Raw genomic sequence first — 57,671 nt, forward strand, 5'->3', positions numbered from 1 at the left:
GCCGCAGAAGCCGTATCTGTTCGCCGGGACGGTGGCGACCAACCTTCGCTACGGCAACCCGGACGCGACGGACGAGGAGCTGTGGCACGCGCTGGAGGTGGCGCAGGCCAAGGAGTTCGTCGAGCGGCTGGAGGGCGGGCTGAACGCGCCCATCGCGCAGGGCGGCACGAATGTGTCAGGCGGTCAGCGGCAGCGGCTGGCGATCGCCCGCACCCTCGTGCAGCGCCCGGAGATCTATCTCTTCGACGACTCCTTCTCCGCGCTCGACTACGCGACGGACGCGGCGCTGCGTACGGCGCTGGCCCGGGAGACCGCCGAGGCGACCGTCGTCATCGTCGCCCAGCGTGTGGCGACCATCCGGGACGCCGACCGGATCGTCGTGCTCGACGAGGGACGGGTCGTCGGCACGGGCCGGCACCACGAGCTCATGGCGGACAACGAGACGTACCGGGAGATCGTGCTCTCCCAGCTGACGGAAGCGGAGGCTGCCTGATGGCCGGGCCGATGGGGCGGATGATGGCCGGCGGCGGCCCGGACCAGCGCTCGCTGGACTTCAAGGTGTCGGGCAGGCGGCTCGTCGCACAGTTCAAGCCGGAGCGGCTCACGATCTACGCGCTGCTGTTCTGCGTGGTCGTGAGCGTGGGCCTGTCGGTCGCCGGGCCGAAGATCCTCGGTGAGGCCACCGACCTGGTCTTCGCCGGCATCGTCGGGCGGCAGTTCGACTCGGGGATGAGCAAGGAACAGATCCTCGCGGGCATGCGCGAGCGGGGCGACAGCGAGATCGCCGACATGCTGCGCAGCACCGACTTCACGCCCGGCCAGGGCATCGACTTCGATGCCGTGGGGAACGTACTGCTGCTGGCGCTCGCCGTGTTCCTCGTCGCCGGTCTGCTGATGGCGGTGGCGACGCGGCTGGTGAACCGGGCCGTGAACCGCACCATGTTCCGGATGCGCGAGGACGTGCAGGTGAAGCTGTCCCGGCTGCCGCTGTCGTACTTCGACAAGAGGCAGCGCGGCGAGGTGCTGTCCCGGGCGACGAACGACATCGACAACATCGGGCAGACGCTCCAGCAGTCGATGGGGCAGCTCATCAACTCGGTGCTCACCATCATCGGCGTGCTGGTGATGATGTTCTGGGTGTCGTGGCTGCTGGCGCTGGTCGCGCTGGTGACCGTGCCGCTGTCGTTCTTCGTCGCCACGCGCGTGGGCAAGCGGTCGCAGCCGCACTTCGTGCAGCAGTGGCGCTCGACCGGCAAGCTCAACGCGCATGTCGAGGAGATGTACACCGGGCACACGCTGGTGAAGGTGTTCGGGCGCCAGGAGGAGTCGGCCGAGCAGTTCGCCGAGCAGAACGAGGCGCTGTACGAGGCCGGGTTCAAGGCGCAGTTCAACAGCGGGATCATGCAGCCGCTGATGCTGTTCGTGTCGAACATCAACTATGTGCTGGTCGCGGTGGTCGGCGGTCTGCGCGTCGCGTCCGGCTCGCTGTCCATCGGTGATGTGCAGGCCTTCATCCAGTACTCGCGGCAGTTCTCGATGCCGCTGACGCAGGTCGCGTCGATGGCGAACCTCGTGCAGTCGGGTGTCGCCTCGGCGGAGCGGGTCTTCGAGCTGCTGGACGCGGAGGAGCAGGACGCCGATCCGGTGCCGGGTGTGCGGCCGGAGGAGCTGCGGGGGCGGGTGGCACTGGAGGGGGTGTCCTTCCGGTACGACCCCGACAAGCCGCTGATCGAGGACCTGTCGCTGACGGTGGAACCCGGGCACACGGTCGCGATCGTCGGGCCGACGGGCGCCGGCAAGACGACGCTGGTGAACCTGCTGATGCGGTTCTACGACGTGTCGGCCGGCCGCATCACGCTCGACGGCGTCGACATCTCCCGTATGTCCCGGGACGAACTGCGGGCCGGGATCGGGATGGTGCTGCAGGACACCTGGCTGTTCGGCGGCACGATCGCGGAGAACATCGCGTACGGGGCGTCCAGGGACGTGACCCGGGGGGAGATCGAGGAGGCGGCGCGGGCGGCGCACGCGGACCGCTTCATCCGCACGCTCCCCGACGGGTACGACACGGTGATCGACGACGAGGGGTCGGGGGTCAGCGCGGGCGAGAAGCAGCTGATCACGATCGCGCGGGCGTTCCTGTCCGACCCGGTGATCCTGGTGCTGGACGAGGCGACCTCGTCGGTCGACACCCGCACCGAGGTGCTGATCCAGAAGGCCATGGCGAAGCTGGCGCACGGACGCACGTCCTTCGTCATCGCACACCGGCTGTCGACCATCCGGGACGCGGACACCATCCTCGTCATGGAGAACGGGTCGATCGTCGAACAGGGCGCGCACAGCGAGCTGCTGGCGGCCGACGGGGCGTATGCGCGGTTGTACAAGGCGCAGTTCGCTCAGGCGGTGGCCGAGGTGGATTGAGGCGCGTTGGGGGTGCCACGTGGGGTCGTGGGGCGGCTGCGGGCCGGTGGGGGTTTGTCGCGCAGTTCCCCGCGCCCCTCAGGTACGTGCAGCTGACGCCCCTTTAGGGGCGCGGGGAACTGCGCGATCAGCCCCTACCGGCCCGCAGACGGCATCAATCCAGATAGCCCCTCAGCTGATCCGCAAAGGCGTGGTCCCTCAGCTTGTTCAACGTCTTCGACTCGATCTGCCGGATCCGCTCCCGCGTCACGCCGAAGATGCGGCCTATCTCCTCCAGCGTGCGCGGGCGGCCGTCCGCCAAGCCGTACCGCAGCTGGACCACCTTGCGTTCACGTTCGCCGAGTGTGGAGAGGACCGCCTCGAGGTGCTCCTTGAGCAGCAGGAACGCCGCCGACTCGACCGGCGATGTCGCGTCGCCGTCCTCGATGAGGTCGCCGAGGGCGACGTCGTCCTCCTCGCCGACGGGGGCATGCAGCGACACCGGCTCCTGGGCCAGGCGCAGGACCTCGCTGACGCGTTCGGGCGGGAGGTCGAGGTGGGCGGCGACCTCCTCGGGGGTCGGCTCGTAGCCGCGTTCCTGCAGCATGCGGCGCTGGACGCGGACGACCCGGTTGATCAGCTCGACGACGTGGACCGGCACCCGGATGGTGCGGGCCTGGTCGGCGAGGGCGCGGGACATGGCCTGGCGGATCCACCAGGTGGCGTACGTCGAGAACTTGTAGCCGCGGGCGTAGTCGAACTTCTCGACGGCCCTGATGAGACCGAGGTTTCCCTCCTGGACGAGGTCGAGCATGGTGAGCCCGCGGCCGACGTAGCGTTTCGCGACGGAGACCACCAGGCGCAGGTTCGCCTCGATCAGGCGGCGCTTGGCCATCCGGCCCATGACGACCAGGCGGTCCAGGTCGAGGGCGAGGCGGCTGTCCAGGTCGCGGGTGTTGCTGAGCTTCTCCTCGGCGAACAGGCCCGCCTCGACGCGGCGGGCGAGTTCGACCTCCTCGGCCGCGGTGAGCAGGGGGATGCGGCCGATCTCCCGCAGGTACTGGCGGAAGAGGTCCGAGGAGGGACCGCTGGTGTCGGCGCGTCCGCGCGTCGGCAGCGGTGCTTCCACCGGCTCGGCGGCGTCGGCGCCGTCCGCGCCGTCCAGCGCCTCGGCGGGCGGTTCCGCCGGCTCGGCCGGCGCGTCCGGTTCCGCCTCGGGGTGGTGCGCGACACGGCTCTGCGGCGGCACCGCGACGAGAACGTCGGCGTCCGAAGCCGTGTCGTCCGTACTGCTGTCGGTCTGGCTGAGGGTCTGGGTCTGCACGGGGGCGACCTCCAGGATGTTCGCTGCCGAGGCATACGGCAGCGCTGCTTCGAGGGCGGAGTCGGCGGCCTCGCCGCTGTCCGTCCCGTACGCGATGAGCGGAACCGCGGGGGTGTGGGACCCGTTGGGAACGGATCGGCCGCGCTCCGAGGACTCAGGCACCGGAACCCAGTGTGGAGTACGACACATCGCCGCCACGAGGGGCGTGCGGTGACTTTTTGAGTCCGGTCCGTGACCGCGTGGTTACGGCCGCCCGCGAAACCCGGGTGACCGCGCCCGGCCGGTCTGGCACGATTCCGCAGTGTCCGGATCCTTGTACGAAACCCATGTGACGGTCCGCTGCGACAGCGCGGCCGAGTCCGAGCGCCTGCGCCGCTGGTCGGCCGCGGCGGGGCTGAAGCTCACCTGTATCGAACTGGCCCGCGGCCGGATGCCGTCGCAGCCGATGCTCACGCTGACCGGCTCCCCCTCCTGGGCCGCTGCGACGGCCGGCGCCGAGGAGGTCGCGGCGCGGCTGCGGGCGGACGGGTTCACCCCGGTGCGGATCAAGACCGAGTCGGCGCCCTGGGCGCCGGAGGTGCCGGCCGGGCCGTGCGGCGGCGGGCAGTACTTCGAGCACCATGTGAAGCTGCGGCTGCCCGCGGACACGGACCTCGGTGCCCTGGCCGCCCGGGTGGTGCCGCACGGCGCGCATCTGTCGTGGAACGCGCGGCGGGTCGTCGGCGCCGGCCGGCACGAGCGGTTCGTGACCCAGCGGTGCCGCGGGGTGGACGCCGAGGGTGCCGGACACGCCCTCGATGCACTGCTGGCCGAGCTGACGGGGCTCGAAGTGGCGGACGTGGAGCGGGAGTTCGTGCTGTACGACAGCGATCTGTCCGTGGACGACGGGTGGATCGGAGACGACATGACGCAGGGGGTACGGCGATGAGCGGGTCCTGGCGGGACTGGAACCTGTGGCGCGAGATGCCCCGGGAGGAGCTGGACGACGCCACCCGGCGGGCTCGTGAGCTGCCCCTCACCCTGCGCACCGTGCCCGGCGCGGACGTCACCCAGCGCCTGGTCTTCGACCCGGCCATGAAGCAGCACCAGAACGCCTATCGCGCCACCGACCCGGCCTTCGCCGACCCCACCCGCACGGATGCCTGGCGGGTGGCCCGGCGCCGGGCGCTGGACCTGGTCGTCACCGCGATCGCGGGGTCGGAGTGGGTCGACGCGCTGGTGCTGCGCGGCAGCGTGCTGATGGCCGCCTGGTTCGGCGAGGCCGCCCGCGAGCCCGGCGACCTTGACTTCGTCGTCGTACCGCACACCTGGAAGATCGACGACGAGCGCACCGCCCGGATGCTCGACGGGATCGCGCGGGCCGCGCAGGAGGCGTCCGGGGACGACGTCCGTGTCTCGGCGAACGGCGCTGTCGTGGAGGACATCTGGACCTATGAGCGGGTGCCGGGCCGCCGCATGGTGCTGCCGTGGAGCGCGCCCGGCCTGCCCGACGGTCACGTCCAGCTCGACTTCGTCTTCAACGAGAGGCTGCCCGAGCCGCCCGAGCTCGTGGAGCTGCCCGGCGGCGCGATCGTGCAGGCGGCCACGCCCGCGCTGTCGCTGGCCTGGAAGATGATGTGGCTCATCAACGACGCCTATGCGCAGGGCAAGGACCTGTACGACGCGGTCCTGCTCGCCGAGCGGCACCCCCTGCCGTATGAGCTGCTGCACGAGGTCTTCCGGCTCTCCGGCGAGTGGCCCTACCCCTCCCAGCGGTACGTCACCCTCGACAACGTGGTGGAACTGCTGCAGTACGTCGAGTGGAACCACTTCGTCGTCGAGTACCCGCAGTACGGCGACGACGAGCAGGCCTTCGTGGACCGGCTGATCCGGGCGGTGACGCCGACCTTCGCGGGACGGTCAGAGGGCGGCGGCGCCCTGGACGCGTAGCGCCTGGTCGTACCGCTGGAGCACCCACAGTTCGTTCTGTACGGCGGCCAGCTGGGCGGGGTCGCCGCCCGCGCCCAGGCGGGTCAGCTGGCTCTGGATGTCGCGGATGCGGCGCTCCACGGCGCGGCGGCGGACGGTGACGAGTTGTTCGCCGGCGTAGTTCTCGTCGACGGTCTTGCGCAGGATCGCCTCGACGGCCAGCTCCGTGACCATCGCGCGGACCTGGTCGTCGGGGGCCGCCTCACGGACGCGGACCAGGTACTCCTGCGGGTCCTGGATGCCGTACTCGGCACCGCCCGCCTCCATGATCGCCTGGCGTACGGCGGCGTAGGGCGCGGCGGTGAACTCGTCGACGCCGTACGCGTCGAACGCCGGAGAGACCAACTCGGGCCGCTGGAGGGCGAGTTTCAGCAGCTCGCGTTCGGTGGCGAACACCGGGTTGCGCAGGGTCAGGGCCGGGCCCGACGGCCGCGACACGGGGGCCGCGTCGTACTGCTGCTGCGGGCCCCGGGCCGTCGGCGCCGGGCCCCTGCCGCCCCGGTCCCGCGCCCAGCGCGCCAGCTGTGCCACCCGCTTGACCACGAACTGCGTGTCCAGGATGCCGAGCATGCCCGCGAGCTGGACGGCCACCTCGTGCTGGGCGCCGCTGTTCTTGATGCGGGCGACGATCGGCGCCGCCTCGTCCAGCGCCGCCGCGCGGCCCGCCGGGGTGTCGAGGTCGTAGCGGACGACGATCTGGCGCAGGGCGAACTCGAAGAGCGGGGTGCGCGGTTCGACGAGGTCGGCGACCGCCTCGTCACCCTTGGCGAGGCGCAGCTCGCAGGGGTCCATGCCGTCCGGGGCGATCGCGATATAGGTCTCCGCCGCGAACTTCTGGTCGTCCTCGAAGGCGCGCAGGGCCGCCTTCTGGCCGGCCGCGTCGCCGTCGAAGGTGAAGATGACGCGGGCCGAGCCGTTGTCCATGAGCAGCCGGCGGAGGATCTTGATGTGGTCGCCGCCGAAGGCCGTACCGCAGGTGGCGATGGCCGTGGTGACGCCGGCGAGGTGGCAGGCCATGACGTCGGTGTAGCCCTCGACGACGACCGCGCGGCTGCTCTTGGCGATCTCCTTCTTCGCGAGGTCGATGCCGTAGAGGACGTGGGACTTCTTGTAGATCGCCGTGTCGGGGGTGTTGAGGTACTTGGGCCCGTTGTCGGCCTCGTACAGCTTGCGCGCGCCGAAGCCGACGACATCCCCGCCGATGTCCCGGATCGGCCACATGAGCCGGCCCCGGAAGCGGTCGATCGGGCCGCGGCGGCCCTCCTGCGACAGCCCGGAGAGGATGAGCTCCTTGTCGGTGAAGCCCTTGCCGCGCAGATAGCGGGTGAGGTGGTCCCAGCCCTGGGGGCTGTAGCCGACGCCGAAGTGGACCGCGGCGGCCTGGTCGAAGCCGCGCTCGGCGAGGAAGACACGGCCGGTGTCGGCCTCCGGGCTGGTGGCGAGCTGCTCGGCGTACCATTCGGCGGCGATCTTGTGGGCCTCGACCAGGCGGATGCGTTCGCCGCGCTGGTGGGAGGGGTTGTAGCCGCCCTCCTCGTAGCGCAGGGTGATGCCGGCCTGGGCGGCGAGGCGCTCGACCGCCTCCGAGAAGGAGAGGTGGTCGACCTTCATCACGAACGTGATGGTGTCGCCGCCCTCCTGGCAGCCGAAGCAGTGGAAGAGTCCCTTGCTCGGGCTGACCTGGAAGGACGGCGACTTCTCGTCGTGGAACGGGCAGAGCCCCTTGAGGTTGCCCCCGCCCGCGTTGCGCAGCTGGAGGTACTCGGACACCACGGCGTCGATCGGGACTGCGTCCCGGACCGCCTTCACGTCCTCGTCGTTGATCCGTCCTGCCACGCGTGAATTCTACGGTGACGGTCGGACAGTCCTGTCGGCTACGGGACGAGGCTGTCCAGCGGCACATGCGGGTCCGCCAGCGCCTCCGTGTTCACCTGCGCCTGGGAGCGAATCAGCCGCTGGATCGGCTCTGTGACGTCCCACACATTCACGTTCATCCCGGCGAGCACCCGGTTCTCCTTCAGCCAGAACGCGATGAACTCCCGCTTCCCGGCGTCCCCGCGGATCACCACTTCGTCGTACGTCCCCGGCGGCGCCCACCCGCTGTACTCCATCCCCAGGTCGTACTGGTCGGAGAAGAAATAGGGCACCCGGTCGTAGGTGACGTCCTGCCCCAGCATCGCCCGGGCCGCCGCCGGGCCGCCGTTCAGCGCGTTGGCCCAGTGCTCGACGCGCACCCGGGTGTCGAAGAGGGCGTGCGGGAAGGACGCCGCGTCGCCGGCGGCGTAGATGTCCGGGTCGGAGGTGCGCAGGTGTTCGTCGACCACGACACCGCCGCCGTACGCACGGTCGGCGATCTCCAGCCCGGCCGCCTCCGCGAGAGCGACCCGCGGCGCCGCTCCGATCGCCGCGAGGACGTCGTGCGCCGGGTGCTCCTCGCCGTCGTCGGTCCGGGCCGCCAGCACCATGCCGTCCTGGCCGACGATCTCCGTCAGCCGTCGGCCGAAGTGGAAGCGCACCCCGTGCTCGCGGTGCAGCTCGGCGAAGAGTCCCCCGAGCTCGGGGCCGAGGACGTGGTGCAGCGGGGTCGGGTTGTGCTCGACGACGGTGACCTCCGCGCCGTACTCGCGGGCCGCCGCGGCGATCTCCAGGCCGATCCAGCCGGCGCCGGCGATCACGATGTGCCCGTTGTCGCGGCCGAGGGAGGTCAGGACGCCCTTGAGGCGCTCGGCGTGCGCGAGGCGGCGCAGGTGGTGGACGCCGGCCAGGTCCGTGCCGGGGATGTCCAGGCGGCGGGGTTCGGCGCCGGTGGCCAGCAGGAGCTTGTCGTAGTGGACGACGGTGCCGTCCTCGCCGAACCGCACGGTCTTCGCCCCTCGGTCGATCGCGTCGACGGTCTGGCCGAGGTGCAGCTCGATGTCGTTGCGCGCGTACCAGGCGGGTTCGTGCACGAAGACGCTGTCGCGCTCCTCCTTGCCGAGGAGATAGCCCTTGGACAGGGGCGGGCGCTCGTACGGGTGGTCGCGCTCGTCGCAGATCAGTATCACCCGCCCGGTGAAGCCCTCCGCGCGGAGCGTCTCGGCCGCCTTCGCGCCGGCGAGTCCTCCTCCGACGATGACGAATGTCTGATCCGCGTCGACCACTTGTTGCCTCCTCGTAAGGGTGCCGCCACATGCGAGCGTCCCGCACGCAGCGTGATGCGGGAAGAGGGGGTGACCCGATCAGGCCACGGAGTGTCACACTCGGGTTCGTTTCACGTCACTCATGCCCCGGCCTTCTCACGAGTGACCCGTCAGGCGCGCGTGCAGTGACCGGGCGGACGCGTCCGTGAGGGACGCGATCTGGTCGACGATCACGCGCTTGCGGGCGCGGTCGTCGGGGGCCGCGTCGAACAGGGCCCGGAACTGGGGGTCCAGCCCGTCGGGTGCGCGGGCGGTGAGCGCGTCGGCCAGTTCGGCGACCACGATGCGCTGGTCGGCGCGGAGCCGCTCCTGCTCGGCGCGCTGCATGACGTACCGGTCGGCGACGGCCTTGAGGACCGCGCACTCCAGGCGGGTCTCGCGCGGTACGACGAGTTCGGCGCCGTAGCGGGTGAGCCGGCCGTCGCCGAACGACGCGCGGGTGGCGTTCTCCGCGGCCAGGCAGAACCGGCCGATGAGCTGGCTGGTGGCGTCCTTGAGGCGGGCCTGGGCGACGGCCGAGCCGTCGTAGCCGTGCGGCCACCACGGTTCTTCCTGGAGCCGGTCGAGGGCGGCGGCGAGTTCGGCGGGGTCGGTGCCCTGGGGGACGTACCGCCCGATGGCCACCGCGAAGACCGCCTGGCGTTCGGGCTCGGCGTGCAGGAGGTTGGGGTCGATGTGACCGGCGTGCAGGCCGTCCTCGACGTCGTGCACCGAGTACGCCACGTCGTCGGACCAGTCCATGACCTGGGCCTCGAAGGTGGTGCGGGCGCCGGGGGCGTCCTTGCGCACCCAGTCGAAGACGGGGCGGTCGTCCTCGTAGACACCGAACTTCGGGGAGGCGGGGTCGGTGGGGTGGGCGCCGCGGGGCCAGGGGTACTTGGTGGCGGCGTCGAGGGCGGCGCGGGTGAGGTTGAGGCCGACCGAGCCCTCCGGGGTGAACCGCTTGGGTTCGATACGGGTGAGGAGCCTCAGGGACTGGGCGTTGCCCTCGAAGCCGCCGCAGTCCTCGGCGAATTCGTTCAGCGCGACTTCGCCGTTGTGGCCGAACGGGGGGTGGCCGAGGTCGTGCGAGAGGCAGGCGGCTTCCACGAGGTCCGGGTCGCAGCCGAGGGCCGCGCCGAGCTCCCGGCCGACCTGGGCACACTCCAGGGAGTGGGTGAGGCGGGTGCGGGGGCTGGGGTCCCACGCCTGGCTGTGCGTACCCGGTGTCACCACCTGGGTCTTGCCGGCGAGCCTTCGCAGGGCTGCGGAGTGCAATACGCGGGCGCGGTCGCGTTGGAAGGCTGTGCGGCCTGGGCGTTTGTCGGGTTCGGGGGCCCAGCGTTCCACTGACGTGGGGTCGTAGCCGAGGGGTGGGATGTGGTTCTCGTGTTGTTCCTGAGCGGTGCCTTCCATGTCTCGACAGTAAGGGCAGACACTGACAAACGGAGGGGTGTGTTGCGCCCAGTCGTCTGCCGGGTCATGGTGCCTTGCGGGCGCGGGTTGGTGGGGGCTGGTCGCGCAGTTCCCCGCGCCCCTTCAGGGCGTCTCCCTCCCCGGCGTGTCAAGCGGACGCCAGTTCAGGTGTGGTCGTGACCGGGGTCGTCAGCATCTGGTCGTAGCGGTGGAGGAGCAGGCTCGCCATCGCGGGGTGGGTGCCCAGCGGGGCCGAGGCGATCCACGGGGCGGCCTGCGCGCACTCCGTCGCGAAGCGGCCGGGGGCGGTGAAGTACGAGGCCACGGCCACCCTCGTGCGGCCTCGGGCCGCCAGTTCGCGCAGCGCGTCCGGAACCGTGGGGGCCGCCGTCGTCGCGTACGCCGGTACGACCGGGACGCCCAGGCGGTCGGCGAGGAGCTGGGCCGTGCGGGCGGTGTCGACCTTGGACTCGGGGTCGCGGGAGCCGGCCGCCGCCAGGACCACCGCGCTGCTGCGGCGGGTGGAGTCGTCCATACGGGTGCGCCAGCCCGCCTCGACCAGGCGGGCGTGCAGGGCGTCGACCAGCAGGGGGTGCGGGCCGAGCGCGCCGGCCACGCGTGCGCGTACCTCCGACTCGGCGGCCATCTCGGGGATGTCCCGCTTGATGTGGTAGCCGCGGCTGAGGAGGAGCGGGACGAGGATCGCCTCGCGGGCGCCCAGGGAGGCGAGGGTGTCGGGGAGCAGGGGCTCGTTCAGCTCGATGTGGCCGAGGTGGACCGGCAGGGTGGGGCGCAGCTCGCGGACCTTGCCGAGGAGCGCGCGTACGGTGCTCAGGGCGCGCGGGTCGCGGCTGCCGTGGGCCACGACGACGAGGGCGGGCGGTTGGGGGCGGCGCCTGCCGTCGAGCGAGACGAGGCTGAGCTGGCTGGCGAGCTGGCTGCTGATCCGGTTCATGAGGTGCGCCGTACTGTCGAGGTGGGCCCCCGGGCCGGGGAGGGTCGTGGACTCGTCGCGAGGAGGGTTCGACGCCGTCATGGATCGATGGTGAGGGCGGGACGTTGCCTCCCCGTTGCGCGTGGATAACAGGTGTTTACACCGGGTTCACCGCAGGGTTCCTGAGCCGTGTGAGGTGGCTTGACCTGCGGGTTCATCGGACGGAGTGAACCTGGTCACGTCGTGGTCAGCGAACCGTGGGCGCTTACGGAACGTCCCTGACTGTCGAGAACAGGCGATGAGCCGACCGGGGAGGGACCGTCCGATGCGCCGACCGAAGCTGCGCCGACCACGTCTGCCGCGCACCCGCACGGGGCAGCGGCGGCTGGTGCAGGCCGTGATGCTCGGGTGTGTGCTCGCGCTGCTGCCGGCCACCTGGATGTACGTCGTGACCGGTGACCGGCTGCGGACCGCGGCCGACGTGCCGCGCACCGACGTCGCCGTCGTCTTCGGCGCCGGACTGTGGGACGGCGAGCCGTCCCCGTACCTCGCCCACCGGCTGGACGCGGCGGCGAAGCTCTACCGCGAGGGCCGGATCGAGGTGGTCCTCGTCACCGGTGACAACAGCCGGGAGGACTACGACGAGCCGGACGCCATGCGCGCGTATCTGACCCGGCACGGCGTACCCGACTCGCGCATCGTCAGCGACTACGCCGGCTTCGACACCTGGGACTCCTGCGTCCGCGCCAAGAAGATCTTCGGCGTCGACGAGGCGGTCCTCATCAGCCAGGGCTTCCACATCCGGCGCGCGGTCGCACTGTGCCAGGAGGCGGGCGTCACGTCGTACGGCGTAGGCGTCGACGCCAAACACGACGCCACCTGGTACTACGGCGGCACCCGGGAACTCTTCGCCGCCGGCAAAGCAGCCCTGGACGCCGCCTTCGAACCGGACCCCCGGTTCCTGGGACGGAAGGAAACGGGAGTCCGGGAAGCGCTGGCCAGCGCCCGGTGAAACGCGGGGGCCGAACAGGACGTCATTCGCCGTAGGCATCGACGCCCGATACAACGCCACCTGGTACTACGGCGGCACCCGGGAACTCTTCGCCGCCGGCAAAGCAGCCCTGGACGCCGCCTTCGAACCGGACCCCCGGTTCCTGGGGCGGAAGGAAACGGGAGTCCGGGAAGCGCTGGCCAAGCGACCGTGACCATGCCGGATGCGGCGCGGCAACGCCGCTGAGGGGCGCGGGGCTGTATTGAACATGCGGCTCCGCCGCGGCGCGACCAGCCACAACGGCGCCGCAGCCGGTCGACGACAGATCACGCGCTCTCGTAGTCGCGGCACTCCCGGCGGAGTGGTCAGCGCCCGGTGAAACGCGGGGCTCGTTTCTCCAGGAACGCGCTCATGCCCTCCTTCTGGTCCTCGGTCGCGAACAGGGCGTGGAAGACGCGGCGTTCGAAGCGGATGCCGTCGCGGAGGCCGGTTTCGAGGGCCCGGTCCACGCACTCGCGGGCCGCTGTGACCGCCGCGCGGCCGTACGAGGCGATCGTCGCGGCCGCCTGAAGGGCCTCCGGCAGGACCTGGTCGTCCGGGACCACCCGGGAGACGAGACCGCAGCTTCCCGCCTCCCGTGCGTCCATCGTGCGGCCGGTGAGGATCAGGTCCATCGCCTTGGCCCGGCCGATCAGGCGGGTCAGGCGCTGGGTGCCGCCGATGCCGGGGATCACGCCCAGCTTGATCTCCGGCTGGCCGAAGACCGCCGACTCGCCCGCGATGACCAGGTCGCACATCATCGCCAGCTCGCAACCGCCGCCGAGCGCATGGCCGTTCACGGCCGCGATCTTCGGCGTGCGGAGGTCCGCGAACTCCTCCCATCCCGCGAAGTAGTCCTCGGCCGCCATCTCGACCGCCGACTTCCCGGCCATCTCCTTGATGTCGGCGCCCGCCGCGAAGACCCGTTCGGAGCCGGTGACGACGAAGCAGCCGGCCTCGGGGTCCTCGTCCAACGGACGGAGTGCGTCGAGGAGTTCGGCGAGCAGCTCGCCGCTCAGCGCGTTCAGGACGTGCGGCCGGTGCAGGCGGACGGTGACGACACGGCCGTCGCGCTCGATCTTGAGGTTGTTCATGGGTCCCCTCCAGGGTTGCTCAAGGGTTGCTCCAGGGTTACGAGTCCCAGATCGCGCCGTACGCCGGAATCCCGCGCCGCTCCAGGCCGTGCACCACCTGCCAGGTGAGCTTCTTGTTGGAGATGCAGATGACCGCCTCGGCCCCGAAGTCGCGGTACGCCTCGTAGGCGAGCCGGACCATGTCGGGCTTGCCGTGCCGGGAGGTGTCCCAGATCAGGGCGTGCGGCTGGACGGCGAGGATCTCGTCGATCAGGGCGTCGCCGTAGGTCGAGCGGGGGTCGCGGGTCGCCCAGACCAGGCGGGCGGGGACCTCGGCGGCGAGCAGGTGGGGCAGGCAGGGGCCGATGCCGCTGCCGGTGGCGACGTAGACCACCTTCTTGAAGAGCGTCTCGATGTTGGCGACGCCGGCCGTGGTGATGCCCTTCACCCACACCCGGTCCGGCAGGTCGTCGATGAACGAGCCCGTCCAGTCCCCGGCGCGCGAGATGGTGAGCCGGAAGCCGGACTCGCCGGGGGCCGGGACGTTGGCGAAGGAGTGCCACTCCTTCAGCGGGCTGCGGCTGATCGCCGTCGAGGAGCCCGCGAAGGGCGTCTCGCCGTGGTCGAAGCGGGCCAGGACGACGTGCGGGGAGGGCCGTTCGAGGCGGACGTCGACCTTGCGCAGCCGCAGCCAGGGCAGGGCCACACTGAAGGTGACGATCGCGAGCACGATCAGAGGAACGGGGCCGGACGACGACAGCAGGGTGTGCGTCCAGAACAGGACCAGGGCCGTCCAGCCGCCGAAGCGGTGGATCTTCTCGAAGTGGTCGTGGTGGCGGGAGCGGAAGGGGGGCAGGGCGGTGACGACGACGACCGCGAGGAGGGTGATCAGGGTCCAGCCCACGACCAGGAGAGCCGGGTCGGTCGTCGTGAGCGTCAGCGCCAGGAACCAGCCCGTGCCCGCCAGCGCCCCGCCCACGTGCAGTCCGCCGAAGTGGTACACCTTGCCCAGGGTCCAGCGGATCTTCAGCGGCCAGGTCGTCGGGGCCGATGTCGCCAGCCGGAAGAAGAGGTTGATGACGTACTGCTGGCGGACCAGGACGGCGAGGGCGAGGTTGGCCAGGGACGCGTGGGCGAGCGTCTGGGCGGACGGTCGCCAACTGACGTACAAGAAGAACAGGTTGACGGCGATCACCGATCCCGCCAGCCGGTTGTAGTGCATCAGCCGCGGGTGCTTCAGGAGTCGTCTCACCGGGGCGGTGAGCGGCGGGAGTTCGGCTGTGTCCCGCAGGGGTGCCGTCGTCATCGCGCCACCGCCGTCCGCTCCTGCACCGGCCGCTCTTCCGTCCTCCGCTCTTCCGCCATCCGCAGCAGCGCCTGCTTGTCGATCTTGCCGCGGTCGGTCTCGGGCAGTGACGTCAGGGGCATGACACTCTCGGGCACGCAGTAGTAGGGCAGCGTCTCCGCCACCGCCCGCCGGGCCGTCTCCGGGTCGACGTCGGCCGGGCAGACGAAGGAGACGAGGGTGCGGGCGTCGCGTCGCAGGGTCACCGCGCGCAGGCAGCCCGCCACCGACTCCAGCACCGAGGACACGGAGTCGAGCTCGACCCGGAAGCCGCGCACCTTGACCTGGTCGTCGGTGCGGCCGAGGTGCTCCAGTTCGCCGCCGGGGGTCCAGCGGCCGAGGTCGCGGGTGCGGAACATGCGGTGGCCGGCGCCGAGGAAGGGGTCCGGGGCGTAGCGCTCGGCGTTGAGGGCGTCGTTGCCCAGATAGCCGGCCGAGACGCAGTCGCCGCCCGCCCACATCTCCCCCACCTCGCCGATGGGCAGGGGGCGGCGGTCGGCGTCGAGGACGTAGACCGTGTTGTTGGGGGTCGGGCGGCCGATGGTGAGCAGCGGGTGGGACGGGTGGTGGCGGTGCATCGTGTTGACGATGGTCGTCTCGGTCGGACCGCAGCAGTTGTGGAAGGCGGCGTGCCGGGCCCAGCGGTCGGCGAGCGGGCGGGGGCAGGGCTCTCCGGCGACCGCGACCGTGCGGACGCGCGGGCAGGCCGCCGGGTCGATGCCGGACAGCACGGTCGGGGTCGCGATCAGCACGTGGGCCGTGCGGGCGGCCGCCGCGATGTCCTTGCCGCGGATGACGAGGGTGCCGCCGTGGGCGAGGCAGCCGAGGATCTCCCAGGCGGCCATGTCGAAGGCGACGTTGAGGAGGTGCGCCACCCGGTCGCCGGGGCGGATGCCGAGGTCGCCGGGTGCGGTGAGGAGGATGTTGGCAACGTTGCGGTGGGTGACCTTCACGCCGTTGGGGCGGCCGGTGGTGCCGGAGGTGAACAGGACGTAGCAGCCGTCGTCGGGCCCTGTCGGGACGCGCGGTCCCGGGGCGTACGGCTGGGGCGCGTCCAGCGTGATCATCAGGTGGCCGTCGGGCAGCGGTACGCGGTGGGCGTGCTCGGCGGCCGTGAGGACGACGCGGGTACGGGCGGTACGGATGACATGGGCGAGCTGGTTCCCGGGCGCGAGGCCGATGTCCTGGGGGACGTAGGCGGCACCCGCCTTCAGGATGCCGAGCAGGCCGACGAGCATCGGGATCGAGCGGCGTACGAAGAGTCCGACGTGGTCACCGGGGCGTACGCCCTCGCGGGCGAGGCGGGCGGCGAGGGCGTCGGCGTGGCGGTCGAGTTCGCTGTAGGTGATGCGGGCGCCCTGATGTTCGGCGGCGACGGCGTACGGGGTGGCCGCCGCCTGCCGTTCGACGGCGCGGTGGATCAGCGGGTCGGGGACGGAGACGAGAGGGCCGCGGCCGTACTGCCAGAAGAGGTGCTGGTCGCGGGGGGTGAGGTGGCCCAGGGGGCCGGGAGGGCGCGGTTGCATGGTCGGGGGACCTCCTGGCGGGCTGTTTCGATGGACGGTTCGCCGCGAGGGGCGAGGTTTACCGATATGTCGAACGCCGTGCGGAGATGCGATGCGCTGAGCGCCCGTGCGCATGTGACTACGGTGGGACAACGCCCCCAAGGGGCGCGGGGAACTGTGCGACCAGCCACAACGTTGCCGCGGACGAACGACAGCCCATCGCGGCACTCGCAGCGGAACTCTCAGCGACTCACTTGGGACTGTAGCCGCGCCCCTTCAACTCTCAACCAGTTGTAATCAGCCAACTACGGTACGAGATGAGACACGTGGGGCGACTTCGGCAACGGCGGCAACCTCAGTACCGGGCGGCGGCGACTCAGAGCGGAGGGCTCGCGCCCTCACCGCGGCCGGGCGGCGACGGGGAGGTCACCGTCCCGGCCGCGTAACAGGGAGCCGTCCCGGACGTAACACGCCCGACTCACGCTGGACGGTATGCCGAACTCCGCGACGCCCACGCACTGCCCGTACTGCGCCCTGCAGTGCGGAATGAACCTCACGCCCCTGCAGGACGGGGGTGTCGCGGTGGTCGAGCGCACGGACTTCCCGGTGAACCGGGGAGCCCTGTGCGGCAAGGGCCGGACGGCTCCGGCGGTGCTGGCGTCGAGCGTCCGCCTGACGTCCCCGTTGGTACGCTCCGGAGGCGAGCTCGTGCCCGCCACCTGGGACGAGGCGCTGGACCGCATCGCCGAGGGCCTGGCACGCACGCGTACGGAACATGGCCCGGACGCGTGCGGGGTCTTCGGCGGGGGCGGCCTGACGAACGAGAAGGCGTACAGCCTCGGCAAGTTCGCCCGGATCGTGCTCGGCACCTCGCAGATCGACTACAACGGCCGCTTCTGCATGTCGTCGGCCGCGGCGGCCGGCATGAAGGCGTTCGGGCTGGACCGGGGGCTCCCCTTCCCCCTGGAGGACATCCCGAAGACGGGCTGTGTGATTCTCGTCGGCTCGAACCTCGCGGAGACGATGCCGCCGTCGCTGCGCTTCTTCACCGAGCTGAAGGAGAACGGCGGCACCCTCATCGTCATCGACCCGCGCCGCACCAAGACCGCCGAGCAGGCCGACCTGCACCTGATGCCCCGGCCGGGCACCGACCTCGCGCTGGCCCTCGGCCTGCTGCACCTGGTCGTCGCCGAGGGCCGGGTGGACGAGGAGTACGTCCAGGAGCGCACGGCCGGCTGGGAGGACGCCCGGGCCGCCGCGATGGCGCACTGGCCGGAGTACGTGGAGCGGATCACGGGGGTGTCCGTTCCCCAACTTCGGGAGGCCGTACGGCTGTTCTGCGAGCCGGAGCACGCGATGGTGCTGACCGCGCGCGGGCCCGAGCAGCAGTCCAAAGGCACGGACACGGTCGGCGCGTGGATCAACCTGTGTCTCGCGACGGGCCGCGCGGGACGCCCGCTGAGTGGCTACGGCTGTCTGACCGGGCAGGGCAACGGGCAGGGCGGGCGCGAACACGGCCAGAAGGCCGACCAGTTGCCCGGCTACCGCAAGCTGGACGACCCGGCGGCGCGGCGGCACGTGGCCGAGGTGTGGGGCGTGGACCCGGACAGCCTGCCCGGGCCGGGGCGCAGTGCGTACGAACTCCTGGACGCCCTCGGCACGGACATCAAGTCGCTGCTGCTGATGGGCTCCAACCCGGTCGTGTCGGCGCCGCGCGCCGCGCACATCGAGGAGCGCATCAAGTCCCTGGACTTCCTGGCGGTGTGCGACGTCGTGCTGTCGGAGACGGCGGCCCTCGCGGACGTCGTCCTGCCGGTCACCCAGTGGGCGGAGGAGACGGGCACGACGACCAACCTGGAGGGCCGGGTCCTGCTGCGCCGGCAGGCGATCACCCCGCCCGAGGGCGTCCGCAGCGACCTGGAGGTCATGCACGAGCTCGCGGCGCGGCTGGGCGGCGGGCAGGGCCTGGAGAAGGGTTTCCCGACCGACCCCGAGGAGGTCTTCGAGGAGCTGCGCCGGGCGAGCGCGGGCGGGGCTGCGGACTACTCGGGTATCACCTACCGCCGGCTGGCGGAGGAGAACGGGGTGTTCTGGCCGTGCCCGGCGCCGCAGGGTGCCCCGGACGCGTCCGACGACTCCGAGGACGCCTCCCTGGACACGACCACCGGGGACGACGACCCGGCCCAGGACGAGGAGGCCGCCGGTGGCATCCACCCCGGCACGCCCCGCCTCTTCCTCGACCGTTTCGCCACGCCGGACGGCCGGGCCCGGTTCGTCCCCGTCTCGCACCGCGCGGTCGCCGAGGAACCCGACGACGAGTACCCGGTGCTGCTGACCACCGGCCGCGTCGTCGCCCAGTATCAGTCCGGCGCCCAGACCCGCCGCGTCGACGAGTTGAACGCCGCCGCGCCGGGCCCGTTCGTGGAGCTGCACCCCCGGCTGGCGGCACGGCTCGGCGCGGCCGAGGGCGACCCGGTGGCCGTGGTCTCCCGCCGGGGCCGCGCGGTGGCCCCCGCCCGCATCACGACCGGCATCCGCCCCGACACCGTCTTCATGCCGTTCCACTGGCCGGGCGAGGGCCGCGCCAACACCCTGACCAACCCGGCACTGGACCCGACGTCACGGATGCCGGAGTTCAAGGCGTGTGCGGTACGCCTGGAGACGGTCAAGCCGTAGCGCCCCAAAGGGGCGCGGGGCTGCATTGAATATGCGGCTCCGCCGCGCGGGCGCGACCGGCCACAACGGCGCCGCAGCCGACCGACGACACATCGGGGCACTACCTGGTCGCGGCCCTCTCAGCGGAGCGCGTCCCGCCAGTCCCCGCTCTCGATCAGCTTGCCGCGCGCCCGCAGTCGTCCGACGACGGCGGGCGCGGCGACGTACACCCAGGCCCGTACGGTCGTGCCGTCGGCATCCCGGACGACCTCGCGCTCGACGCGTTCGTAGAGGTTGCGCGGGTCGCCCGGGGCGTACTCCTCCAACCGGTCGAGGGCGACGAGCAGTTGCGGGTACGCCTCCGGCAGCGCGGTGACGAGCTCTCCGCTGACCACCCCGCCCCGCTCCTCCACGGCGTACGGATAGCCCGGGCCGTCGTACAGCACGGCTCCCGTGAGCCGCCCCGGTTCCTCCGAGTGCGTGCGGCCGCGCAGGAAGGCGTCGTGGTTGGGCTCGCCGGGGCGCAGGGTGCCGTAGACGAAGAACGGGAGTCGGGGAGAGAGGGTCACAGAAACGATTCTCTCCCCTCACACACCTCTACGTACTCACTCTGGCCATGGCATGTGCACGCCCCCTTGAATCTGGGTCATCTTCAGTTACCGCCCAGTTCGAGGAGACCGATGAGTCGGATACGGCTGCATGTGCGAGGTTCCCGTCTCACCACCGCCGGGGTGGCCGCCGCCACGACGGCCCTGTTGGCCACCGCGCTCTCCCCCGCCGCCGGCGCGGACGACCGGCCGACCAGGGCGAGCGTGCTCGAGAACGCGGCGTCGGTCCTGCTGGAGCGTGCGGCGGCGCTCGGGCTGACCGACGCGCAGGACACCTCCGTACGGGACGTCGTCATCGACGCCGACGGCTCGCAGCACGTCCGCTACGACCGGACGTACCGCCAACTCCCGGTCCTCGGCGGCGACTTCGTCGTCCACCTGGCCGAGGACGGCACGTACCGCAGCGCCTCCCGCGCCACCGAGGCCGCGATCTCCCTGTCGGGCATCACCCCGAAGGTCTCCGCACCGAAGGCCGCCGACCTCGCGGCGAACGCGCTGCGCGCCGTGCACCTCGGCGAGACGCTGAAACGGCTGACGGCCAGGCCCGAGCTGGTCGTCGACGCCCTGCACGGCACCCCGAGGCTGGCCTGGCGGACCAACGCCGTCGCCCGGGACTCCCTCGGCAACCCGGTCGCCCGCACGGTGCTGACGGACGCCCGCACCGGGGCGCAGATCGACGCCTGGGACAGCATCGAGACGGCGTCGGGCGACGGGAAGTCGCTGTACGGCGGCACGGTGCCGCTGGAGACCACGGCGTCCGGGTCGGCGTACCAGTTGAAGGACCCGACGCGCGGCGGCACGTACACCGGTGACGCCGCGAACAAGACGGACCTGTGCGTCCTGACCGTCTGCCTCAGCCGCGCCCCGGCGACGGTCTTCACGGACGCCGACAACCACTGGGGCACGGGCACGACGGCCGACCGCTCGACGGTCGCGGTGGACGCCCAGTACGGCACGGACGCGACGTGGGACTACTACGAGGACGTCCACGGCCGCAAGGGCATCGCGGGCGACGGCAAAGGTTCCTTCAACCGCGTGCACTACGGGAACAAGTACAACAACGCCTTCTGGGACGACAGTTGCTTCTGCATGACGTACGGCGACGGTGACGGCACCCAGCTCGGGCCGCTGGTGTCGCTGGACGTGGCCGGCCACGAGATGACGCACGGCGTGACGTCGAAGACCGCCGCGCTGACGTACTCCGGCGAGTCCGGCGGCCTGAACGAGGCGACGTCGGACATCTTCGGCACACTGGTGGAGTTCCACGCGGGCAACTCCTCCGACCCGGGCGACTATCTGATCGGCGAGAAGATCGTCCGGTCGGGCTTCGGGCGGGAGGCCCTGCGCTACATGGACAAGCCGTCGAAGGACGGCGACTCGGCCGACTGCTGGAGCGCGACGACCGGGACGCTCGACGTCCACTACTCGTCCGGCGTGGCCAACCACTTCGCCTACCTCCTCGCCGAGGGCAGCGGCGCGAAGACCGTGAACGGCGTCAGCTACAACTCCCCCACCTGCAACGGCTCTTCGGTGAGCGGGATCGGCCGGGACAAACTCGGCAGGATCTGGTACCGGGCGCTGACGGTCTACATGACGTCCTCGACGAACTACGCGGGCGCCCGTACGGCGACGCTGAACGCGGCGAAGGACCTGTACGGGGCCGGCAGCGCGGAGTACGGCGCGGTGGCGGCGGCGTGGAGTGCGGTCGGCGTCGGCTGAGGGCGGAACGGGTGTGGCGGAGCGTCCGGTCCGGTAGGAAGGGTCCAGACGTTCCGCATTCAGACGTGAGGACGAACCGTGCCCTTCGACGATGTACTGAACCGCCTCGACCAGTGGCTGGAGGCCAACGCGCCGGACGAACTGCGCGTCCTCAACCCGCCTGCGACGGCGGCGCAGATCAGTGAGGTCGCCGAGAACCGGTTCGATCTCCATCCGGAGCTGCGGGTCTGGCTCTCCCGGCACAACGGGGTGTCGACCTGGGCGCGGCCCGGCGGGCCGGGAGGGCTGCTGCCCGGGGGGCACTATCCGCTGGACGCGGAGGGGATGAGGCTCGGGCAGCGGGACATGGAGCAGGAGGTGGCCTGGAGCCTGGAGGACGAGAACGAGGAGTTCGTCGTGGGCGCGACGGCGCATGTCCGGTGGGTGCCGCTGGCCAGGACGGTCACGGGGACGCAGCTCGTCGTGGACCACCGGGAGGGGCCGACGGAAGGGGCGGTCCTGGAGATCGACCAGGATCTGGAGCTGTGGGGCGTGGTGCGCTGGAAGAGCGTGGCGGAGATGTTCGAGGAGACCGTCCTGTCCCTGGAGACCGGACGCCCCGTACCGACGGCGACCGGCGGGGAGACCCGGGCCGAGTACGTCCACGAGGACGACGGGACCTGGCAACTGGTTTGGCGCTGACACGGAAAAGGGGGGACCGGTCGAGCCGGTCCCCCCTGTTACGCCCGTGCGGTCACAGGTGGTGGCGTATCAGTTGCGGATGACGCAAACGTCCTCCGTGTTGCAGCCCTCGTACCCCGGTACCTCGATGTAGAACTCCTCCCCGTCCAGCACGCGTGCCTTGGTGTAGAAGCCCGACAGGCCGGGTCCGCGGCCCGCGTCCCCGTTCTGCTTGCCCGGCATCGAGGCCCGTCCGCAGATCTCCTTCCACGTGGGCGGGTCGTACCGCTCGTCGTCGAAGAGCCGCCAGGTGCCGTCGTCCTGCTTCTCGGCGTACAGCTGGACGCAGATGCCTCCGTTGACGACCGGCGTGGGGACGCCTCCGCTCTCCCGGGTGGCCGCGAAGGGGAACTCGTCACACTGCACACCCTGGGTGTCCGGGGTGGCGTCCGGGTGGGCCGTCCACTTGCCGGTGCCCGTCTTGTTGCAGATGGTGTCGCGGTTGTGCTTCTGCTGGTCCTTGTCCATCAGGCGGTGCATCGGCTTGCCGTGCTTCTTGCTGCCCGGATGGTCCTCCAGTTTCTCGCGCAGCACCCAGTAGTAGGCGGCCGCGGCCGGATACCGCTTGGTGTTGGTCTCGAACGTCGGTATGTGCTTGCCGAGCACACAGCCGGTCGAGTTGGGCACGGCGACGGAGTTGTCACACGTGACCTGGTCCCAGAAGGTCCACTCCGGCTTGATGGCCTGCACCGCGCCGGCGGCCTCCGGCGAGCTGGCCTTGAAGCTGAGGAACGTTCCCCGGTCGAAGTCCCGGGACGTGCCGGACGTCGGCGTGGTCCAGGTGAACTTCTTGGTGGCCGACGCCCAGTGCTTGTCCGTGATGGGAGCCCAGGTGGCCGGACCGTTCCAGTAGCCGACGTACTCCTCGTCGCAGTCCGGGGTGCAGATCGCGTCCCAGTACTCCAGGGACACCGCGCCCAGCGCCGCGTCGATGGACAGCGGAGACATGAACATCCGCTCGCGCCACTCCTTCTTGTTCTCCAGCAGGAACTCCTCGCGCACCAGGAAGGTGGCCGTGCCCACCGTCTTGTTGTCGACCGTCCACCTGATCAGGACGGCCAGCTTGTGGCAGCCCTCACGGCGCGTGATGGTGTAGCCGGAGACCGTCGCGTCGTCGCACCAGGGCACCAAGGGGGCGTCGGCGTCCGCGGCCCTGGTGCGCGGCTGCTTGAAGGCGTCGGCGCCGTACTTCTTGATGTCGTAGTCACGCGAGATGCACTGGCGCACGCCCTCGCGGTCCGTGTCGTAGCAGTGCTCCTTCTGCCTCGACAGACCGATCACGCCGTCGGGGTTCGGCTGCTTCTGCCGGTCCGTGTCCTTGAACTCCGGGTCCGGGGCGTCGGGGTCGGCCTCCGGGATGATGATGTCCGGTACGAAGTCCCAGTCGCCGGGCTCGAAGGCCACCGCGTCGTAGGCGATGTCCTCGTCCCCGGTGCCGTCCTTGGTGAGGGTGCTGAGCCTGACCTCGGGCACGATGCCCTTGGTACGGAAGATCCCGAGCTTCACCCAGCGGTTGCCGTCGCCGGGCTGGGACAGGGTCTTGCTGCGCCAGCCGTTGCGGGTCTTGACCTCGTACTTGGCGAGCTTGGTCTGCGCGCCGTGGTCGGGCAGGTGGACCCAGACCCGGGCGTCCTTGTCGAGTTCCCGGTTCAGCTTCCAGGTGCCGGTGATCTTCAGCCGCTGGCCCTTGGCGTCGTTCTGCCGGGTGTGGCCGAAGTAGAAGTGGCCGCCGAAGCCCGCGCCCAGCTGGTGCAGGTCGACCTTGGCCGGGTAGACGGTCTCGACCGCGTTGTTGGCGAAGTTGAAGCTGAAACTCCCTGAGTTGGTCCAGGAGTTGGAGCAGTTCGGCCGGACCACCGGGGTGCCCGCCGGGACGTCGTCGACGATGAGGGCACTGTCCGGCAGGCCGCTCCGGGTGCAGGCCGGCGGGTAGGCGGTGCCGTCGGCCTCCTCGGGCGTGCTCTCGCCGAAGCGGATGAACTCGAAGCCGCAGGTGTCGACGCAGTCGCTCTTCCAGGTCACCGGCTTGTTCCACCAGCACTTGAAGTCCGAGCGGCCACAGGGCCCGCTGGTCGTGGTGTCGTTCGACGCCCCGTCGGAGATCCGGCCGGGGTCGCAGCCGATGGAGGAGTCGCAGAACGCGCCCTCGGGCGCCTTGACGCGGGACCGGTTGTACTTCGCGCTGCCCTTGACGCCCACGCCCTCGTTGGTGCCGTTCCAGGTGGACTGGCGGAAGGCGGGGACCATCACGCCCGGGGACTCCAGGAAGGACGGCGGGTGTGCGGCGAAGCCGAGGACCTTCTCCTGGTAGGGCCAGTTCTGCGGCCGAGCCGCGGCGCTCGCGTCGTCGTCGCCCGCCGCGTTCTCCATGAACGGCAGCCGTCCGGCGTCCCATTCCGGGTTCGCCGGGTTGTTGAACCAGCCCAGGCCCCAGGGCTCGGACCCGTTCTTGGGGTGGAAGCCGGAGTTGTAGGCCCACAGGGCGAAGTACCAGTTCTCGGGCCGGCCGTTGGCGCCGTGGTTGGCGATCAGGCCCGCGCCGCGGGTCTCGTTCCACTTGGCGATGAGGGTCTGCAGGCCCGCCGCGATGTTCGCGGTGTAGTCGAGGGCCGCGGCCCGCTGCTTCTGGTACGGCCAGGCCTCGCCGCCGTGTCCGTCCTCCCGGCCCGCCATCCGCATGTGGTCCGTGATCTGCGTGATGCCGTAACCGCAGTCCGCCTTGGCGAAGTTGACGTCCCAGTCGTTGGCGGAGTCGCCGTCGTAGAGGTCGATGCCGTAGTAGTTGCCGATCAGCGGGTTGCCGGTGACGCCGGGCACGGCCGAGCGGGCGGCCTGCCACATGTTGGACTCCTGTGTGGTCACGCCGAGCATGACCTGCGCGATGGCACGGCCGCCGCCGCTCAGCGCCGGGTTCAGGAAGAGCGTCTGCGGCTGGTAGGCGGGCATGCCGAGGTTCTTCCAGTTCGCCGGCCGCGAGATGTGGGTGTTCAGCATGCCCTTGACCGCCATGTCCACGGCCCACTCCACCTGGCGGGGCTTGGGCTGCATCGCCTGGTTGCGCGGGTCGTTGCGCGGCACGGAGCAGGTGCGCTCCGCCTCCACGGGGTCGCTGGGGTCGCCACCGGCGCGAGCCGCCTTGGCGGTGTTCCCGGAGGCCTTCCTCCCGGAGCCGGAGGAGATCCCCGGCGACAGGTCCCGGCCCTGGGCCGCGTACGGCGAGACGCGACGCGTCGGGTCGACGGTGAAGGAGACCTTGTTCCCGGAGTCCCGGACCGTCATGGAGAGCTTCACGGGACGGGCCGTGCCGGCATCGCCCGGCAGCAGCAGCGTGCCCTTGCCGTCGGCCCAGGTGGTGTGGGTCAGGACGGCCTCGCCCCGGGTGGAGACGGTCACGTCCTTGGCGGTGCCCGCGAGCCTGCGCACCTCGGCGGGGAGCCGCTCGGCCGCCGGCGTCGTCCTGCCGGTCACGTACACGGTCCCGGCGCTGCGGGTCAGACCCGTCTCGGTCGCGGGCCCCTGGGCCAGCACCGCCGCGCGGGTCGTCCGCGCGCTCGGGCGGGTCACCGCGGTGGCGGTGACGTGCTTGACCTTGGCGGTCGCGCCCCGCTTGTCCAGGAAGGCGAGCCCGCCCGCGCCGTCCGGGGTGAGCCGGTAGGGCACGCCGTCGGTGCGGACGACGGCCCTGCGGGCGCCCGCGGAGTCGATGCGGACGACCTCGGCCCCGGCGGCAGCGGCGATGGAGCCGTCCTTGACGGGGACGGCCGAGGTGACCTGCCCCTTGAGCTCAACGGGCTTGCCCAACTTGCCCGTCGACGTGTTCAGCTCGACCAGCCGGGTGCCGGGCAGGTCCTCGCCGCCGGACTGGGTCAGGACGGCCGTCTCCCCCGCGCCACAGCCCGGGTTGTAGTACGACAGCGACGCCTTGAGCTTCAGCTTCGTCACCCGGCCCGACGTCAGGTCGACGATCGCCGTGAAGGCGCCCCGGGCCATCAGGTGCGGCTTGTTGGTGAACGTGCGCGGCGCGTAGACGACGACGGCCCGCTTGCCCGAGCCGGTCACACACACGTTGCCTATCCAGGCGTCCGCGTCCAGACCCGGCTCGGACAGCGTTGCCGTGCTGCGCCAGGTGTAACCGTCCTTCTTGTGCGCCGTGAGGAGGTGGAGGCCCTCCGCGTCACCCGACGTGGTCCACGCCAGGTCGCCCGACTTCTGCCACTCCTTGCCCAGGACCGCGGCGCGCCTGGCCGACGGCACGGTGTCGGACGGGCCTTTCGGCCGCACCTTGGCCGTGCCGCTCGCGGGTTCCGGCTCAGCGGCCCAGGCCACGGCCGGCACCAGTCCCGCGAGCACCGCTCCGGACGCCAGCACGGCGAGCGGCGCTCGCACTCGTCTGCGGAATCTCAACAGCTCTCCTCTTTCAGGGTTGTGGCGCGAGCGCGTACGTTGCCGATCCGATGGGCCGGGAGAAGGGAGAGAGCCCGTACGGCGATCTGCGGACGGGCTGAACACGACGGGCGGAAGACGAGGTGACTGCGAAGGGCGCGCCCTTCAGGACACGCACCGGTGAACTTCCGTCGACGGAACCGCGGTCACGGAATCAGAAAAGGGCGCCGCACATTCCTCATGCCGACGCTGCGCCGATGGGACGCACTGGACCCCCCGTTCCCCCACTGGTGATCGCGCGCTTCACCGGCGGTCCACGGAGTGGTCGGCTCCGCGCCGCCGGGCGCGGGGTCACTGTAGGCGGAGTGCGAACGGGTCGCACAAGAGTACGAGACGAACATGGCAAGAAAACGCCACGCAGATCCCTGCGGTGAATCCGCGCCCCACAGGTCACGGAAGAGCGCTTCACCTGTGAGGCAGCTGTGGGGCACCTGTCAGGCCGCGCCGTGGGCACCTTCGAGCCCCATGAGCGCTTATCGGCCAAGTCCGCCGGGACCCGGTCCGGTCTGGTTGCCTGTTGTGGTGAACAGTCGCCGCCCTTCCCTCTCTTCGCCGTCCGCCCCGGAGTCCTGGCCGTGCGCCATCCAGACCCCCCGGCTGACGCTGCGTCCTGCCGAACCCGCCGACGTGTCCGCCTTCACCCGGCTGTGGACCGACGCAGACGTGCGTCGTTTCCTCGGCGGGCCCGTCGCCGAAGACCAGCTCGCCGTCTATCAGCAGCATTTCGCGGGCCACCCCCATCTCTTCACCGTGGTCACGCGACAGGGAACAGTGACGCTCGGGTCCGTGACCATCGATCCGAAGTCCCGCTTCGACGGCCGACGGGAGGTGTCCTACTCCTTCCTGCCGGAGCACTGGGGTAAGGGATACGCCCGTGAGGCTGTGACGGCCGCGGTCAGTTGGTCCTTCGAGCACGTCGCCTCCGACGACCCTTCCGTCGTCGCGGTCACCCAGGAGGCCAACAGCCGCTCACGCCGGTTGCTGGAGGCCATCGGCATGCGTGTGATCAGCACGTTCCTGGAATGGGATGCTTGGCAGGTGATGTACGCCGTGCAGAGTGAGGAGCTTCGGGGTTGAAGAAGGCGGCGCTGTGGACCGGACTCGCCCTGTGCATCGCCTTCATCACCTGGGTGGCATGGGGGCTGCTCCGGTTCGACCACGACATCGACCGTCCCCGCGAGGGCGGCTTCTCCGGCTGGCAGTGCGACGCCGATCGCGGCCGTGACTGCGGATCCTGACGGCCTGTCGGCGCCGCTAAGGTGACCCGCATGACCGGCGACAGCTTCTGGACCCTCCCGCCCGACCGTATGGTGCGTGGTTCCCTGGGCCACTGCAACATCACCGTCCTCCTCCCGCCGTTCGGCGTGGACGCTCGCGCGCTGCCCGCCAACGACCCCGGCCGGGCGGCCGAGTTCGCGGCGTCGTTCGGAACCGTGGAGGAGGTCGTGGAAGAGATCGGGCCCCGGTCGGCCCTCGACGTGCCCTACCCGGACACCCGGACCGACCTGGACATCGTCCAGGCCGCCGCATGGGGCCATGCCCTCGGTTTCAGCGACCCGGCACTGGCCGACAACGGCAACGACACCCCGCTCCTGACCGAGGCCCGCAGGCTGCGCGAGCGCTACCCGGACGCCCGTATCGTCGGCCGCGTCCACTTCCACGGTGGGGCGGACCACACCGAGGACATCGTCTGGCTGCCCGACGGGGCCATGTTCCACGCCACCGGCTGGCCCGGCGACGAACCGTTCGAGGTCACCGGCGACCCGGACGCCATCGCCTCCGCCCTCGGCATCCCCGCCGAGACGCTGGAGGACCTCGGCCTGCACGAGGAGGACCCGGCCGACGTCGAATGGGCCGGCTTCGTCGCCCTGGCCCTGGGCGAGGCCGACCCCTGGGGCTGGGAGCAACTGCGCACCACGGCTTTCCGCGTACGGCACACCCGGTTCGCCACGTCCACGATGGAAGAGCTGTACTTCGCCGGCGGCTGACTGAACGGCCCTGCGGGGGGCGTATCCACCGCGCATTCGCTGATCGGCCGGCTCCTGAGCCGAGTGTCGGCGGTCTTCTCCGTGCGCCGACCGGGCGGGGAACCAGAGCGCTCTCCAACTCACCGGCGTGCCCGCCCGGTCGGACCGTGGAGCGGTTCCGTCAGTGACCCGCGGCCCTCAACTCCCCTACCAGGCGGGCCGTCGCCGGCACCGGGACGCCGTGTCGTTCCGCCGCGCGCAGCAACGCTCCGCCGATGGCGTCCAGTTCGAGGGGGCGGCCCGCCTCCGCGTCGCGTTGCATCGAGGACTTCGTGCCGGGCGGGAAGGCGTCGTAGCGGGCGAGGGCCTGGCGCGGGTCGGCGGGGCCGCCGCAGGCGCCGCTGACGGCCGCCGCCTCCTCGACGAGGGACGTCAACTCCTCGCGGTGCTGCGTGCGTACGTCGCCGATGGGGAGGGCGTAGTGGGTGGTGAGCAGGGCGAAGGGGGCCAGCAAGGACATCTTCGCCCAGAGGGTCGCCGCCTCGTCGGCGTGGACCCGGGTCGTCGGACCGGCCGCGTCGAGGACCTGTGCCAGGGCGTCCAGGCGTTCGTCGGGGACCGGGTCGCCGGCGAGGTCTATCTCGGCGAAGGGGGTGCCGTGCTCGATCCGCCCCGGGGCGACGCGGGTCGACTCGGCGCGGATGGCGGCGGCGGCCACGCGGTCCGGGCGGTACCGGGCGCGGAGGGCGGCGGGGTGCTCCACGCCGTTCAGGAAGGGTACGACCAGGGCGTCGCCCAGCAGGGTGGGCGGGACGCGGGTCAGGGCCGCGTCCAGAGCGGTGGCCTTGACCGCGATCAGGCACGCGTCGACCGGCTCGCGCAGTTCCGTGTCCGCCTCGACCTCGGCCGTGAAGTCACCGAACAGCCCGCTGCGTACCTCGATCCCGGTCGTCCGCAGCGTCTTCGCCGTATCGTCGCCCGCCAGGCAGATCACCCGGTGGCCGGACTTGGACAGCAGTGCGGCCAGCAGGCCGCCTATGCCGCCCGGGCCCAGTACCGCCACGGTGAGTTCGTCGTTCGTCGCCATGCGCATCCTCTCGTCGGTCGGCCCCACTTCCGAGCGGTGGCCGCCTCGGACTCGATCATCACAGACCGGCCCGTTCCCTGGGAGAGGCGCTTCCGGGCTCCGGCGCCCCCGATCGCGAGGTCTTCGACCGAGTTGCCTGCCCAGGGCATCACGCTTGGCTGGGGGACGGTCGACGCGCGAGGCGGCCCTCTCCGACGCCCCACGCAACCCGGCCCCTGCACAGCGCGCACTCACCCGTTCACACCCCTCCCCCGCGCCCATCGAGTTCTCTTCCACACGAACCCCAGGCACGGCGGTGACCTGCTGAAACACCACCACTTCGACGACCCGCGCCCTCCCTCCCGACACCCATTCGCCCCATTCCTGACGCTCTCTCAGGAAGCGCACCCGCCCCACTGCCACTTACCTCGGAAAGGCAGGGGCACGACCGAGGCGGCGGCACATGGGGGTGTCGCGGGCCGTGGCCCGTCGAGTGCGGAGGAGCATCGATGCGACGTACCGCCCGTCTGCTGACCGGGACCGCGCTGGCCGTCGCTGCCGTCGCTGCCGTCGGTGCGCCCGCGTACGGCGACGACGGCGGTGGTGACCTGGAGGTGTCCCCGTCCTCGGTCGTGCCGGGCGGCGACGTCACGGTGCACACGGCCGCCTGCAAGGACGGCGGTACGGCAGCGGGCGACGCCAGCGCGGTCGGCGCGGGCGAGTTCACGCTGGGGCCGGGCGGCGACGAGCAGGACGCGAACGGGCGGTTCCGGGTGCCGCCGAGCGCGCAGCCGGGGACGTACGAGATCGTCGCGACCTGCGCCGAGGGCGGCCGGCAGGTGAGCGGGGACCTGGTGGTCACTCTGACCGCCCCGCGCGAACAGGTGCATCCGAGAGGAAGTGTGAAGACGGGGGTCGGCGGCGCTCTTGGCACCGATCCCGTACAGACCGCGGCCGGCGTGGCGGCTCTCGCCGTCGCCGCCGCGGGCGGTACCTGGCTCCTGCATCGCCGGGCGAGAGGCGACGGGATCTGACGGACACCCTCCGCTGTCCGTCCACCGGTACCGCACGTCCCCTCCCCCTCCGGGTCCGACGCCCCTCGCGGCCCGGAGGGGGATCGGGCGGCCGAGGAGAGTCCCAGGAGGCTCCCGTGCGCAGTCATCGCGGCGTTGGCAACGGCGTCATAGCCGCCGTCACCGTCCTCGCCCTGTGCTCCGGCGCCTGGCTGCTGAACAACGGCGTCGAGACACACGCCCCGCCGCAGCCGTCGGCCGCGCAGGAGTCGAGCGGTGTCTCGCACGCCGGCCCCCGCTCCCGGCGCGCCCCCGCCCCCGCCCCCGCGCTCCCGCCCTCCCCTCCCGACCGCATCCGCATCCCCGCGATCCGCGTCGACGCCCCCCTCATGGGCCTGGGCCTGACCAGGACGGGCAGCCTCGACGTCCCGCCCGCCGAGCGGAAGAACCTCGCCGGCTGGTACGAGGCCGGCACCACGCCCGGTGAGACGGGCACCGCGATCGTCGCCGGGCATGTCGACAACGCCGACGGGCCCGCCGTCTTCTACCGCCTGGGCGCCCTGAAGAAGGGCAGCACGATCGAGGTGGACCGGCGGGACGGCGGGACGGCGCTCTTCACGGTCGACGCCGTCGAGGTGTACGCCGCGAAGACCTTTCCCGACGAGAAGGTGTACGGCACGGCGCCGCGCCCCGAGCTGCGGGTGATCACCTGCGGCGGCGGCTACTCACGGACGACCGGCTATCAGGGCAACGTGGTCGTCTTCGCCCACCTCACCGGCAGCCGCTGAACCCCGGGACGGCCACCGCCCCCGTGTCCGGTCCCGCTGTCAACGGTCGGTCGTACCGTTGCCGACCATGGACTCGACTTCCTTGCTGCGTCACCTGCGGCTCGAACTCGAGGCCTTCCGCGCGTGTCTCGACGGAGACCTGTCGGCGCGGGTCGAGCACTGCGGGGAGTGGACCCTGTACGACCTCGCCGATCACCTGGGCGGCGGGAACGTGTGGGCGGCGGCGGCCGTGTCCGAGGGGCACGGCGATCACTCTCCTGCACCGGCTCCCCGGGAGCGGGCCGAGCTGGTGGGGTGGTTCGAGGGGACGGCGGACACGCTGCTCAAGGCGTTGGACGCCGATCCGTCCGCACCGGCCTGGACGTTCCACCCGCCGCACACGGTCGGCTTCTGGCAGCGGCGCCGGTGCATGGAGACGCTGATCAAGGGGCTCGCGAAGCCGCCTGAGCGGGCCCTGCGGCTCGTCGCGACGGACACGGGAGGGTCGTGGACCTACGGGCCGGGGGCCCCGGTGGCCACGCTCTCCGGGCCGGTGGAGGATCTGCTGCTCCTGCTGTGGGGGCGGCGCGAGGCGACCGGGGACGCGCCCTTCGCCTGGGTAGGCGACGAGGAGGCCGGGCGGCGGATCCTGCAGGGGCCCTTGACGGGGTGACCGGGCGGGCCGCGCGGCTCATCCCGGGCCTGCGCGGCTCCCACCGCGTTGCGCAGGTCACAGCGACCGTGTGATCACCGCCCGTCACCCCCGGTCGTAGACGATGGTGGCTGCACGAAACCCGAGGTCGGGCCGCCCCGCCCCGGGCCTGCCGGACCGACCTCACAGCCCGCCCCCGCTGCCCCCTCCGAACCCTCACACCGCCCCCCGGCCCCTGCTGAGGGCAGCGTTCCTCGCGGGAAACAGATGTGATGCGGTCGGGTAACACCCACCCCGCACGCTCCTAGGCATGACCTCGAATACGCGTGTGGTGGTGATCGGCGCCGGCCTCGCGGGCGTACGACTCGCCCGGCGGCTCGGCGAGCTCGGCACGCCCGTGACGCTCGTCGGCGACGAGGAGCACCGCCCGTACAACCGGGTGCTGCTCGCCGAGGTGCTGGCCGGCCGCTACAGCCCCGACGTGATCGCCCTCCCGGCACCCGCGGAGCTGACGCGTGGCCGGGTCACCGCCATCGACCGCGAGATGCGAGCCGTACATCTCGCGGACGGCACGGAGATCGCATACGACACGCTCGTCCTGGCCACCGGCTCCAACCCCGTCCTTCCGCCCCTGCGCGGCCTGTTCACCCCGGACCATGTGCTGCCGGAGGGCGTCCACGCCTTCCGGACGATGGACGACTGCCTGGGCCTGTCCAAGGCGGTACGGCCGGGTGTGCGCGCGGTCGTGATCGGCGGCGGGCTCCTCGGGGTCTCCGCGGCCCGCGCGCTCGCGCTGCGCGGCGCGCAGGTCGTACTCGCCCAGCAGTCCGAGCGGCTGATGGAGCGTCAGCTCGACCCGGCCGCCTCGAAGCTGGTCAAGCGCCACCTCACCGATCTCGGCGTCGAGATCCACACCGAGTGCCGGGTACGCGACGTGCGCTGCGTCGGCGGCGCGGTCCGCTCGGTGGAGATGGCCGACGGATACGCCCTCGACGCCGACCTCGTCGTCCTGGCCTGCGGGGTCCACCCGCGTGCGGGCCTCGCGCAGGCGGCCGGGCTGGACGTGCGCAAGGGGATCGTCGTCGACGACGAACTCCGTACGTCCGACCCGCGCATCCGGGCCGTCGGCGACTGCGCCCAGCACGACGGCACGGTGTACGGGCTGGCCGCCCCGGCGCTCGAACAGGCCGACGCCCTGGCCGAACTGCTGGCCGGGAACGCGGACGCCCGCTACACCGGCACCCGTTCCCTGACCCGGCTCACCCTCACCGGGCCGGACTCGCCCCTCGGCTCCTTCGACCTCGCCGCGTTCGGTGAGACGGAGGCCCGGCCCGGCGACGACGTCGTGCAGCTCGCCGACGCCACCCGCGGCACCTACCGCAAGGTCGTCGTCCGCGACGACCGCCTGGTCGGCGGGGTTCTCGTCGGCGAACTCGGCACCGTCGGCGCGCTCGCCCGCGCCTGGGAGGGAGCAGAGCCGCTCCCCGACGACGGCCCTCTGCTCCACCTGCTCACCAACGATGGAGGCTCCTGATGTCCACGGACACCCCCACGATCGTGCTCGTCGGCCATGGCATGGTCGGCCAGCGCTTCCTCGAAGCGCTCGCCGCGCGCGGCCTGACCGCCACGCACCGCGTGGTCGTGCTCTGTGAGGAGCCGCGTCCGGCGTACGACCGCGTGGCGCTCACCTCGTACTTCTCGGGCAAGACGCCCGAGGACCTCTCCATGACGGACATGGAGTTCATCAAGGACCACGGCATCGAGCTGTACGTCGGTGACCCGGCGGTCTCCGTCGACCGCGAGGCGAAGAAGGTCACCGCCAGGTCCGGCGAGGTCTTCGAGTACGACACCCTCGTCCTCGCCACCGGCTCGTACCCCTTCGTACCGCCGGTCCCGAACAAGGACGCCACCGGCTGCTTCGTCTACCGCACGATCGAGGACCTGCTCGCGATCGAGGAGTACGCGAAGAGCAAGGCCACGACCGGTGCCGTGGTCGGCGGTGGTCTGCTCGGCCTCGAAGCCGCGGGTGCCCTGAAGGGCCTGGGCATCGAGTCGCACATCGTGGAGTTCGCGCCGCGCCTGATGCCGGTGCAGGTCGACGAGGGCGGCGGCGCCGCGCTGCTGCGCACCATCGAGAACATGGGCCTGACCGTGCACACGGGCGTGGGCACGCAGGAGATCGTCACCGACGACAGCGGTGCCGTCACCGGCATGAAGCTGTCCGACGGATCCGAACTCGCCACCGACATGGTGGTGTTCTCCGCCGGTGTCCGCCCCCGCGACCAGCTGGCCCGCGACTGCGGCCTGACGGTCGGCGAGCGCGGCGGCATCACGGTCGACGAGCAGTGCCGTACGGTCTCCGACCCGCATGTGTTCGCGATCGGCGAGTGCGCGCTGGCCTCGGACGGCCGGGTGTACGGCCTGGTGGCCCCCGGTTACGAGCAGGCCGAGACGGCCGCCGCGACCATCGCCGAGGACGAAGCGCAGTTCACCGGCGCCGACCTGTCCACCAAGCTGAAGCTGCTCGGCGTGGACGTGGCGTCCTTCGGTGACGCGCACGGCGCCACCGCGGACTGCCTGGACGTCGTCTACTCCGACTCCCGTGCGGGCCTGTACAAGAAGCTGGTCATCGGCAGCGACGGCACGCTGCTCGGCGGCATCCTGGTCGGCGACGCGGAGGCGTACGGCACGCTGAAGGCCTTCACCGGCTCGGTGCCGCCGGTCTCGCCCGAGTCGCTGGTGCTGCCCGCCGGCGCCGGGGAGTCCGCCCAGCTCGGCCCGACCGCGCTGCCGGACGACGCGATCATCTGCTCCTGCAACAACGTCACCAAGGGCACGATCCGCGGCGCGGTCACCGACCACCAGTGCACCACCGTGCCCGAGGTGAAGAAGTGCACCAAGGCCGGTACGACCTGCGGCAGTTGCGTCAAGGTGCTCGGCCAGCTGGTCAACGCCGAGCTGGAGGCGTCCGGCGTCGAGGTCGACAAGGGCCTGTGCGGCTGCTTCTCGCAGACCCGCGAGGAGCTGTACGAGATCGTCCTCGCCCTGCGCATCAACACCTACCAGGACCTGCTCGACCGCTACGGCCGCGAGAACGCCCGCGGCACCGACGGCTGCGAGATCTGCAAGCCGGCGGTCGGCTCGATCATCGCCTCCCTCGCCCCGACGATCGGCGCGAGCGGCTACGTCCTGGACGGTGAGCAGGCGGCCCTTCAGGACTCCAACGACCACTTCCTCGCCAACATCCAGAAGAACGGCTCGTACTCGATCGTGCCGCGCATCCCCGGCGGCGAGATCACTCCCGAGAAGCTCATCGTGATCGGCGAGGTGGCCAGGGACTTCGGCCTCTACACGAAGATCACGGGTGGCCAGCGCATCGACCTGTTCGGCGCCCGCGTCGAGCAACTCCCGCTGATCTGGGCTCGGTTGGTGGACGCCGGCTTCGAGTCCGGCCACGCGTACGGCAAGGCGCTGCGCACGGTGAAGTCCTGTGTGGGCTCCACCTGGTGCCGCTACGGCGTCCAGGACTCCGTCCGGATGGCGATCGACCTGGAGCTGCGCTACCGGGGCCTGCGCTCCCCGCACAAGCTGAAGTCGGCCGTCTCCGGCTGCCAGCGCGAGTGCGCGGAGGCCCAGTCGAAGGACTTCGGCGTCATCGCCACCGCCAACGGCTGGAACCTGTACGTCGGCGGCAACGGCGGCGCGACCCCGCGCCACGCGGACCTGCTGGCGCAGGACCTGTCCGACGCCGAGCTGATCCGCCTGATCGACCGCTTCCTGATGTTCTACATCCGCACGGCGGACCGTCTGGAGCGCACCTCGACCTGGCTGGAGCGGATCCCCGGCGGCCTGGACCATGTGCGCGACGTGGTCGTCGAGGACTCGCTCGGCATCTGCGAGGAGCTGGAGTCCCTGATGGCGGCCCATGTCGCGAACTACCGCGACGAATGGTCGGAGACCATCAACGACCCCGAGAAGCTCTCCCGCTTCGTGTCCTTCATCAACGCGCCCGACACCCCCGACCCGGTCGTCGGCTTCGTCCCCGAGCGCGACCAGATCAAGCCCGACCTGCCGCTGCTGACCATCGGCCACCGTCCCCTGGAAGGAAGCGCCCAGCGATGACCCTGGCACCCGAGACAACCGACCTGAAGGTCCAAGTACGCCTGGACGAGGACTGGTTGACCGTCTGCGACCTGACCCGGCTGCTCCCGGGCCGCGGTGTGGCGGCCCTGCTGCCGAACGGCAAGCAGGTGGCCCTGTTCCGCGACCGCGCCGGAGAGCTGTACGCCATCGACAACCGTGACCCGTTCGGCGGGGCGGCGGTCCTCTCCCGCGGCCTGACCGGCACCCACCAGGGCCGCCCGTTCGTGGCCTCGCCCCTGCTGAAGCAGCGGTTCGACCTGGAGACCGGGCAGTGCCTGGACGACGAGGCGGTGCGGATCGCGACGTACGAGGTGCGAAGCACCGGATAGCAGCGTGCGGGCGTCGTAGGAGCACGGAGCACGGAGCACGGAGCACACAGCGAGGGCGGCACCCTGTGCGGGGTGCCGCCCTCGCTCTTTCCGCATCCGGTTGTCTGCATCCGATCGGGATCAGTCCGGACCACGTGTCCTCTCAGCACGGGACACGAACCAGTCCCGGGCCACCGTGACGATCTCCTCAAGGCTTCCCGGCTCGTGGAACAGATGCGTGGCGCCCGGCACGACGTGGACCTCGCTCGGCGCGCCGAGCTTTCCGGCCGCCTCCTGGTTGAGTCCCACGTCCGTCTCGTCCTCGCCGCCGACGATGAACAGCACGGGGGCCTTGACGCCCTGCAGTTCCTCGTGCGTCAGGTCCGGCCGCCCGCCCCGGGTGACGACGGCCGACACGCGCTGTGACCGATCGGCGGCCGCCAGCAGTGCCGCCGCGGCAGCGGTTTCGGCACCGAACAGACACACCGGGACGCCGGCGGTCTCCGGCCGCTGCTCCAGCCAGTCGATGGCGGCCACCAGCCGCCGGGTCAGGAACGGGACATCGAAGCGGTGCCGGGCCGAGCGGGCGTCCTCGCGCTTCTCCAGTTCGGTGAGGAGGTCGAGGAGAAGCGTGCCCATCCCCGCCCGGTGCAGCGCGTCGGCGAGCGCACGGTCGCGGGAACTGCCACGGGAGCTGCTGCTGCCCTCGGCGATGACCACCACGGTTCGCACCGGGCCGGGAACGACCAGATCGCCGGCGAGCGGGGCTCCCCTTGCGGGTACCAACACCAGGTCGGACGTCATCGGGCTATCCCGTCAGGGTCGGGACATAGGGGAACGGGGCCGGAGCGAGCTGCACTCCGGAGGCCAGGCCGAGGGCCGTGAGGGCGTCGGGCACGCCGCGTCCGACGCGGGCGGCCTCCATGGTGCCCTGCGCGGCCAGGGGACGGCAGCTGGCGGCGATGATCTCGAACAGGTGCCGTACCCGGCCGGGTCCGCGAGGCAGCAGCTGGCCGTGGAAGTCCTCGTGGTGGGCGAGCACGAGGGCGGCGAGACCGACGACATGGGCGCAGGCCGTGCCGGTGCCGTCGAGGGCCGTGTATCCACCCTGCGGGGAGCACGACACGACCGCCACTCCCGGGGCGGCCGCGTCGACCCCGGGGCCGAAGCAGCTGAACGGCGCGGCGAACAGCCCTTCCGGCGTCAGCTGCGGCCCCGCGTGCGTGGCCTGGGAGGTGTCCGGCGGGAAGGACCCGAATGCTCCGAGCGCACCCACGGCGAACACGGTGGGCAGCGAGCCGGGGAAGCAGACCGGTCCGCCCGAGTCGCCCGCCGGGGCGACGCAGGCGATCCCCGCCGCGTTGGCATCGGCCAGTTTGCGGGAGACCAGCGCCGACGGGTACGGCGTCGCGACGGCGATGTGCGCGACGTCGACCTCATGGTCGATGCAGTGGTCCAGGGCGGCGATCAGGTCGCTGAAGCAGCCGCCGGGCAGCACCTGACAGACCTCGATCTCGGCGTCGACCGCGATGCCGATGACCCCCTTGCCGGTGTCCGCCCCGGCGATGACGCCCGCCGCGTGGGTGCCGGTGCCCATCGTGTCGTAGGCCCAGCCGTCCTCCGTGCCATGGACGAGATCGGCCCCCGAGCGCACACGCTGCTTCAGATCGGGATGCTCGGAGGCGACACCCGAGCCGATGATCCCGATCTTGATACCGAAGGCGCGGAACGTGGGAGGCAGCCGGTCCAGCCGCATGGCCTGCTGACCCCAGCCGTATCCCTGTCGCTCCTCCAGCCCCGGGTACACCTTGGCCAGCGGCGTGAGGGTGACCAGGTTCTCCTCGGTGGGCGACAGGTCCGGACGGCTGATCCAGCGGTCGGTGTAGTCGCCCGCGGGCCGGACGTACAGCGACTGGATGGACTGCGGGGTCTCCGCGGGCAGCGTGACGGTGACCGTCCCGTCGGCCGCGGTGACGCCCTGTCCGGGCCATGAGGTCCCGATCAGGAACACGCCCGCGCCGGCCAGCGGTTCTCCGTCCGGGCCAGTGACGCGCAGCGAGATCTCCACCGGTTGGTCCAGCGGAGTGACGAGACCCGGATCGCGCAACGGGATGCCCGCGGCCGGCACGGCGGCCGGTCCGGTGGCGGACAGCGGCAGGTCCGGCTCGATGTGTACGTGCAGCGTCCGCATCGCGGGCAGCTGGGGCTCGGGGGCCTCGACGACCGCGATCTCCGGGCAGGAGGGGGACAGTCCGGCCGACTGCAGCTTCTCCGACGGCCGGAGCCTGCGGACCACGCTGACCTCGGGCATCCGCTCCAGTTGGTCACACACCGCGTCCATGCCGAGTTCGGGCACTCCCGGCGGGAGCAGATGTCCCGGCAGCGGCGTCACCATGTACCGCTCCTTGCGCGGCTGCACCAAGCGCGGTGACCGTGCGGCTTTCCCGCCCGGCTCGCTCCGGCCGTGCTCCGGGCCCGGTCCGCCGGCCCCCGCACCACCCCCGGACTCGCTCGCGCGGCTGTTTCCGGGCCTTTCCTTCACCATCACGTCCACCTTCACCACGTCGTAGACCGTCGTCACTCGTGCTGACGCGGTGCGCCCGGAGCCTTCTCCGGGCGCACCGCTCACGCCGCTCCGAACGTCAGCCGATACCGAACGGCTGACCCATCTGACCGAAGCCGAAGCCGGGCTGCTGCTGGTACTGCGCGTACGGCTGACCGAACCCGCCGCCCATCTGCTGCATGCCGCCCTGCATGCCCTGCATGCCCTGCTGGCTCTGCTGGAGCAGCCCCACGATCGTGTTCGGCAGCGCCTGCTGCACCGACTGCTCCACGGCGTGGCGGACGGCCCCGGCCAGCGAGCGATGCAGCGCGAGCGCCAGGTACGGGTGCGCCTGCTGGGCCAGGTCCGGCCGCTGCTGCAGCTGCTGCTGCAGTTGCTGGATCTGCTGGAACGTCTGCTGCACCTGCTGCGCGACCTGCTGGGCCGTCTGCTGACACGCCTGCTGGATGGTCTGCTGGACCACCTGGGCGATCTGCTGCGGGCCGCCCGGCTGCTGAGCGCCGAACTGCGTGCCGAACTGCTGGAGGGGTTGAGTGCCAGCCATCACTGACATGAAGGGTCCTCTCGCTGTCACGAACAGGAAAGCCGATATAAGTGATCTATCGGCTTTATCGGATTAATCCGACTCCGTGAAACTAAGGTCCTGCACCTCGCGCCGCAAACGGAGAGTCCGGCCGTTCTGCGAACGACCGGACCCGGATGTTTTGAGGTCAACTACTGGCGCCTCAGGCGTCGTTACGAGCGGAACGGCCCCGTCACCTCGTACGTGATCCCACCGGACGAGCTCCCCGTCGTCCCCCGCTGGCTCGAGAAGTACAGCCGCCTGCCGTCCGGCGAGAACGCCGGCCCGGTGATCTCCGAGCTCGACTGGCCGTCGATCCGCAGGAACGACGCGACGACGTCGTCCGGGGTGATCAGGCAGATCTCCATGTTGCCGCCGTCCTCGGCGACGAAGAGGTCGCCGGAGGAGGAGCCGGTGATGTTGTCGACGCCGGTGAGCGGGGCCGTGCCGTTGACGAGGGAGTCGTCGTACGCCAACTCATAGGTGTTCGACGTGAGGTTGAGCTGCCAGACGCGGTTGTCGCCCTTGGTCGTGAACCACACCGTGTCGTTCGCGTAGTGGCAGCCCTCGCCGCCGTTGAAGGACTTCGAGCCGGAGACCTGGGTGCGGGTGGTCGTCGGGGAGCCGTCCGGGTCGGGCACGTTCGCCCACGTGAAGGAGCCGCTCGTGCCGCTGCCCGCGACCATGACCTGGAGGGTGCCGGAGGACAGGCTGCCCCACGTCGTCGGCACGAAGCGGTAGAAGCGGCCGTCCGACTCGTCCTCGGTCAGATAGATCACCTTGCGTACCGGGTCGGCGGCCGCCGCCTCGTGTTTGAAGCGGCCCATGGCGTCCCGGCGGACCGCCGCGTTCACGCCCCAGGGGTCGGTCTCGTAGACGTAGCCGAGGGACACCTCCTCGCACGACAGCCATGTGTTCCACGGGGTCTTGCCGCCCGCGCAGTTCTGGCGGGTACCCGAGAGGATCCGGTACGCGCCCGTGATCGCACCCGTCGACGAGAACTTCACCGCGCTCGCGCCGCCGGAGGGGTTGATCTCGGAGTTGGAGACATAGATCCAGCCCGTGCCGTCCGCGTAACAGGCGCCGCCGTCAGGGGCGTTGTGCCAGGTGTACGACGTTCCGGAGACCGTCTGGCCGGAGCGGGCGATGACGCGGCTGGTGAAGCCGCTGGGGAGCCTGATGCCGTTGGCGTCGGGGGAGCCCAGCGGCCCGTAGGGACCGGTGCCGGGCTGGGCGGGCGCGGCGTACGCGGCGCCGCGCCACAGGGTTCCGCCGAACACGGCGGCCGATCCGCCGAGGACGGCCGCACGCAGGAGGTGACGACGTTCCACTCTCACTCCAAGAGGTGTCGTACCGCCCCGCCACCGGTCGGCGACGGGGTCGTGCGTGGGGGGCGGCATGGAACCTAGGGGCGCATGGTGGACGGACCGTGGCCAGTGCGTGACCGCCGGACGGCGTACCTGGGTGCTGCGTGTGCGCTGCTCCGTGCGTACTCATGCGAGTGCCACCCGCGTGCACGCCCCGGCGTGCCGCCGCCCGTGTGCGCTCCCCTGAGTGCAGCCCAGGCGGCCTCACGCGCGCAACGCCGGCACCCCCCGCTTCCGCTGCCCGGGTCGCTCCGGAGCCGGGCCGTGCCCCTCGCGCGGCGCCTCGGCCGACGGCAGCCGGATCACCGCGTCCAGCCCGCCCGCGGCCGCCGCATGCAGGCTCGCCTCGCCGCCGCTGGCGTGCGCGAGCCGCTGGACCAGCGACAGGCCCAGTCCCGTACCGCCCTTGGGGGCGCCCGGCGCGCGCCAGAAGCGGTCGAAGGCGCGGGCCCGCTGCTCCGGGGTCATGCCGGGACCCTCGTCGGTGATGTGCAGGTCGACCCAGGCGGGCCGGGCGTCGCGCAGGGCGCGGCGGGCCGGTACGTGCAGCCGTAGCTCCATGGTCACGGTGGAGCCGGACGGCGAGGCGCGCAGGGCGTTGGACAGCAGGTTGTCCACGATCTGCTCGACCCCGCCCGGCACCGCGAGGACCGGGCCCACGCTGCCGGCGAAGAGCACGAGGGAGACTCGCTGCTTCGCGAAGAGCGGCTGCCAGGTGCGGTGCCTCTCCGCACAGACCGCGCCCACGTCGACCGGGCCCGGCGTCGCCGCGTCCTCCTCCAGGCGGGCCATCGCCAGCAGGCCCTCCACCATCCGCGAGAGCCGGTCCGTCTCGGTCACCGCGGCGGCGAGGCTGCCCCGGCCCCGCACGGCGACGTTGGGCTCCAGGTTCTCCAGCCGCAGCCGAAGCGCCGCGAGCGGCGTCTTGAGCTGATGGGACGCCTCCCCCGCGAACGCGTGCTGGGCGTCGAGGAGATGGGCGAGCCGGGCGGCCGTACGGTTGAACGCGGCGGCGAGGCGGCGTACTTCCGGTGGCCCCTTGGTGATCGCCACCGGCGCCGCCAGCCCCCCGTCCGCCAACTCGTCGGTGGCCCGCTGCAGTTCGCGGATGGGCCGGCCCGTCCAGCAGGCGATGGCGAACCCGATCACGGCGACCGCCGTGAGGACCCCCAGCCCGCCGAGCCCCAGCAACAGCCAGACGTGATGGACCCGTTCGTGCACCGTGCGGGTCGGCAGCGTGAGCCACACGGCGCCCTGCAGCCCCGTGGCGTGCCGGATCGGCGCGGCGACCGAGAGGTACTCGACCCCGCCGATGGTCGACGTCCGGACGTCCACCGTCGCGGTGCCGTGGAGGGCGGCGGCGATACCGGGGCGGGAGGCGAGATCGGCGGACATGACGGCGGACAGCGGATGCGAGGCGGCGAGCAGGGCGCCTGAGGCGTCCACGATCACCACCTTCCCGCCGATCCGCTCGGCGCAGTGGACCACCCTGCGCGGCAGGTCACGCTCGGCCCGGCCGGTGCTGAGGGACAGCGAGGCGTACGCGGACACGGACTCGGCCTCGTCCTTCGCCGCGTTCACCACCCGCTCCCGCTCGCCGCGCGAGTAGACGAAGCCCAGCGGGATCTCCAGGCAGAGCAGCACGAGCGCGGCCAGGCTGAGGTAGCTGAGCAGCAGCCGGCGGGTCACGGCGAGGACACCTGCGGCCCGCCCGGCTCGGTCTGCACGGCCAGCCGGAAGCCGACCCCGCGCAGCGTCTGGATCCACGCCGGGTCGCCCAGCTTCCGCCGCAGCGAGGCGACATGGACGTCCAGCGTCTTGGTCGGGCCCTCGTAGTGCGGATCCCACACCCGGTCCAGGATCTGCTGCCGGGAGTAGACCGCGCCCGGGTCCTCGGCCAGCAGTGCCAGCAGCTCGAACTCCTTGGGGGTGAGGGTGACGGGCACCTCGCCGACCCAGACCTGGCGGGTGCGGCGGTCGACGACCAGGGGGCCGGGCGCGTACGCGGGGTGCGGCGCGGTGTCCTCGTACGGCGGGGGCGGCGGGGTCTCGGACGACAGCGGGGGCGCCGCTTCGGACGACCGGGACGGCGTCGTCTCGTACGAAAGTGGCGGCGTCGTCTCGTACGCGGCCGTGGCCTGCGACTCCGCACCCGCCGCCACCTCCGTCCGCTGCGACCGCCGGGTGACCGCACGCACCCGGGCCACCAGCTCCCGCACGCTGAACGGCTTCGCCAGATAGTCGTCCGCGCCCAGCTCCAGCCCCAGCACCCGGTCGGCCTCCTCACCCCGCGCACTCAGGATGATGACCGGCACGTCCGAGACCTTCCGGATGCCACGGCAGACGTCGATGCCGTCCATGTCCGGCAGACCGAGATCGAGCAGGACGACGTCGCCGTACGGCCTTCTCAACCCCTCGGCACCGGTCGTGACGTGATCCACCGTCAGCCCGAAATGCGCCAGCCCCTCGGTGAGCGGTTCGGCGATCGTCTCGTCGTCCTCGATGAGCAGCACTTGTATGCCCATGGGTCCTGTCTCTCGAATTGACATTCTCTGCCCTGAAGTCGACACGCTACAGGGAACAAGCGCTTGCGTGGCCGTGCGACAAAGAATGTCCAATTCCTGGGCGGGCTCTGGCTTTCGCTTAACCTTCGTCTGGCGTGACCCCCTCTACGGTGTGATGACCTGGCCGAACTCCCAGCCGAGGAGGCTTTAGTGAAGGCATTGCTGGACCGCGCCCGCTCATTCAAACGGCGGGTGGATTTCGAGAGCGGTGAATACCGGAAACTGGCCGAAGGGCAATATCCCGAGGCACTCTTCATTACCTGCTCGGACTCACGGGTCATCCCCGCCCTGATTACCGGGGCGCGCCCCGGAGAAATATTCGAACTGCGCAACGCGGGGAATATCGTGGCGCCGTACGGCAGCCCCGGCGCGTCCGGGGAGGCCGCCACCATCGAGTACGCACTGGAGGTGCTCGGGGTTCAGGACATCGTCGTGTGCGGTCACTCACACTGCGGCGCGATGGGCGCCCTGAAGTCCGGCGACGACCTCACCGCCCTGCCGGGCGTGGACGCTTGGCTGCAGCTCGCCCGCCCCGAACTGGCGCCGGTCCTCACGGCCGCCTCCGACGACCCGTCGCTGCCCGACGTGGCACAGGGCAACGTCGTCAACCAGCTTGCCGTGCTGCGGACTTACCCGGTGGTGCGGCAGCGGCTGGACGCGGGGCGGCTGCGGCTGCACGGCTGGTACTACGAGGTCGACACCGGGCAGGTGCACGAGTTGGAGGGCGACGGCCGGTTCCGGGTGCACAGCGGATGAGCGGGGCGCATGCGCGCGGGCGTACGCGCATCGGGGCGCCGAAGGCCGACCGCGCGAAGCCGGACCTCGCCAACGAGATCACCGCGTCCCTCGTCGTCTTCCTGGTCGCCCTGCCCCTGTGCATCGGTGTCGCCGTCGCATCCGGGGTCCCCGCCGAGCTCGGGATCATCTCCGGGGTGATCGGCGGCCTGGTCGTGGGCGCGGTGCGGGGCAGCACGCTGCAGGTCAGCGGGCCGGCCGCCGGGCTCGCCGCGCTCGTCGCGGAGACGGTGCTGGAGCACGGGGTGGCGATGCTCGGCGTGATCGTCCTGTTCTCCGGCATCCTGCAGATCGTCCTCGGCGTCGTACGTCTGGGCCGAATGTTCCAGGCGATCTCCCTGGCGGTGGTGCAGGGCATGCTGGCCGGCATCGGGCTGCCGCTGATGTTCAGCCAGGCCTACCCGATGGCCGACGCGAAGGCACCCGGCACCCCGATCGAGAACATGGCCGGCATCCCGTCCCTGTTCGCCGACATCCTCACCGACCGGCAGGCGATGATCGCCGCGCTGCTCGGCATCGCCACGATCGTGCTGAGCTTCGTGTGGAAGAAGGTCCCGGGCCCGGTGAAGAGGATCCCGGCGGCGCTGGTCGCGGTCGGTATCGGCATCGCGGTCGCCGCGCTGCCCGGCGTGGACGTGAAGACGCTCCAGGTCGGCAACCTGCTGGCGTCGGTACGGGTGCCGGGAGCCGAGCAGTTCGCGGGCCTCGCGGACACCGCGATCATCACCTCCGTCCTCACCTTCACGGTCATCGCCTCCGCGGAGAGCCTGTTCACCGCGGCCGCCGTGGACCGCATGCACAGCGGCCCCCGCACCCGCTACAACACCGAGCTCATCGCCCAGGGCGCCGGCAACACGATCGCGGGCATCCTCGGCGCCCTCCCCATCACGGCGGTCGTCGCCCGCAGCTCGGCGAACGTCCAGGCGGGCGCGAAGACCCGTATCTCGCGCACCCTGCACGGCCTGTGGCTGCTGGCCTTCGCGCTCCTGCTGCCGCAGGTCCTGGCCCTGATCCCGATCTCGGTGCTGGCCGGTGTCCTGGTCCACAGCGGCTGGAAGCTGTTCGCGCCGGAGGAGTTCCCGAAGATGTGGCGGCAGGACCGGGGTGAGTTCGTGGTGATGACGGTGACCACGCTGGTCATCGTGGCGACGGCGCTGCTGGAGGGTGTCCTGATCGGCCTGGCGGCCGGGATCGTCCTGGCGGCCCTGCGCATGTCCCGGACGGTGATCCGGCAGCACATCGAGGACGACACCGCGAAGGTCGTCATGGCGGGCAACGCGACCTTCCTACGACTCCCCCAGGTCATCGAGGCCCTGGAGTCCGCGGCGGCCTCGGGCAGGCCCCGTATCCGCCTGGACCTGACCGGCGTGACGCATCTCGACCACGCGTGCCGGAGCCAGGTGGAGGAATTCACGGCGCAGCAGCGGGGGTTGGGGCTGCGGGTGGAGCTGCTGATGCCGGGGCCGGCGAAGCCTGCGCCCTCGGCGACGGAGCCGACGCCGCTCTCGACGACGGCACCGACTCCACCGGCACCACACACTCCACCGGCACCCGGGCCGGACGCCGAGTGGTTCTACCTCGACACGCGGCCAGTGCCCGGCGGTCACGACGAGTACGCGGATCGCCCTCCGCTGGTGGGCTGAGCGGACGCCGCCGCTGAGGCCGTGCCGGTGACCATCCGCGCCGCGCTACGTTCCTCCGGGTGGGCGACTCCTCCTGGCTCGCCCACCCGAAGAAAGGAACACCAACGTGGACACGACCGCGTGGCAGACCACGGCCGGACTCGCAGCGTTCCTCGACCGGGCGACAGCGCACGTGCCCGCGGCGCAGCGGCGCGTCCTGCAAGTGCTGAAGATCGGGGAGGAGTTCGGCGAGGCCGCCCAGGCCGTGATCGGAGCGACGGGCACGAACCCGCGGAAGGGAGAGAGCCACACCTGGGACGACGTGACGGCGGAGGTCTGCGACGTGATCATCACGGCGATGGTGACGCTGCACCGCCTCGGCGTCCCCGACCCCGAGGCCGTGTTCGCCGAACACCTCAAGCAGGCCGCGGCCCGCACCGTCGCCGTCCCGGAGGCCTGAGACGGAGCGGGTGCTGCCCCGCGCGAGGAGTGGATCAAAACCCTCCCGCAGGCCGTCGTCGCGTCCTGCGTGCTGCTCCTGGCCTCGACACCCCATACCGGGCCGCGACTTGAGTGACCGGAACCCCCGCGGCGACCTCCATCACCGCGTGATACCGCTGGCTGGGGCGGTCGGCTCCGCGGCTTTACGGAGCCACTTTGGCGCGAGCCTCGAAGATCATGGCCCCAACGGCGTGCTTTACCGGGCAGGTCCACTACCTGCCCGACGCGCCGGAAGCTTACGGGACCATGATCACTCGCGCCAAAGCAGCGACACCCCAAAGCCGCTCCACCGACCTAGTGGATCTGATGACTCACGGCTACGTCTTTCAGGAAGCACTGCCAAGCGTTGGCGGAAGCATGCAGAGGTGACATTGTCACGTCCTTGCTGTCGCGTATCCACACGCCTAATGATGCCTGAGCAATCTCCACGCACGTTTGTGCTGTTGCAGAGTGAGAACTCTTCCGCCACTCCAATGATCCGTCCACCGTGCCTCCATTCAGTGACTCAACATCCCCATGCGCCTTCATGGAGAATCCTGCGACTCCTGTCGCAAGAGATCTGCGAGATGTACCACCTCGGCTGTGATCGGGTGGGCGGCTGGCAGTTGACTGCAGCCGCTTTGTAAGGCAGGGAACCTCTGTCGCGCGTCGGCGATACGCCTCGACTCAACCAACACCCGAACTACCCATTTGCGTCGATCCAATGACAGCTGCCATCGCTACCAGACGCAGTCTTGATCGATACCGCCCCCAGGCAGCCCCCATCGCTCCACTCCAAGCATCGATGGCAAGGGACCTTCTTGCGAGGCATTCCCTTACCGCCCCAAAAAATGCGCCTCTCTCGCTCTCACCCAACCAACAGGCTTGGGAGGCGTGTTGGCCTTCGGCTGCGGTTGGTTCGGAGACACCACCTACCGGGGGAGTTAGGTTGACCTTGTGGACGATGAGTGGATCACCATCCGGCCCAAGTCCGACGACCTTGAGGGGATCGTGCGCGACCGAGCTGTCTGGTCACCGATCTACGCGATCTCAGGAACCCTGGACAAGACGCCGAGAGCGACTCGGCGCCAACCTGTACGGCGGGGACGCCGAGCCGACGCCGCCCAGCGAGAGCGACTTGGCGAGAACGCCCGAGCCATCCGCCCGTCGCCGCACCACAACCGCACCAGACCGAGCGGGGAACAGCGGGGAATCACGGTGGAAGCAGCCGAGCCCGACGGGGCCGCGCCTCGACCGTTCGCCCAGGTCAGCGCCTGAACCGGCAACAAATGATCGCAGCTTCCCAAGCTGAGGGCTCAGGCATCATCGTCACGGGCCGGTCGGGGCGGCTTGCTCTGGTCGACGGAGGTTGCAGCGTGGTTGAGGGCAGTGGGGGTGCAGCGAGACATACGCTTGCGTGGTCGGTCGGCGCACCCGCCGGCGTGGCTGACTGTCGTCGGCCGAGGTTCAGACTGGCCCCATCGAAGTGGACGCAGCGAGCGCAGCACTGTACCTGGCACGAGCCACGATCAAGGTTGTCGCTGGGCAGCCCAGTGCGTCGGCAGGAGCTCACTCCGCAGCTGGGGAGGATGGCGGTGGAGCGCTGCGGAGGCCCAGCTCAGCGTGGACGCGGGCCTGCGGCCTTACTCTGGCGCGGTGCGCCAAATCTTCAAAGTAGATCATTGCTTTCGTCGTCAGCTCGCGCTCTCGATATATGTATGGGGCCAACACCTCCCACATGTTGAGGATGTTGGGCCCGTAGGAACCAATGATCAGTCGCTCATCCACTATGCCGTGAGCGACAAGTTTGCCTACGTCGTCGTAGAAGAGACTCACGCGGCGGACGTGACCGAGCGGTTCATCTGGTAACCGCCGGTACCCGAACTCAGGCGAGTGGTCTCGTGCCAGGTCGGACTTGATGTACTCGATGGCACGGGAGAACTCTGATTGCCTCGTCTCACGGAAGAGCTCGACAACTACGGGTAACAAGTTCGAGTTGTGCGCGAGCCTTATCTGCCTTGCCGACACAACAGAGGACGCCGCCAGCGATACGACGGATATAAACAGTGCCAACACAGTCGACGCCGTAGTGAGGCTCATGGATGGAGGCTAGCCTCGCATTAGGAAGGCGTGAAGCTGGCGGACTGGTCGAAGCCGAGGAGCCGTCGGAGTCCAACCCTCACGCAGGGCAAGCCGAACAGCCGGGGCAACCTGCTAGCGAGCCCGGCCCCGGCGGCCCTCTCAGTTTCCGTCTCATTCAGCGCCGTCACGGCCGTTCAGGCGAGACCCGGGACCGTCCCGACACCGGCGGCCAACCGCCCATGAACGCAGGTGAACGCCCCTGAACCCACCCCGATGTCCGACCAACACAGTTGGAAAACGTGTTGAGGCACCCTCGCGAACGGAAAGCCTCCGCCGCCGCCTGAACCCACACGCGGGCGCCCCAGCCGCGCGTGGAGGGCACAGCGAGGGCACAACGGCTTCCCGCAGGTTCAACGGCAACCAACGCCAACAAACGCCATCTGCCCTGGTCAGCGACGTACCTTGACAGTCTCCACAGACGATGCAGCAGAGGGCGGCACCCCCGCACAGGGTGCCGCCCTCTCTTCGTGCACCGGAGCCGCCGCCCATCGGTCTTGAGGGTCGGGGACGGGCGACGGCTCCGGAGTCTCAGTGGCCGTGAGGCCTACCGACACCCCTTGCCGGGCTCACCGGTGGTCGCTGCCCTCCGACTGCGTCGCCGCGCGCCCCGCCTCCAGGCGCGCCACCGGGATCCGGAACGGCGAGCAGGAGACGTAGTCGAGGCCGACCTCGTGGAAGAAGTGGACCGACTCCGGGTCACCGCCGTGCTCGCCGCAGACGCCGAGCTTCAGGTCGGGGCGGGTCTCACGGCCCGCCTTCGCCGCGGCGGCGACCAGCGAGCCCACGCCGTCCTTGTCGATCGTCTCGAACGGGCTGACGCCGAAGATGCCCTTCTCCAGGTATGCCGTGAAGAAGCTCGCCTCCACGTCGTCCCGGCTGAAGCCCCATACCGTCTGCGTCAAATCATTGGTGCCGAAGGAGAAGAACTCCGCCGCCTCCGCGATCTGACCGGCGGTCAGCGCGGCGCGCGGGAGCTCGATCATCGTGCCGATCGACAGCTTGAGCGACGTACCGGTCGCGGCCTCGACCTCCGCGATCACCGTGTCGGCCTCCTCGCGGACGATCTCCAGCTCCTGGACCGTGCCGACGAGCGGGATCATGATCTCGGCGCGCGGGTCGCCCTTGGCGTTCTTGCGCTCGGCCGCGGCCTCGGCGATGGCCCGGACCTGCATGGTGAACAGGCCCGGGATGACGAGGCCGAGGCGTACGCCGCGCAGGCCCAGCATCGGGTTCTGCTCGTGCAGGCGGTGGACCGCCTGGAGCAGGCGCAGGTCGTTCTCGTGGGACTCCTGGCGGGACTCCGCAAGGGCGACGCGGACCGACAGCTCGGTGATGTCCGGCAGGAACTCGTGCAGCGGCGGGTCGAGGAGGCGGATCGTGACCGGCAGGCCGTCCATCGCCGAGAACAGCTCGACGAAGTCCTTCTTCTGCAGCGGCAGCAGCTCCGACAGGGCGGCCTCACGCTCGTCCTGCGTGTCGGCGAGGATCAGCTTCTCGACCATCTCGCGGCGCTCGCCCAGGAACATGTGCTCCGTACGGCACAGACCGATGCCCTGCGCACCGAAGCGACGGGCGCGCAGCGCGTCCTCGGCGTTGTCCGCGTTGGCGCGCACCCGCAGCCGGCGCTTGCGGTCGGCGAACGCCATGATGCGGTGCACGGCCTCGACCAGCTCGTCGGCGTCGTTGGCGCCGGCGTGCATCCGGCCCTCGAAGTACTCCACGACGGGAGACGGGACCACCGGGACCTCGCCCAGGTAGACCTTGCCGCTCGACCCGTCGATGGAGATGACGTCGCCTTCCTCCACCACGTGCCCGCCCGGCACCGTCATCCGGCGCCGCTTGGTGTCGACCTCCAGCTCCTCCGCGCCGCAGACACAGGTCTTGCCCATGCCGCGCGCGACGACGGCCGCGTGGGAGGTCTTGCCGCCGCGGCTGGTCAGGATGCCCTCGGCCGCGATCATGCCGTCCAGGTCGTCGGGGTTGGTCTCCCGGCGGACCAGGATGACCTTCTCACCGGAGCGCGACCACTTCACCGCGGTGTACGAGTCGAAGACCGCCTTGCCGACCGCCGCACCCGGCGACGCCGCGATGCCCCGGCCGACCTGCTCGACCTTGGCGTTCTCGTCGAACTTCGGGAACATCAGCTGGGCGAGCTGGGCGCCGTTGACGCGCTGGAGCGCCTCGGTCTCGTCGATCAGGCCCTGGTCCACCAGCTGGGTCGCGATCCGGAAGGCGGCGCCCGCCGTGCGCTTGCCGACGCGGGTCTGGAGCATCCACAGCTGACCGCGCTCGATCGTGAACTCGATGTCGCAGAGGTCCTTGTAGTGGTTCTCCAGCGTCTCCATGATCTGCATCAGCTGGTCGTACGACTTCTTGTCGATCGTCTCCAGCTCCGCGAGCGGGACGGTGTTGCGGATGCCCGCCACCACGTCCTCGCCCTGCGCGTTCTGGAGGTAGTCGCCGTACACGCCCTGGTGGCCGGAGGCGGGGTCACGCGTGAACGCCACACCCGTACCCGAGTCCGGGCCCAGGTTGCCGAAGACCATGGAACAGACGTTGACGGCCGTGCCGAGGTCGTGCGGGATGCGTTCCTGGCGGCGGTACAGCTTGGCGCGGTCGCCGTTCCAGGAGTCGAAGACCGCCTTGATGGCGAGGTCCATCTGCTCGCGCGGGTCCTGCGGGAAGTCCCGGCCGGCCTCCTTCTTGACGATCTTCTTGAAGGCGGTGACCAGCTTCTTGAGGTCGGCGGCCTCCAGGTCGGTGTCGACCGTGACCTTCTTGGCCTCCTTGGCCTTGTCGAGGGCCTCCTCGAAGAGGTCGCCGTCGACGCCGAGGACGGTCTTGCCGAACATCTGGATGAGGCGGCGGTAGGAGTCCCAGGCGAACCGCTCGTCGCCGGCCTGGTCGGCGAGGCCCTTCACGGACTTGTCGGAGAGCCCGATGTTGAGGACCGTGTCCATCATGCCGGGCATGGAGAACTTCGCGCCGGAGCGGACCGAGACGAGCAGCGGGTTGTCGGGCTGGCCGAGCTTCTTGCCCATCTTCGTCTCGAGGGCGTCGAGGTGCGCACTCACCTCGTCACGCAGTGCCGTCGGCTCCTCGCCACTGTCGAGGTAGACCTTGCAGGCTTCCGTCGTGATGGTGAAACCCGGGGGAACGGGGAGTCCCAGGTTGGTCATCTCGGCGAGGTTCGCGCCCTTGCCACCCAGGAGGTCCTTGAGGTCCTTGTTTCCCTCGGTGAAGTCGTAAACGAACTTCGCTACGTGGGGTTCTTTGTTTTCCGACACGGTCTCGACTCCCTCGAGGACGCGGTGGCTGCCCTGACGGCGAGGAACATACCCAGATCGAAGGCGTCTGGGTACGTCCACTCACGCGACATGCGCCCGTAACCAGTCGTCAGCCAGCGGATCGAAAGTCAAAGCTTGGCAAGCTGAGACGGGCGGATGTTTTCACTTCTTGAACGCAAGGGCACCCACAGGCACCGTTCTCCGCTCAAATGAGCGGCCATCCTGCACGTCTGATTTCGATCGATGAACGATCAAGGGGTGGCACCGAGTGCCACCCCTTGGAGAAGTGCAGCCGCTCAAGATCCGCTCATCTGAGCGCAACCCTTATCAAGGGTGGTGAGAATCACGCTGCCACAGCGCGCCGGATTTCACCATGCGGACGCCATTCGGACGCGCTTCAAGACGGAAACCCGGACGTCACACGCCCAGGACCAGCAGCCGCTCCTCCACCCGCTCCGGCGCGTACAGATGCTCGACGACCAGCGCCCCTGCCCCCACCAGCCCGGCCCGTTCCCCGAGCCGCGCGGTCACGACGTCCAGATGAGCGGTGGAGCGGGGCAGCGCCCGCTGGTACAGCAACTCCCGCACCCCGGTGAGGAAGGGCGTCCCCGCCAGGTCCCCAGCGATCATCAGCACCCCGGGGTTGAGCAGCGTCACGACCGTCGCCAGTACGTCCCCGACCTGCCGCCCCGCCTCCCGCGCCCGCGCCGCCGCCCCCGGATGCCCGGACGCCAGCAGGTCCCGCACATCCGAGCCGGAGGCCGCCGGCACCCCGTCCTCGGCCAGCCGCCGGGCCACGGCGCCGCCACTGGCGACGGCGGCCAGACAGCCGTACGACCCGCAGCGGCACAGCGCGTCCGCGCCCACCCTGATGTGCCCGATGTCGCCCGCGCCCCCGTCGATGCCCCGGTACACCGAGCCGTCCACGACGACCCCCGCACCGATACCCGTCGACACCTTGACCAGGACGAACGCCGAGCAGTCCGGGTATCCGGTGCGCTGTTCGCCGTACGCCATGAGGTTGGCGTCGTTGTCGACCAGGACCGGCACGGCCCCCGCCCCCGTGTGCTCGGTGAAGGCTCTCGCCAGCCGGCCCCGTATGTCGTAGCCGTCCCAGCCCGGCATGATCGGCGGCTGGACGACCCGGCCGGTCTCGCTGTCCACCGGCCCCGGCACCGCGAGCCCGATGCCGCACACCTCCCCGGCCTCGCGCCCGGCCTTCTCCAGCAGCTCCGCGAACCAGCGCCCCAGTTCGCCCAGCACCGCGTCCGGCCCGTCCTCGACGACCAGCGTTCCGCTGTGCTCGGCGAATATCTCGCCGGTCAGCGACAGGACGGCGGCGCGTGCGTGCCGGGTGTCCAGGTCGGCGGCGAGGACGACCGCGTGCTCGCCGTCGAACTCCAGGGTGATGGAGGGGCGGCCGCCCAGCGGGGAGTCCACGGGACCGCCGGCGCCCTCGCGCAGCCAGCCCGCGCGGAAGAGGCGGTCGAGGCGCTGGCCGACGGTGGCGCGGGACAGTCCGGTGGCCTGCTGGAGGGCGCCGCGCGTGGTGGCGCGCCCGCTGCGGACGAGTGCGAGCAGATCGCCGGCGCCCGCCTGAGCACCGCTCTTGGTGGTCCTGCCCGTCCGACCCGGCTGACCGGTCATGCGCACCCCCTTGTGTTTCTCAACCCTGCATTACATATTGGGTTTTGCGTGTTAAATAGACGTAACCCTACGGTAGCCATGACCGACCAGGTCGGCCGGACGTCTTTCGGGGAGCCCCGAGTGGATCGCACTGCCCAGCTCACAGCCCGTCGCGCCGAGCGTGACATTGCATACGATCCGCCGCCCGCGGCCGGTTCGCTGCACGTCAGGGCCGCCCGGGTGCTGGAGGCCAGCTGGACCGGCACCTCTACGGTGCCCTCGCGCGGCCTGTACCCGCACCAGTGGTCCTGGGACTCGGCGTTCATCGCGATCGGCCTGCGGCACCTCTCGCCGTTACGGGCGCAGACGGAGCTGGAGACGCTGCTCGACGCCCAGTGGGGTGACGGGCGGATCCCGCACATCGTCTTCAACCCCTCCGTACCGCTCGACGCCTATTTCCCGAGCCCCGACTTCTGGCGCTCCTCGACCGCGGGGCGCGCTGCGGGCGCCCCGCGCACCGTACAGACCTCGGGCATCGTGCAGCCACCGGTGCATGCGCTGGCCGCATGGCTGGTGCACTGCGCCGACCCGGGACTGTCCCGGGCGCGCGGGTTCCTCACCCGGGTGTATCCCCGCCTGGCGGCCTGGCACCGCTATCTGCTGCACCGGCGGGACCTGGGCGGGGGCGGCCTCGCGTCCGTCGTGCACCCCTGGGAACAGGGTATGGACAACAGCCCCTGCTGGGACGCGCCGTTGAGCAGGGTCACGCCCGCCCCGGCCCGCTCCTTCCGCCGCGCCGACCTCGACCACGGGGCGGCCGAGGACCGGCCGACGGATCTGGACTACGGGCGGTACGTGCGGCTGGCGACGGACTACCGGAGTGCCGGATACAGGGATGGGCCGGGCGGGAGATACGGGGCCGGCACCGGCGGTTTCGCCGTCGAGGACCCGGCGTTCAACGCCCTGCTCATCGCCTCCGAGCACGCGCTGGCCCGGATCGCGCGGGAGCTGGGGGCCACGGGCACGGCCCGGCACGCACGCGCCGAGCGGCTGACGGCGGCCCTGATCGAGCGCATGTGGGACCCGGCCGAGGGGATGTTCTTCTGCCGCGACGTACGCGGCGAGGGACCGGCCGGGGAGCTGATCCCCGAACGCAGCGTCTCCGGCCTGATCCCCCTCCTCCTGCCCACTCTCCCGCGCGACATCACCGCCGCCCTGGTCCGCACGGCCCACGGCCCGCATTTCGGCCTCGGCGACACCACCCGCCTCGCCCCGTCGTACGACCTCCTCGGCGAGGCCTTCGACCCGCACCGCTACTGGCGGGGCCCGGCCTGGTTCAACACCGCCTGGCTGCTGGAGCGCGGCCTGCGCACGCACGGCGAGCGGCGGCGTGCCGACGCCCTGCGGGAGTCGGCGCTGGAGCTGGCCGACGCCTCCGACTTCGCCGAGTACGTCGACCCGTACACCGGCGAGGCCTGCGGGGCCACCGGCTTCGGCTGGACCGCCGCGCTCACGCTCGACCTGCTGCACAGCACTGGCACCGCGGTCCCGGACGTCACCGGCACCGCGATCCCGGAAGTCACTGTCACTGCAGTCTCGGAAGTCAAGGGAGGTAACCGGGGATGACGGACCGGCATCATCTGCTCGTGTACGGCGGCACGTTCGCCGCCGTCGGCGACGGCGGGGACATCAGCGGGGTGCGGGGCGTCGGCTCCCCGGACGGGTTATTCGTACGCGACGCCCGGCATCTGAGCCGCTGGCAGCTCACGGTGGACGGGGCCGTTTGCGAGGTCCTCTCCCCGGTCGCCGACGGGGACACGGCCCGCTGTGTCCTGGTCCCGCGCGGCGGCCGCAACGAACCTCCCGCCTACACCCTCTTCCGCGAACAGGCGGTCTCGGACGCCTCGTTCGTCGAATCGCTCCGCGTGACCAGCAACCGCCCGGTCCCGACGACGGTCCACCTCGCCATCACCGCCGACGCCGACTTCACCGACCAGTTCGAGCTCCGCTCCGACCACCGCACCTACGCCAAGACCGGCGCCACCCGCTCCCGCCAGGTCCTCGACCACGGCGTCGAGTTCACCTACCAGCGCGGCGAGTGGCGATCGCTCACGACCGTGACGGCCGAGCCCGCCCCGGACGGCGTCGAGGAGACGGGCACCGGCGCCCGCCGCCTGGTCTGGGCCCTGGACCTGGAACCGCACGGCACAGCGGAACTGACCCTTCGGGTGATGGCCCGTCCGCACGGCGACAAACGGGCGCTGCGCGTGCCGCGCTCACCCGCCGCCCTCACCGACCAACTCCTCTCCCTCGAAGGCGAGTTCGTCGAGGGCGTGGCCTTCCCGACGGGCTGGCCGGAGCTGGCCGCCGCCTGTGCCCGGGGCCTGGCCGACCTGGCCTCGCTCCAGGTCCCGGCGACGGGCCTCGACGGCGAGGAACTGCGTGTCCCGGCCGCCGGGGCCCCCTGGTTCCTGACCCTGCTCGGCCGCGACGCCCTTCTGACCTCGCTCTTCGCCCTCCCCTACCGCCCCCGGCTCGCCGCCGCCACCCTCCCGGCACTCGCCGCGACCCAGGCGACGGAGACCGGCATCGACGCCGTGTCCCAGCCAGGCAAGATCGTGCACGAGGTACGCCACGGCGAGCTGGCGCACTTCGGGCAGGTGCCGTACGGCCGTTACTACGGCTCGGTGGACGCGACGCCGCTGTTCCTGATCCTGCTGGGCGCGTACGTGGAACAGACGGGCGACACGACGTCGGCGCGCCGCCTGGAACCCCACGCCCGCGCCGCGATCGCCTGGATGCTGGACCACGGCGGGCTGACCTCCCGCGGCTATCTGGTCTACCGGGCCGACCAGGGCGGTCTGGCCAACCAGAACTGGAAGGACTCCCCCGGCGCCATCTGCTCGGCCGACGGCACCCGCCCCGGCGGCCCGGTGATGGCGGCGGGCGCCCAGGGCTACGCGTACGACGCCCTGCGCCGCACGGCATGGCTGTCCCGCACGGTGTGGCAGGACGAGACCTACGCGGCCCTCCTGGAACAGGCGGCGGCCGACCTCCGCGACCGTTTCCAGCGGGACTTCTGGATGCCCGAGCACTCCTTCCCCGCGCTGGCGCTGGACGGCGGGGGCCGGCAGGTGGACGCGCTCGCCTCGGACGCGGGGCATCTGCTCTGGTCCGGCCTGCTGGACAAGGAGTACGGGGAGCTGGTGGGCCGCCGCCTCCTGGAACCCGACTTCTTCTCGGGCTGGGGAGTCCGCACCCTGGCGGCGGGCCAACCGGCCTACCACCCCCTGTCCTACCACCGCGGTTCGGTCTGGCCGCACGACAACGCCCTCATCGCCCTGGGCCTGGCCCGCTACGGCCTGCACGACGAGGCCCGCATGGTCGCCCACGCCCTGGTCGACGCGGCGACGACCACCGGACACCGGCTGCCGGAGGTCATCGCGGGCTACGGCCGCGACACCCACGCGGAGCCGGTGCCGTACCCGCACGCGTGCGTACGGGAGTCCCGCTCGGCGGCGGCCCCGCTGGCGCTGCTGACGGCGGTGGGAGGGGCGTGACAGGCTCGTTGGCCTGGCGTTTGCCGAGGGTTTGCCGAGCGCTGGGGCAGGAGGGCTGAACAGGAGCTGGGGGCCCGCCGTACGGAATGGCGGCGGGCCCGGCGGGTCCGTGGAGGTGCGGGTGCGTTCCCGCGTCGTTCGGTGCGTGCTCTCGGTGTGCCGGGCGGCGTGGGGGCGTGCTCGCACCTCCACGGACCCGCCACCTCCCCAGCGAGGCCCGCCGCACCACTCCCACCAGGGGTCTCGCACGGAAGGACCTTCGGGTGCCTGTCTTCACGCGCACGCGTCAACAGCCCGACACGACTGCCGACGACGCCGTCGCCGTGGACACGCCTCCCGAGGAATCCACCGAGGAGGCGCCGCCCGCGAAGGCAGCGGGTTTCCGGGCACGCCTCGCCGACTGGCCGTCCCGCCACCCGACGGCCGCCCGCACCATCGGCTGGACGATCACCGGACTGTCCGCCGTCCTCGTCCACGTGTGTCTGCTGATGCCGGGCTCGTTGCCCGGGCTGAAGCCGAGCGCGTTCCTGCACATCCCGGCGGAGATGATTATGGCGGCCGTGGTGCTGGTCGCGCTGCCGCGGCGGCCCCGGCTGCTGGTGGCGGCGCTCTCCGGGACCGCGCTCGGGATGCTGACCGTGCTGCAGATGCTCGACATGGGGTTCAACGAATACCTCGGCCGGGGCTTCAATGTCGTCCTCGACTGGAGCCTGCTCGACGACGCCCAGTCGTACATGAAGGACTCGCTCGGCGCGACGGCCGCACTCGGCCTCACCGCCGGCGCCATCGCCCTCGTCGTCCTGCTGGTCGCCCTCGTCGCACTGGCCACCGTGCGGCTGGGCAACGTCCTGGCCCGGCACAAGGCGCGGGCGTCCCGGGGCACGCTGAT

At 71.0% G+C, this 57,671-nt stretch carries 44 protein-coding genes and 1 pseudogene (2 of these 45 running past the window's edge); 23 read left to right on the forward strand and 22 right to left on the reverse strand.

Annotated features, from left to right (window positions below; all coding sequences use genetic code 11):
* Window positions 1-493, forward strand: partial view of an ABC transporter ATP-binding protein gene (locus ACIBU0_RS16505; RefSeq protein ID WP_398818004.1) — the end only. The gene continues 1,241 nt to the left of window position 1, outside the view; 493 of the gene's 1,734 nt are visible here — the last part of the coding sequence; the start codon falls outside the window, past its left edge; its stop codon occupies window positions 491-493.
* Window positions 493-2,421: an ABC transporter ATP-binding protein gene (locus ACIBU0_RS16510; RefSeq protein ID WP_398818008.1), complete on the forward strand. Its 1,929-nt coding sequence runs from the start codon at window positions 493-495 to the stop codon at window positions 2,419-2,421. Before ACIBU0_RS16505 ends, ACIBU0_RS16510 begins: the two co-directional genes overlap by 1 nt.
* Window positions 2,422-2,575: 154 nt before the next feature.
* On the opposite strand, the gene ACIBU0_RS16515 is transcribed toward ACIBU0_RS16510, so the two are convergent.
* Complete coding sequence (locus tag ACIBU0_RS16515; RefSeq protein WP_398818011.1) at window positions 2,576-3,886, reverse strand: RNA polymerase sigma factor; 1,311 nt, start codon at window positions 3,884-3,886, stop codon at window positions 2,576-2,578.
* A gap of 139 nt (window positions 3,887-4,025) precedes the next feature.
* Between ACIBU0_RS16515 and ACIBU0_RS16520 the strand changes: the two genes are divergently transcribed.
* Together ACIBU0_RS16520 and ACIBU0_RS16525 are read left to right on the forward strand one after the other, a co-directional pair.
* Entirely contained in the window at window positions 4,026-4,652 is a 627-nt protein-coding gene (locus ACIBU0_RS16520) for a hypothetical protein (RefSeq protein WP_398818014.1), read from the forward strand.
* Complete coding sequence (locus ACIBU0_RS16525; protein WP_398818017.1) at window positions 4,649-5,653, forward strand: nucleotidyl transferase AbiEii/AbiGii toxin family protein; 1,005 nt, start codon at window positions 4,649-4,651, stop codon at window positions 5,651-5,653. Before ACIBU0_RS16520 ends, ACIBU0_RS16525 begins: the two co-directional genes overlap by 4 nt.
* Here ACIBU0_RS16525 and dnaG read toward each other — a convergent pair.
* The 4 genes from dnaG to ACIBU0_RS16545 form a co-directional block, all read right to left on the reverse strand.
* Window positions 5,624-7,528, reverse strand: a complete 1,905-nt coding sequence (gene dnaG / locus ACIBU0_RS16530; RefSeq protein WP_398818020.1) for a DNA primase — start codon at window positions 7,526-7,528, stop codon at window positions 5,624-5,626. The two genes, ACIBU0_RS16525 and dnaG, sit on opposite strands and share 30 nt — an antisense overlap.
* A 38-nt stretch (window positions 7,529-7,566) precedes the next feature.
* The gene (locus tag ACIBU0_RS16535) at window positions 7,567-8,832 is read right to left on the reverse strand and encodes an NAD(P)/FAD-dependent oxidoreductase (RefSeq protein ID WP_398818023.1); all 1,266 of its coding nucleotides are present in this window, start codon (window positions 8,830-8,832) and stop codon (window positions 7,567-7,569) included.
* A gap of 135 nt (window positions 8,833-8,967) precedes the next feature.
* Window positions 8,968-10,266 (reverse strand): deoxyguanosinetriphosphate triphosphohydrolase, encoded by a 1,299-nt coding sequence (locus tag ACIBU0_RS16540; RefSeq protein WP_398818026.1) that lies wholly within the window; start codon window positions 10,264-10,266, stop codon window positions 8,968-8,970.
* 148 nt (window positions 10,267-10,414) lie between these two features.
* Window positions 10,415-11,302 (reverse strand): sirohydrochlorin chelatase, encoded by an 888-nt coding sequence (locus ACIBU0_RS16545; protein WP_398818029.1) that lies wholly within the window; start codon window positions 11,300-11,302, stop codon window positions 10,415-10,417.
* 223 nt (window positions 11,303-11,525) lie between these two features.
* Between ACIBU0_RS16545 and ACIBU0_RS16550 the strand changes: the two genes are divergently transcribed.
* Window positions 11,526-12,212 (forward strand): vancomycin high temperature exclusion protein, encoded by a 687-nt coding sequence (locus ACIBU0_RS16550; protein ID WP_398818032.1) that lies wholly within the window; start codon window positions 11,526-11,528, stop codon window positions 12,210-12,212.
* Window positions 12,213-12,556: 344 nt separating this feature from the next.
* Here ACIBU0_RS16550 and ACIBU0_RS16555 read toward each other — a convergent pair whose 3' ends face one another.
* Genes ACIBU0_RS16555 through ACIBU0_RS16565 form a run of 3 tightly spaced genes read right to left on the reverse strand, consistent with a single transcriptional unit; the run spans window position 12,557 to window position 16,174 of the window.
* The gene (locus ACIBU0_RS16555) at window positions 12,557-13,324 is read right to left on the reverse strand and encodes an enoyl-CoA hydratase-related protein (protein ID WP_398818034.1); all 768 of its coding nucleotides are present in this window, start codon (window positions 13,322-13,324) and stop codon (window positions 12,557-12,559) included.
* A 37-nt stretch (window positions 13,325-13,361) separates the two neighbouring features.
* Window positions 13,362-14,609: a hypothetical protein gene (locus ACIBU0_RS16560; RefSeq protein ID WP_398818037.1), complete on the reverse strand. Its 1,248-nt coding sequence runs from the start codon at window positions 14,607-14,609 to the stop codon at window positions 13,362-13,364.
* A complete protein-coding gene (locus ACIBU0_RS16565; RefSeq protein WP_398818039.1) occupies window positions 14,606-16,174 on the reverse strand; it encodes an amino acid adenylation domain-containing protein in 1,569 nt (522 codons plus the stop codon). Before ACIBU0_RS16565 ends, ACIBU0_RS16560 begins: the two co-directional genes overlap by 4 nt.
* A 471-nt stretch (window positions 16,175-16,645) precedes the next feature.
* Between ACIBU0_RS16565 and ACIBU0_RS16570 the strand changes: the two genes are divergently transcribed.
* Complete coding sequence (locus ACIBU0_RS16570) at window positions 16,646-18,829, forward strand: molybdopterin oxidoreductase family protein (RefSeq protein WP_398818041.1); 2,184 nt, start codon at window positions 16,646-16,648, stop codon at window positions 18,827-18,829.
* A gap of 119 nt (window positions 18,830-18,948) precedes the next feature.
* On the opposite strand, the gene ACIBU0_RS16575 is transcribed toward ACIBU0_RS16570, so the two are convergent.
* Window positions 18,949-19,377, reverse strand: coding sequence for a gamma-glutamylcyclotransferase family protein (locus tag ACIBU0_RS16575; protein ID WP_398818044.1), 429 nt, complete (start codon window positions 19,375-19,377; stop codon window positions 18,949-18,951).
* 111 nt (window positions 19,378-19,488) lie between these two features.
* Between ACIBU0_RS16575 and ACIBU0_RS16580 the strand changes: the two genes are divergently transcribed.
* Together ACIBU0_RS16580 and ACIBU0_RS16585 are read left to right on the forward strand one after the other, a co-directional pair.
* Window positions 19,489-21,135 (forward strand): M4 family metallopeptidase, encoded by a 1,647-nt coding sequence (locus ACIBU0_RS16580; protein ID WP_398818047.1) that lies wholly within the window; start codon window positions 19,489-19,491, stop codon window positions 21,133-21,135.
* A gap of 78 nt (window positions 21,136-21,213) precedes the next feature.
* Window positions 21,214-21,816, forward strand: a complete 603-nt coding sequence (locus ACIBU0_RS16585) for a hypothetical protein (protein ID WP_398818050.1) — start codon at window positions 21,214-21,216, stop codon at window positions 21,814-21,816.
* A 69-nt stretch (window positions 21,817-21,885) separates the two neighbouring features.
* Here the strand turns inward: ACIBU0_RS16585 and ACIBU0_RS16590 are convergent, their stop codons facing one another.
* A complete protein-coding gene (locus ACIBU0_RS16590; protein WP_398818053.1) occupies window positions 21,886-26,259 on the reverse strand; it encodes a hypothetical protein in 4,374 nt (1,457 codons plus the stop codon).
* Between the two features lie 561 nt (window positions 26,260-26,820).
* Between ACIBU0_RS16590 and ACIBU0_RS16595 the strand changes: the two genes are divergently transcribed.
* Genes ACIBU0_RS16595 through ACIBU0_RS16605 form a run of 3 tightly spaced genes read left to right on the forward strand, consistent with a single transcriptional unit; the run spans window position 26,821 to window position 28,286 of the window.
* On the forward strand, window positions 26,821-27,375 hold the full coding sequence (locus ACIBU0_RS16595; protein WP_398818056.1) for a GNAT family N-acetyltransferase: 555 nt from the start codon (window positions 26,821-26,823) through the stop codon (window positions 27,373-27,375).
* Window positions 27,372-27,536 (forward strand): hypothetical protein, encoded by a 165-nt coding sequence (locus ACIBU0_RS16600; RefSeq protein ID WP_398818059.1) that lies wholly within the window; start codon window positions 27,372-27,374, stop codon window positions 27,534-27,536. The genes ACIBU0_RS16595 and ACIBU0_RS16600 overlap by 4 nt, the downstream gene beginning before the upstream one ends.
* Window positions 27,537-27,566: 30 nt before the next feature.
* Window positions 27,567-28,286 (forward strand): DUF6333 family protein, encoded by a 720-nt coding sequence (locus tag ACIBU0_RS16605; protein ID WP_398818062.1) that lies wholly within the window; start codon window positions 27,567-27,569, stop codon window positions 28,284-28,286.
* A gap of 160 nt (window positions 28,287-28,446) precedes the next feature.
* Here the strand turns inward: ACIBU0_RS16605 and ACIBU0_RS16610 are convergent, their stop codons facing one another.
* Entirely contained in the window at window positions 28,447-29,358 is a 912-nt protein-coding gene (locus ACIBU0_RS16610; protein WP_398818065.1) for a ketopantoate reductase family protein, read from the reverse strand.
* Window positions 29,359-29,840: 482 nt separating this feature from the next.
* On the opposite strand from ACIBU0_RS16610, the gene ACIBU0_RS16615 reads away from it, so the two are divergent.
* The 6 genes from ACIBU0_RS16615 to nirD all read left to right on the forward strand — a co-directional run bounded on the left by ACIBU0_RS16615 (window position 29,841) and on the right by nirD (window position 36,235).
* A complete protein-coding gene (locus tag ACIBU0_RS16615) occupies window positions 29,841-30,365 on the forward strand; it encodes a hypothetical protein (protein WP_398818068.1) in 525 nt (174 codons plus the stop codon).
* Window positions 30,366-30,481: 116 nt separating this feature from the next.
* Window positions 30,482-31,132: a class F sortase gene (locus tag ACIBU0_RS16620; RefSeq protein WP_398818071.1), complete on the forward strand. Its 651-nt coding sequence runs from the start codon at window positions 30,482-30,484 to the stop codon at window positions 31,130-31,132.
* A 67-nt stretch (window positions 31,133-31,199) separates the two neighbouring features.
* Window positions 31,200-31,784 carry a maleylpyruvate isomerase family mycothiol-dependent enzyme gene (locus tag ACIBU0_RS16625; protein ID WP_398818073.1) on the forward strand — a complete coding sequence of 195 codons (585 nt, stop codon included), beginning with the start codon at window positions 31,200-31,202 and terminating at the stop codon, window positions 31,782-31,784.
* Between the two features lie 289 nt (window positions 31,785-32,073).
* Window positions 32,074-33,297 carry an NAD(P)/FAD-dependent oxidoreductase gene (locus ACIBU0_RS16630; protein ID WP_398818075.1) on the forward strand — a complete coding sequence of 408 codons (1,224 nt, stop codon included), beginning with the start codon at window positions 32,074-32,076 and terminating at the stop codon, window positions 33,295-33,297.
* Window positions 33,297-35,885: a nitrite reductase large subunit NirB gene (gene nirB, locus ACIBU0_RS16635; RefSeq protein WP_398818078.1), complete on the forward strand. Its 2,589-nt coding sequence runs from the start codon at window positions 33,297-33,299 to the stop codon at window positions 35,883-35,885. Before ACIBU0_RS16630 ends, nirB begins: the two co-directional genes overlap by 1 nt.
* Window positions 35,882-36,235, forward strand: coding sequence for a nitrite reductase small subunit NirD (gene nirD / locus ACIBU0_RS16640; protein WP_398818081.1), 354 nt, complete (start codon window positions 35,882-35,884; stop codon window positions 36,233-36,235). Before nirB ends, nirD begins: the two co-directional genes overlap by 4 nt.
* 120 nt (window positions 36,236-36,355) lie before the next feature.
* On the opposite strand, the gene ACIBU0_RS16645 is transcribed toward nirD, so the two are convergent.
* The 6 genes from ACIBU0_RS16645 to ACIBU0_RS16670 all read right to left on the reverse strand — a co-directional run bounded on the left by ACIBU0_RS16645 (window position 36,356) and on the right by ACIBU0_RS16670 (window position 43,231).
* Window positions 36,356-37,018: a dienelactone hydrolase family protein gene (locus tag ACIBU0_RS16645; protein WP_398818084.1), complete on the reverse strand. Its 663-nt coding sequence runs from the start codon at window positions 37,016-37,018 to the stop codon at window positions 36,356-36,358.
* A 4-nt stretch (window positions 37,019-37,022) separates the two neighbouring features.
* Complete coding sequence (locus ACIBU0_RS16650) at window positions 37,023-38,609, reverse strand: S8 family serine peptidase (protein WP_398818087.1); 1,587 nt, start codon at window positions 38,607-38,609, stop codon at window positions 37,023-37,025.
* 247 nt (window positions 38,610-38,856) lie between these two features.
* A complete protein-coding gene (locus tag ACIBU0_RS16655; RefSeq protein ID WP_398818090.1) occupies window positions 38,857-39,330 on the reverse strand; it encodes a hypothetical protein in 474 nt (157 codons plus the stop codon).
* A gap of 182 nt (window positions 39,331-39,512) precedes the next feature.
* Entirely contained in the window at window positions 39,513-40,670 is a 1,158-nt protein-coding gene (locus tag ACIBU0_RS16660) for an alkaline phosphatase PhoX (protein WP_398818093.1), read from the reverse strand.
* A gap of 240 nt (window positions 40,671-40,910) precedes the next feature.
* Window positions 40,911-42,395, reverse strand: a complete 1,485-nt coding sequence (locus tag ACIBU0_RS16665) for a sensor histidine kinase (protein WP_398818096.1) — start codon at window positions 42,393-42,395, stop codon at window positions 40,911-40,913.
* Window positions 42,392-43,231 (reverse strand): winged helix-turn-helix domain-containing protein, encoded by an 840-nt coding sequence (locus tag ACIBU0_RS16670; RefSeq protein WP_398818098.1) that lies wholly within the window; start codon window positions 43,229-43,231, stop codon window positions 42,392-42,394. The genes ACIBU0_RS16665 and ACIBU0_RS16670 overlap by 4 nt, the downstream gene beginning before the upstream one ends.
* Before the next feature lie 189 nt (window positions 43,232-43,420).
* Between ACIBU0_RS16670 and ACIBU0_RS16675 the strand changes: the two genes are divergently transcribed.
* The 3 genes from ACIBU0_RS16675 to ACIBU0_RS16685 all read left to right on the forward strand — a co-directional run bounded on the left by ACIBU0_RS16675 (window position 43,421) and on the right by ACIBU0_RS16685 (window position 46,147).
* A complete protein-coding gene (locus tag ACIBU0_RS16675; RefSeq protein ID WP_398818101.1) occupies window positions 43,421-44,026 on the forward strand; it encodes a carbonic anhydrase in 606 nt (201 codons plus the stop codon).
* Window positions 44,023-45,708, forward strand: coding sequence for a SulP family inorganic anion transporter (locus ACIBU0_RS16680; protein ID WP_398818104.1), 1,686 nt, complete (start codon window positions 44,023-44,025; stop codon window positions 45,706-45,708). The genes ACIBU0_RS16675 and ACIBU0_RS16680 overlap by 4 nt, the downstream gene beginning before the upstream one ends.
* Before the next feature lie 106 nt (window positions 45,709-45,814).
* Window positions 45,815-46,147 carry a MazG-like family protein gene (locus ACIBU0_RS16685; protein ID WP_398818107.1) on the forward strand — a complete coding sequence of 111 codons (333 nt, stop codon included), beginning with the start codon at window positions 45,815-45,817 and terminating at the stop codon, window positions 46,145-46,147.
* A gap of 40 nt (window positions 46,148-46,187) precedes the next feature.
* Here the strand turns inward: ACIBU0_RS16685 and ACIBU0_RS16690 are convergent.
* The 5 genes and pseudogenes from ACIBU0_RS16690 to ACIBU0_RS16710 all read right to left on the reverse strand — a co-directional run.
* A pseudogene (locus tag ACIBU0_RS16690) lies at window positions 46,188-46,307 on the reverse strand (helix-turn-helix domain-containing protein); the annotation flags it as partial.
* A gap of 175 nt (window positions 46,308-46,482) precedes the next feature.
* Window positions 46,483-46,716 (reverse strand): DUF397 domain-containing protein, encoded by a 234-nt coding sequence (locus tag ACIBU0_RS16695; RefSeq protein ID WP_398818108.1) that lies wholly within the window; start codon window positions 46,714-46,716, stop codon window positions 46,483-46,485.
* A 1,020-nt stretch (window positions 46,717-47,736) separates the two neighbouring features.
* Complete coding sequence (locus tag ACIBU0_RS16700) at window positions 47,737-48,267, reverse strand: hypothetical protein (RefSeq protein ID WP_398818111.1); 531 nt, start codon at window positions 48,265-48,267, stop codon at window positions 47,737-47,739.
* A gap of 608 nt (window positions 48,268-48,875) precedes the next feature.
* The gene (ppdK, locus tag ACIBU0_RS16705) at window positions 48,876-51,596 is read right to left on the reverse strand and encodes a pyruvate, phosphate dikinase (RefSeq protein ID WP_398818113.1); all 2,721 of its coding nucleotides are present in this window, start codon (window positions 51,594-51,596) and stop codon (window positions 48,876-48,878) included.
* 417 nt (window positions 51,597-52,013) lie between these two features.
* Entirely contained in the window at window positions 52,014-53,243 is a 1,230-nt protein-coding gene (locus tag ACIBU0_RS16710; RefSeq protein WP_398818116.1) for an ROK family protein, read from the reverse strand.
* Between the two features lie 120 nt (window positions 53,244-53,363).
* On the opposite strand from ACIBU0_RS16710, the gene ACIBU0_RS16715 reads away from it, so the two are divergent.
* The 3 genes from ACIBU0_RS16715 to ACIBU0_RS16725 all read left to right on the forward strand — a co-directional run.
* On the forward strand, window positions 53,364-54,848 hold the full coding sequence (locus ACIBU0_RS16715) for an MGH1-like glycoside hydrolase domain-containing protein (RefSeq protein WP_398818117.1): 1,485 nt from the start codon (window positions 53,364-53,366) through the stop codon (window positions 54,846-54,848).
* Window positions 54,845-56,782: a glycogen debranching N-terminal domain-containing protein gene (locus ACIBU0_RS16720; protein WP_398818120.1), complete on the forward strand. Its 1,938-nt coding sequence runs from the start codon at window positions 54,845-54,847 to the stop codon at window positions 56,780-56,782. The genes ACIBU0_RS16715 and ACIBU0_RS16720 overlap by 4 nt, the downstream gene beginning before the upstream one ends.
* 263 nt (window positions 56,783-57,045) lie before the next feature.
* Window positions 57,046-57,671, forward strand: the beginning of a protein-coding gene (locus ACIBU0_RS16725) for a CDP-alcohol phosphatidyltransferase (RefSeq protein WP_398818123.1). 1,168 nt of this gene lie beyond the right edge of the window; only the first 626 of its 1,794 coding nucleotides appear in the window; its start codon is at window positions 57,046-57,048; the stop codon falls past the right edge of the window.

Origin of the sequence: Streptomyces sp. NPDC049627 (assembly GCF_044465645.1) — a bacterium.
Lineage (GTDB): Bacteria > Actinomycetota > Actinomycetes > Streptomycetales > Streptomycetaceae > Streptomyces.

Excerpts from the sequence above, each read along its gene's own strand:
- ACIBU0_RS16510 (WP_398818008.1), top strand. The coding sequence starts at position 493 with ATGGCCGGGCCGATGGGGCGGATGATGGCCGGCGGCGGCCCGGACCAG.
- ACIBU0_RS16525 (WP_398818017.1), top strand. The coding sequence starts at position 4,649 with ATGAGCGGGTCCTGGCGGGACTGGAACCTGTGGCGCGAGATGCCCCGG.
- ACIBU0_RS16540 (WP_398818026.1), bottom strand. The coding sequence starts at position 10,266 with ATGGAAGGCACCGCTCAGGAACAACACGAGAACCACATCCCACCCCTC.
- ACIBU0_RS16545 (WP_398818029.1), bottom strand. The coding sequence starts at position 11,302 with ATGACGGCGTCGAACCCTCCTCGCGACGAGTCCACGACCCTCCCCGGC.
- ACIBU0_RS16550 (WP_398818032.1), top strand. The coding sequence starts at position 11,526 with ATGCGCCGACCGAAGCTGCGCCGACCACGTCTGCCGCGCACCCGCACG.
- ACIBU0_RS16555 (WP_398818034.1), bottom strand. The coding sequence starts at position 13,324 with ATGAACAACCTCAAGATCGAGCGCGACGGCCGTGTCGTCACCGTCCGC.
- ACIBU0_RS16560 (WP_398818037.1), bottom strand. The coding sequence starts at position 14,609 with ATGACGACGGCACCCCTGCGGGACACAGCCGAACTCCCGCCGCTCACC.
- ACIBU0_RS16565 (WP_398818039.1), bottom strand. The coding sequence starts at position 16,174 with ATGCAACCGCGCCCTCCCGGCCCCCTGGGCCACCTCACCCCCCGCGAC.
- ACIBU0_RS16570 (WP_398818041.1), top strand. The coding sequence starts at position 16,646 with ATGCCGAACTCCGCGACGCCCACGCACTGCCCGTACTGCGCCCTGCAG.
- ACIBU0_RS16580 (WP_398818047.1), top strand. The coding sequence starts at position 19,489 with ATGAGTCGGATACGGCTGCATGTGCGAGGTTCCCGTCTCACCACCGCC.
- ACIBU0_RS16605 (WP_398818062.1), top strand. The coding sequence starts at position 27,567 with ATGACCGGCGACAGCTTCTGGACCCTCCCGCCCGACCGTATGGTGCGT.
- ACIBU0_RS16610 (WP_398818065.1), bottom strand. The coding sequence starts at position 29,358 with ATGCGCATGGCGACGAACGACGAACTCACCGTGGCGGTACTGGGCCCG.
- ACIBU0_RS16615 (WP_398818068.1), top strand. The coding sequence starts at position 29,841 with ATGCGACGTACCGCCCGTCTGCTGACCGGGACCGCGCTGGCCGTCGCT.
- ACIBU0_RS16625 (WP_398818073.1), top strand. The coding sequence starts at position 31,200 with ATGGACTCGACTTCCTTGCTGCGTCACCTGCGGCTCGAACTCGAGGCC.
- ACIBU0_RS16630 (WP_398818075.1), top strand. The coding sequence starts at position 32,074 with ATGACCTCGAATACGCGTGTGGTGGTGATCGGCGCCGGCCTCGCGGGC.
- nirB (WP_398818078.1), top strand. The coding sequence starts at position 33,297 with ATGTCCACGGACACCCCCACGATCGTGCTCGTCGGCCATGGCATGGTC.
- nirD (WP_398818081.1), top strand. The coding sequence starts at position 35,882 with ATGACCCTGGCACCCGAGACAACCGACCTGAAGGTCCAAGTACGCCTG.
- ACIBU0_RS16645 (WP_398818084.1), bottom strand. The coding sequence starts at position 37,018 with ATGACGTCCGACCTGGTGTTGGTACCCGCAAGGGGAGCCCCGCTCGCC.
- ACIBU0_RS16650 (WP_398818087.1), bottom strand. The coding sequence starts at position 38,609 with ATGGTGACGCCGCTGCCGGGACATCTGCTCCCGCCGGGAGTGCCCGAA.
- ACIBU0_RS16655 (WP_398818090.1), bottom strand. The coding sequence starts at position 39,330 with ATGTCAGTGATGGCTGGCACTCAACCCCTCCAGCAGTTCGGCACGCAG.
- ACIBU0_RS16670 (WP_398818098.1), bottom strand. The coding sequence starts at position 43,231 with ATGGGCATACAAGTGCTGCTCATCGAGGACGACGAGACGATCGCCGAA.
- ACIBU0_RS16680 (WP_398818104.1), top strand. The coding sequence starts at position 44,023 with ATGAGCGGGGCGCATGCGCGCGGGCGTACGCGCATCGGGGCGCCGAAG.
- ACIBU0_RS16695 (WP_398818108.1), bottom strand. The coding sequence starts at position 46,716 with ATGAAGGCGCATGGGGATGTTGAGTCACTGAATGGAGGCACGGTGGAC.
- ACIBU0_RS16700 (WP_398818111.1), bottom strand. The coding sequence starts at position 48,267 with ATGAGCCTCACTACGGCGTCGACTGTGTTGGCACTGTTTATATCCGTC.
- ACIBU0_RS16710 (WP_398818116.1), bottom strand. The coding sequence starts at position 53,243 with ATGACCGGTCAGCCGGGTCGGACGGGCAGGACCACCAAGAGCGGTGCT.
- ACIBU0_RS16720 (WP_398818120.1), top strand. The coding sequence starts at position 54,845 with ATGACGGACCGGCATCATCTGCTCGTGTACGGCGGCACGTTCGCCGCC.